The organism is Bradyrhizobium sp. CCBAU 51745, from assembly GCF_028128715.1.
GTDB lineage: Bacteria > Pseudomonadota > Alphaproteobacteria > Rhizobiales > Xanthobacteraceae > Bradyrhizobium > Bradyrhizobium manausense.
In genome coordinates, this window is the sequence record NZ_LBJP01000093.1 from 795221 (window position 1) to 852107 (window position 56887).

At 64.9% G+C, this 56887-nt stretch carries 50 protein-coding genes and 1 tRNA gene (1 of these 51 only partly in view); 18 read left to right on the top strand and 33 right to left on the bottom strand.

Annotation, left to right across the window (positions count from 1 at the left end; all coding sequences use genetic code 11):
- The 6 genes from XH98_RS39990 to XH98_RS40015 form a co-directional block, all read right to left on the bottom strand.
- Positions 1–464, bottom strand: partial view of a nucleoside 2-deoxyribosyltransferase gene (locus XH98_RS39990; RefSeq protein ID WP_271621848.1) — the 5' portion only. Its footprint begins 91 nt before the window's first position; the window shows 464 of its 555 coding nt (coding positions 1–464); it begins with the start codon at positions 462–464; its stop codon lies beyond the left edge, outside the window.
- Positions 465–641: 177 nt separating this feature from the next.
- Positions 642–2570 (bottom strand): 1-deoxy-D-xylulose-5-phosphate synthase, encoded by a 1929-nt coding sequence (dxs, locus tag XH98_RS39995; protein ID WP_271601696.1) that lies wholly within the window; start codon positions 2568–2570, stop codon positions 642–644.
- A 572-nt stretch (positions 2571–3142) separates the two neighbouring features.
- Positions 3143–3394, bottom strand: a complete 252-nt coding sequence (locus XH98_RS40000) for an exodeoxyribonuclease VII small subunit (RefSeq protein ID WP_271621849.1) — start codon at positions 3392–3394, stop codon at positions 3143–3145.
- A 73-nt stretch (positions 3395–3467) separates the two neighbouring features.
- Positions 3468–4397, bottom strand: a complete 930-nt coding sequence (locus tag XH98_RS40005; protein WP_220000646.1) for a histone deacetylase family protein — start codon at positions 4395–4397, stop codon at positions 3468–3470.
- Positions 4398–4531: 134 nt separating this feature from the next.
- Positions 4532–6190, bottom strand: coding sequence for a bifunctional metallophosphatase/5'-nucleotidase (locus XH98_RS40010; protein WP_271601697.1), 1659 nt, complete (start codon positions 6188–6190; stop codon positions 4532–4534).
- A 103-nt stretch (positions 6191–6293) separates the two neighbouring features.
- A complete protein-coding gene (locus XH98_RS40015; RefSeq protein WP_271601698.1) occupies positions 6294–7055 on the bottom strand; it encodes an enoyl-CoA hydratase-related protein in 762 nt (253 codons plus the stop codon).
- Between the two features lie 269 nt (positions 7056–7324).
- On the opposite strand from XH98_RS40015, the gene XH98_RS40020 reads away from it, so the two are divergent.
- Positions 7325–8569: an MFS transporter gene (locus tag XH98_RS40020; protein ID WP_271621850.1), complete on the top strand. Its 1245-nt coding sequence runs from the start codon at positions 7325–7327 to the stop codon at positions 8567–8569.
- 98 nt (positions 8570–8667) lie between these two features.
- Here XH98_RS40020 and XH98_RS40025 read toward each other — a convergent pair whose 3' ends face one another.
- Positions 8668–10446: an acyl-CoA dehydrogenase gene (locus tag XH98_RS40025; RefSeq protein ID WP_271601700.1), complete on the bottom strand. Its 1779-nt coding sequence runs from the start codon at positions 10444–10446 to the stop codon at positions 8668–8670.
- 246 nt (positions 10447–10692) lie between these two features.
- On the opposite strand from XH98_RS40025, the gene XH98_RS40030 reads away from it, so the two are divergent.
- A tRNA-Gln gene (locus XH98_RS40030) sits at positions 10693–10767 on the top strand.
- Between the two features lie 11 nt (positions 10768–10778).
- Here the strand turns inward: XH98_RS40030 and XH98_RS40035 are convergent.
- From XH98_RS40035 to XH98_RS40050, 4 genes are all read right to left on the bottom strand, one after another.
- Entirely contained in the window at positions 10779–11906 is a 1128-nt protein-coding gene (locus tag XH98_RS40035; RefSeq protein ID WP_271601701.1) for an ABC transporter permease, read from the bottom strand.
- A 1-nt stretch (position 11907) separates the two neighbouring features.
- The gene (gene rbbA / locus XH98_RS40040) at positions 11908–14646 is read right to left on the bottom strand and encodes a ribosome-associated ATPase/putative transporter RbbA (RefSeq protein ID WP_271621851.1); all 2739 of its coding nucleotides are present in this window, start codon (positions 14644–14646) and stop codon (positions 11908–11910) included.
- On the bottom strand, positions 14633–15622 hold the full coding sequence (locus XH98_RS40045) for an HlyD family secretion protein (protein ID WP_271601703.1): 990 nt from the start codon (positions 15620–15622) through the stop codon (positions 14633–14635). Before XH98_RS40045 ends, rbbA begins: the two co-directional genes overlap by 14 nt.
- A 390-nt stretch (positions 15623–16012) precedes the next feature.
- Positions 16013–16780 (bottom strand): alpha/beta fold hydrolase, encoded by a 768-nt coding sequence (locus XH98_RS40050; RefSeq protein WP_271621852.1) that lies wholly within the window; start codon positions 16778–16780, stop codon positions 16013–16015.
- 208 nt (positions 16781–16988) lie between these two features.
- Between XH98_RS40050 and XH98_RS40055 the strand changes: the two genes are divergently transcribed.
- A complete protein-coding gene (locus XH98_RS40055; protein WP_271621853.1) occupies positions 16989–17603 on the top strand; it encodes a TetR/AcrR family transcriptional regulator in 615 nt (204 codons plus the stop codon).
- A 37-nt stretch (positions 17604–17640) separates the two neighbouring features.
- Here XH98_RS40055 and XH98_RS40060 read toward each other — a convergent pair whose 3' ends face one another.
- Positions 17641–18528, bottom strand: coding sequence for a VOC family protein (locus tag XH98_RS40060; RefSeq protein WP_271621854.1), 888 nt, complete (start codon positions 18526–18528; stop codon positions 17641–17643).
- Between the two features lie 169 nt (positions 18529–18697).
- Between XH98_RS40060 and XH98_RS40065 the strand changes: the two genes are divergently transcribed.
- Complete coding sequence (locus tag XH98_RS40065; protein ID WP_271621955.1) at positions 18698–19885, top strand: CaiB/BaiF CoA transferase family protein; 1188 nt, start codon at positions 18698–18700, stop codon at positions 19883–19885.
- A 245-nt stretch (positions 19886–20130) separates the two neighbouring features.
- Here XH98_RS40065 and XH98_RS40070 read toward each other — a convergent pair whose 3' ends face one another.
- Positions 20131–20313, bottom strand: a complete 183-nt coding sequence (locus XH98_RS40070) for a hypothetical protein (protein WP_271601708.1) — start codon at positions 20311–20313, stop codon at positions 20131–20133.
- On the opposite strand from XH98_RS40070, the gene XH98_RS40075 reads away from it, so the two are divergent.
- Complete coding sequence (locus XH98_RS40075; RefSeq protein ID WP_271621855.1) at positions 20312–23419, top strand: DEAD/DEAH box helicase; 3108 nt, start codon at positions 20312–20314, stop codon at positions 23417–23419. The genes XH98_RS40070 and XH98_RS40075 overlap by 2 nt on opposite strands.
- A gap of 360 nt (positions 23420–23779) precedes the next feature.
- Here XH98_RS40075 and XH98_RS40080 read toward each other — a convergent pair whose 3' ends face one another.
- Complete coding sequence (locus tag XH98_RS40080) at positions 23780–24181, bottom strand: response regulator (RefSeq protein ID WP_271601710.1); 402 nt, start codon at positions 24179–24181, stop codon at positions 23780–23782.
- 90 nt (positions 24182–24271) lie between these two features.
- Between XH98_RS40080 and XH98_RS40085 the strand changes: the two genes are divergently transcribed.
- The 4 genes from XH98_RS40085 (at position 24272) to XH98_RS40100 (ending at position 29649) form a co-directional block, all read left to right on the top strand.
- Positions 24272–25279, top strand: a complete 1008-nt coding sequence (locus XH98_RS40085; protein ID WP_271621856.1) for a chemotaxis protein CheB — start codon at positions 24272–24274, stop codon at positions 25277–25279.
- 5 nt (positions 25280–25284) lie between these two features.
- Complete coding sequence (locus tag XH98_RS40090; protein WP_271621857.1) at positions 25285–25566, top strand: hypothetical protein; 282 nt, start codon at positions 25285–25287, stop codon at positions 25564–25566.
- A 169-nt stretch (positions 25567–25735) separates the two neighbouring features.
- On the top strand, positions 25736–28903 hold the full coding sequence (locus tag XH98_RS40095) for a CheR family methyltransferase (RefSeq protein ID WP_271621858.1): 3168 nt from the start codon (positions 25736–25738) through the stop codon (positions 28901–28903).
- The gene (locus XH98_RS40100) at positions 28903–29649 is read left to right on the top strand and encodes a Crp/Fnr family transcriptional regulator (RefSeq protein WP_271621859.1); all 747 of its coding nucleotides are present in this window, start codon (positions 28903–28905) and stop codon (positions 29647–29649) included. Before XH98_RS40095 ends, XH98_RS40100 begins: the two co-directional genes overlap by 1 nt.
- A gap of 127 nt (positions 29650–29776) precedes the next feature.
- On the opposite strand, the gene XH98_RS40105 is transcribed toward XH98_RS40100, so the two are convergent.
- The 5 genes from XH98_RS40105 to XH98_RS40125 form a co-directional block, all read right to left on the bottom strand.
- Positions 29777–30922: a caspase family protein gene (locus XH98_RS40105; RefSeq protein ID WP_271621860.1), complete on the bottom strand. Its 1146-nt coding sequence runs from the start codon at positions 30920–30922 to the stop codon at positions 29777–29779.
- A gap of 70 nt (positions 30923–30992) precedes the next feature.
- A complete protein-coding gene (locus tag XH98_RS40110) occupies positions 30993–32141 on the bottom strand; it encodes an amidohydrolase (protein ID WP_271621956.1) in 1149 nt (382 codons plus the stop codon).
- A gap of 100 nt (positions 32142–32241) precedes the next feature.
- A complete protein-coding gene (locus XH98_RS40115; protein WP_271621861.1) occupies positions 32242–33330 on the bottom strand; it encodes a mandelate racemase/muconate lactonizing enzyme family protein in 1089 nt (362 codons plus the stop codon).
- A gap of 147 nt (positions 33331–33477) precedes the next feature.
- Positions 33478–34683 (bottom strand): M20/M25/M40 family metallo-hydrolase, encoded by a 1206-nt coding sequence (locus XH98_RS40120; protein WP_271621862.1) that lies wholly within the window; start codon positions 34681–34683, stop codon positions 33478–33480.
- Between the two features lie 34 nt (positions 34684–34717).
- On the bottom strand, positions 34718–35965 hold the full coding sequence (locus XH98_RS40125) for an MFS transporter (protein WP_271621863.1): 1248 nt from the start codon (positions 35963–35965) through the stop codon (positions 34718–34720).
- 203 nt (positions 35966–36168) lie between these two features.
- Here XH98_RS40125 and XH98_RS40130 point away from each other — a divergent pair, with 203 nt between their 5' ends.
- The 3 genes from XH98_RS40130 (at position 36169) to XH98_RS40140 (ending at position 37698) form a co-directional block, all read left to right on the top strand.
- The gene (locus tag XH98_RS40130) at positions 36169–36666 is read left to right on the top strand and encodes a GDSL-type esterase/lipase family protein (protein WP_271621864.1); all 498 of its coding nucleotides are present in this window, start codon (positions 36169–36171) and stop codon (positions 36664–36666) included.
- A gap of 70 nt (positions 36667–36736) precedes the next feature.
- Complete coding sequence (locus XH98_RS40135) at positions 36737–37183, top strand: hypothetical protein (protein ID WP_271601718.1); 447 nt, start codon at positions 36737–36739, stop codon at positions 37181–37183.
- Positions 37184–37350: 167 nt separating this feature from the next.
- Entirely contained in the window at positions 37351–37698 is a 348-nt protein-coding gene (locus XH98_RS40140; RefSeq protein WP_271621865.1) for a hypothetical protein, read from the top strand.
- Positions 37699–37973: 275 nt separating this feature from the next.
- On the opposite strand, the gene XH98_RS40145 is transcribed toward XH98_RS40140, so the two are convergent.
- From XH98_RS40145 to XH98_RS40185, 9 genes are all read right to left on the bottom strand, one after another.
- A complete protein-coding gene (locus tag XH98_RS40145; protein ID WP_271621866.1) occupies positions 37974–38156 on the bottom strand; it encodes an avidin/streptavidin family protein in 183 nt (60 codons plus the stop codon).
- A gap of 16 nt (positions 38157–38172) precedes the next feature.
- Positions 38173–39675 (bottom strand): CYTH and CHAD domain-containing protein, encoded by a 1503-nt coding sequence (locus tag XH98_RS40150; protein WP_271621867.1) that lies wholly within the window; start codon positions 39673–39675, stop codon positions 38173–38175.
- Between the two features lie 223 nt (positions 39676–39898).
- The gene (locus tag XH98_RS40155) at positions 39899–40885 is read right to left on the bottom strand and encodes an alpha/beta hydrolase family protein (RefSeq protein WP_271621868.1); all 987 of its coding nucleotides are present in this window, start codon (positions 40883–40885) and stop codon (positions 39899–39901) included.
- Between the two features lie 46 nt (positions 40886–40931).
- The gene (locus XH98_RS40160) at positions 40932–41849 is read right to left on the bottom strand and encodes a GIN domain-containing protein (protein WP_271621869.1); all 918 of its coding nucleotides are present in this window, start codon (positions 41847–41849) and stop codon (positions 40932–40934) included.
- Between the two features lie 13 nt (positions 41850–41862).
- On the bottom strand, positions 41863–42435 hold the full coding sequence (locus XH98_RS40165) for a DUF1700 domain-containing protein (RefSeq protein ID WP_271601724.1): 573 nt from the start codon (positions 42433–42435) through the stop codon (positions 41863–41865).
- Positions 42436–42759: a PadR family transcriptional regulator gene (locus tag XH98_RS40170; RefSeq protein WP_220000671.1), complete on the bottom strand. Its 324-nt coding sequence runs from the start codon at positions 42757–42759 to the stop codon at positions 42436–42438.
- Between the two features lie 403 nt (positions 42760–43162).
- Positions 43163–43519, bottom strand: a complete 357-nt coding sequence (locus XH98_RS40175) for a response regulator (RefSeq protein WP_271601725.1) — start codon at positions 43517–43519, stop codon at positions 43163–43165.
- Positions 43520–43544: 25 nt separating this feature from the next.
- Positions 43545–43889: an HGGxSTG domain-containing protein gene (locus XH98_RS40180; protein ID WP_271621871.1), complete on the bottom strand. Its 345-nt coding sequence runs from the start codon at positions 43887–43889 to the stop codon at positions 43545–43547.
- On the bottom strand, positions 43886–44488 hold the full coding sequence (locus XH98_RS40185; RefSeq protein ID WP_271601727.1) for a hypothetical protein: 603 nt from the start codon (positions 44486–44488) through the stop codon (positions 43886–43888). Before XH98_RS40185 ends, XH98_RS40180 begins: the two co-directional genes overlap by 4 nt.
- A gap of 436 nt (positions 44489–44924) precedes the next feature.
- Here XH98_RS40185 and XH98_RS40190 point away from each other — a divergent pair, with 436 nt between their 5' ends.
- Positions 44925–46058: a DUF1236 domain-containing protein gene (locus XH98_RS40190; protein WP_271621872.1), complete on the top strand. Its 1134-nt coding sequence runs from the start codon at positions 44925–44927 to the stop codon at positions 46056–46058.
- A gap of 46 nt (positions 46059–46104) precedes the next feature.
- Here the strand turns inward: XH98_RS40190 and XH98_RS40195 are convergent, their stop codons facing one another.
- The 3 genes from XH98_RS40195 to XH98_RS40205 form a co-directional block, all read right to left on the bottom strand.
- On the bottom strand, positions 46105–47073 hold the full coding sequence (locus tag XH98_RS40195; protein ID WP_271621873.1) for a lytic transglycosylase domain-containing protein: 969 nt from the start codon (positions 47071–47073) through the stop codon (positions 46105–46107).
- Positions 47074–47243: 170 nt separating this feature from the next.
- Positions 47244–48101, bottom strand: a complete 858-nt coding sequence (locus XH98_RS40200; protein ID WP_271621874.1) for a VOC family protein — start codon at positions 48099–48101, stop codon at positions 47244–47246.
- A gap of 145 nt (positions 48102–48246) precedes the next feature.
- The gene (locus XH98_RS40205) at positions 48247–49440 is read right to left on the bottom strand and encodes a urate hydroxylase PuuD (RefSeq protein ID WP_271621875.1); all 1194 of its coding nucleotides are present in this window, start codon (positions 49438–49440) and stop codon (positions 48247–48249) included.
- A gap of 205 nt (positions 49441–49645) precedes the next feature.
- Here XH98_RS40205 and XH98_RS40210 point away from each other — a divergent pair, with 205 nt between their 5' ends.
- On the top strand, positions 49646–50956 hold the full coding sequence (locus tag XH98_RS40210) for a PQQ-dependent sugar dehydrogenase (protein WP_271621957.1): 1311 nt from the start codon (positions 49646–49648) through the stop codon (positions 50954–50956).
- Between the two features lie 15 nt (positions 50957–50971).
- Here XH98_RS40210 and XH98_RS40215 read toward each other — a convergent pair whose 3' ends face one another.
- The gene (locus tag XH98_RS40215) at positions 50972–51772 is read right to left on the bottom strand and encodes an SDR family NAD(P)-dependent oxidoreductase (RefSeq protein WP_271601732.1); all 801 of its coding nucleotides are present in this window, start codon (positions 51770–51772) and stop codon (positions 50972–50974) included.
- A 249-nt stretch (positions 51773–52021) separates the two neighbouring features.
- On the opposite strand from XH98_RS40215, the gene XH98_RS40220 reads away from it, so the two are divergent.
- From XH98_RS40220 to cyoD, 4 genes are read left to right on the top strand one after another with little or no spacing between them, the layout of a single operon-like run.
- Positions 52022–52855, top strand: coding sequence for a cytochrome ubiquinol oxidase subunit II (locus tag XH98_RS40220; RefSeq protein ID WP_271601733.1), 834 nt, complete (start codon positions 52022–52024; stop codon positions 52853–52855).
- Positions 52845–54845, top strand: coding sequence for a cytochrome o ubiquinol oxidase subunit I (cyoB, locus tag XH98_RS40225; RefSeq protein WP_271621876.1), 2001 nt, complete (start codon positions 52845–52847; stop codon positions 54843–54845). The genes XH98_RS40220 and cyoB overlap by 11 nt, the downstream gene beginning before the upstream one ends.
- On the top strand, positions 54845–55486 hold the full coding sequence (locus XH98_RS40230) for a cytochrome (ubi)quinol oxidase subunit III (protein WP_271601735.1): 642 nt from the start codon (positions 54845–54847) through the stop codon (positions 55484–55486). Before cyoB ends, XH98_RS40230 begins: the two co-directional genes overlap by 1 nt.
- On the top strand, positions 55483–55872 hold the full coding sequence (gene cyoD, locus XH98_RS40235) for a cytochrome o ubiquinol oxidase subunit IV (RefSeq protein ID WP_271621877.1): 390 nt from the start codon (positions 55483–55485) through the stop codon (positions 55870–55872). Before XH98_RS40230 ends, cyoD begins: the two co-directional genes overlap by 4 nt.
- Positions 55873–56087: 215 nt before the next feature.
- Here the strand turns inward: cyoD and XH98_RS40240 are convergent, their stop codons facing one another.
- Entirely contained in the window at positions 56088–56876 is a 789-nt protein-coding gene (locus XH98_RS40240; protein ID WP_271621878.1) for a thermonuclease family protein, read from the bottom strand.
- Positions 56877–56887: the final 11 nt, after the last annotated feature.

Sequence of the window (56887 nt, forward strand, 5' to 3'; positions counted from 1 at the left end):
GTCGCCAGCGGGCAGCCATGCAGCTCCAGCGCATGGATCATCATCAGGTTATCGACGAGACCAAAATCCTCGACGGTCAGCCCCTGCGCATCGACCAGCCGTCCGTCCTCAGGGGTGACGGCCATGAAGCGACTGAGGCGGTCGGCATAGGTGGCGGGATCGTTGCAGTAAGCGAGGCAAAACTTGCGGCGGCCGGCCATGTAGCCGAGTTCGTAGACGGTGCCGGGGTCGGCGCCGGCACCGCGGAACGGCGTCAGGTTTGCGATGATGGCGTCGGCCTCGTCCATCATCGCCTCATTGCTGCAAAAGATCCGCCGGGAGGCGTCTGAAGCGGTGAGGTCGATGGCGTTGTCGAGGGGATAGAGACCGGTAAGACCGTGGGCGGTGCAGATCGCGGCTTTGCGGCGGCCGATCTCAACCGCATCCGGCAGGAACACGTCGGGACCTGCCAGATAGATTTTCATGGAAATAGAACCAGGGAAATTTGGGTCGAGATGCGAGCCGCAGTCTGCTCCCTCCCCCGCCTGCGGGGGAGGGGTGGGGAGAGGGTGTCTCCGCAACGGGATAGTCTCCCAGAGGATAGAACCCTCACCCGGCGGCTTCGCGCCGACCTCTCCCGCAAGCGGGAGAGGTGATTAGCCTCAAGCCAGCTTGACCGTCTCGGCCTTCACATCCTTGCCGAGCGCTTCGAACACCTTGGCGACGATGCCCTTGGCGTCGAGGCCGGCGCGGGCGTACATCGCGGCCGGGGTGTCGTGATCCTGGAATACGTCGGGCAGCACCATCGTGCGGAACTTGACCATGCCGGTGTCGAGCACGCCCTGATCGGTCAGGAACTGCGCGACATGCGAGCCAAAGCCGCCGACCGAGCCCTCCTCGATCGTGATCAGCACGTCGTGGTCGCGGGCGAGCTTCAGCACCAGCTCGGTGTCGAGCGGCTTCATGAAGCGCGCATCGGCGATCGAGGTGGAGAGGCCATGGGCGGCGAGCTCGTCGGCCGCCTTCTCGCATTCGGCCAGACGCGTGCCGAACGAGAGCAGGGCGATCTTGCTGCCTTGGCGGATCATGCGGCCCTTGCCGATCTCGAGCGGAATGCCGACCTCGGGCATCTCGATGCCGCGGCCTTCGCCGCGCGGATAACGCAGCGAGCTCGGACGGTCGTTGATCGCGACCTGGGTCGCCACCATGTGCACGAGCTCGGCTTCGTCGGCCGCAGCCATGATCACCATGTTGGGCAGACAGCCGAGATAGGCGTTGTCGAACGAGCCGGCATGGGTCGCGCCGTCGGCGCCGACGAGGCCGGCGCGGTCGATGGCGAAGCGCACGGGCAGGTTCTGGATCGCGACGTCATGGACGATCTGGTCGTAGCCGCGCTGCAGGAAGGTCGAGTAGATCGCGCAGAACGGCTTGTAGCCCTCGGTCGCGAGACCGGCGGCGAAGGTCACGGCGTGCTGCTCGGCAATACCGACGTCGAAGGTGCGGTCCGGGAACGCCTTGTTGAAGATGTCGACGCCGGTGCCCGACGGCATCGCCGCGGTGATGGCGACGATCTTGTCGTCCTTCTGCGCTTCCTTGACGAGGCTCTGGCCGAACACGTTCTGGTAGGCCGGCGCATTCGGCTTGGCCTTGGCCTGGGTGCCGGTGGCGACGTCGAACTTGACGACGGCGTGGTACTTGTCGGCGGAGGCTTCCGCCGGGCCGTAGCCCTTGCCCTTTTGCGTCACGACATGGACCAGGATCGGGCCGGTCTCCATGTCGCGGACGTTCTTCAGCACGGGCAGGAGATGGTCGAGATTGTGGCCGTCGATCGGGCCGACGTAATAGAAGCCGAGCTCCTCGAACAGCGTGCCGCCGTCCATCATGAAGCCGCGGGAATATTCCTCGACGCGGTTGGCGCGGTTGGCGAGGATCTTGGGCAGGCGCTTGTTGATCTGCTTGGCCGCATCGCGCAGCGTGCGATAGGTCTTGCCGGAGTAGAGGCGCGACAGATAGGCGCTCATGGCGCCGACCGGCGGAGCGATCGACATGTCGTTGTCGTTGAGGATCACGATCAGGCGCGAATTCATGGCGCCGGCATTGTTCATGGCCTCATAGGCCATGCCCGCCGACATCGCACCGTCACCGATCACGGCGATAACGTTGTTCTTGCCGCCGGAGAGATCGCGCGCGACGGCCATGCCGAGACCGGCCGAGATCGAGGTCGAGGAATGCGCGGCGCCGAACGGGTCGTAATCGCTCTCGCTGCGCTTCGTGAAGCCGGACAGGCCGCCGCCGGTGCGCAGCGTGCGGATGCGGTCGCGGCGACCGGTGAGGATCTTGTGCGGATAGGCCTGATGGCCGACGTCCCAGATCAGCCGGTCACGCGGCGTGTCGAAGACGTAGTGGATCGCGGTGGTGAGCTCGACCACGCCGAGGCCAGCGCCGAAGTGACCGCCGGTCACCGAGACGGCATCGATCGTTTCCTGCCGCAGCTCGTCGGCGACCTGGCGAACCTGCTCGACCTTGAGCTTGCGCAGGTCTTCCGGCGTCCGGATGGTGTCGAGAAGCGGCGTTTTACTGTATGCGTTCACGGCGATTTCCAATTTGTCAGCGCCGGAAGGTCATTCCGGTGCGCGATGGGTTTGCACAATATCGGCGCAGCGCGAGTCCTTAAACCGTCGGAGCCACCTGCATGGGGCAAGGCCCCGTCTTCAAGCTTAGGTGAGCCTAAGTGCGCTCCGGTTCAGTCTCTGTGATCCCTGTCACGTAGATCGGCTTCGTCCGTCCCAGCCAATTTCATTAGCGATTTGAGGCACTTGACATCGAAAATCGGTCCCCACGTCAAGGCTAACAAAAAGCCACACTCCGCGCAGCTTTACACCAAAGCTTGGGCCAAAGCCAACCCACAGGGCCGATCACGGGTATGCAGGTGCAACCGGCGGGCCAATTTGGTTAATCGGGGCGCCGGAGGGAAGGTTCCAATTCTGCCCGGTTCCTTGGCTGGATTCTTTGCGGAAAGACAGCCTTTTCGGCGGAATTCGCGGGATGGAGAACGCCGAGGCGGGAACTCTCCGGCCCTAGCGTTCCCTTCGCCGGCCAAGACGGGGCGTGCGATCTTGAAAAATTGCAGGCGGCTGATGCGCGAGGCGGGTGGCTGCGGGCCTTACTGCACGTCCAGGGGCGCCGTGCCGGCGGCCTGGCCACCGGCGTCGGTGGTGATCTTGTCGACGCGCGCCTCGGCCTGGCGCAACAGCTCCTCGCAGCGCCGCTTCAGGGCTTCGCCGCGTTCGTAGATCGTGACGGATTCCTCGAGCGGCACCTTGCCGTCCTCGAGCCGCTTCACGATCGATTCGAGTTCCTCGATCGCGCGTTCGAAGGTGAGCCTGGAGACGTCGACTTGGGTATTTTCGGCCATATCCGTTTCCGATTGCCCGATTCGCTGCGCTTGCAAAACAGCAGAGTTTTGCGGGCTTAATGTGGCGGGTATCTCAAGCGCCCATCAGGGCGCCGACATGCGCCGTAACAGATTCTTTCAGTCCTTGCAGGTCGTAGCCGCCTTCAAGCACAGAGACAACGCGTCCCCCGGCGGACTTGTCGGCGAGGTCCATCAGCTTGCGCGTCACCCAGGCATAATCCTCCGCGCGCAAGTTCAGCGAGGCCAGCGGATCGCGGTAGTGCGCATCGAAGCCCGCGGAGATGATGAGAAGCTCGGGGCTGAATTTCTCCAGCCGCGGCAGGATCAGATTCTCGAACGCGCTGCGGAATTCGGGGCCGCCGTCTTCCGAGGCGAGCGGCGCGTTGACGATGGTGTCGTGATCGCCGCGCTCGCCCTTGGCGCCGGTGCCCGGAAACAGCGGCATCTGGTGGGTCGAGCAGTACATCACTGATGGATCCGACCAGAAGATGTCCTGGGTGCCGTTGCCGTGATGCACGTCGAAATCGACGATGGCGGCGCGCTTGATGCCGTATTTGCGCTGCGCATGGCGCGCGGCGATGGCGACATTGTCGAAGAAGCAGAAGCCCATCGGCTTGCCGATCTCGGCGTGGTGGCCGGGCGGGCGCACCGCGACGAAGGCGTTGCGGTGCTCGCCGTTCATCACGGCCTCGGTCGCCGCCACCGCGCCGCCGACGCCGCGCATCACCGCTTCCCAGGTACCCGGGGACATCGAGGTGTCGCCGTCGAGATAGATCTGGCCGCTGGTCGGCGCGACGTGGCGCAGCTCGGTGACGTAGTGCTCGTTGTGGCAGAGCGTGACGAGATCGAGATCGCCCTCCGGCGCCTGATCGCGCGCCAGGAACTGGAAGCGCTCGACCGACAGCGCTTCCTCCACCGCACGCAGGCGATCCGGGCGCTCGGGGTGTCCCGGCGGCGTGACATGGTCGAGGCAGGCCTTGTGGGAAAGAAGAAGCGTGCTCATCAGGTCGGCCTCACGGGGAACGAACTCTCGACGTCGCTTGACGCATCCGGCGCCAAAACGCAATGCAAAACCCAATCTAGGCGTTCCGTAGCGAATGGCAAAGGCCCGACCCGTTCCGCCCCCTTTGATCCAGATCAATTGACGCGCAGGATGCGGGTGGCCGGCAACGGGCCGATCGGACCATGCGCCTTAAAGAAGGCAAACAGCGCGTCGGAATCGTAGCCGCCATATTGCGGCGAGGTGCCCTGCTTGGCGACGGTAAAACCGTCGCCGCCGACCGCCAGATAGTCGTTAAGGGTCACGCGATAGAAGCTGGCCGGCTCGATCGGCTTGCCGTTGAGCGTCATCTTGTCGGCCATGATGCGCTCGCCGAATGGCTTTGACGCGTCCCAGCTGTAGCTGAACCCGATCGAGACCTGGAGGATTCGCGGCCGCTTCGGATCGAGCCATTGCTGCTCCAGCATATCCTTGAGCTGACTGCCCGTGAGCGTCATGGTGACGAGGCGGTTGCGGAACGGCTGGCTTGCGAACAGGTCGCCATAGGACACCGCGCCGTTGTCCTTGGGGACGAGATCCGTGCGGATGCCGCCGGGATTGGTCAGCGCGATGACAGCGCTGCCGTCCTTGGCATCCTTCGTCGCGGCGAGCTGGGCATCGGCGATGACGTCACCGAGTGCGCTTTCACCGGCTTCGTTCGGAACGCGCGACAGCGTCTGCGTCACCGATCCGGCCGGCCGGTTGGCGATCGGCGCCGAGAGCTTGTCATAGGCGTCGATCAGCGCGGTTTGCTCCGGATCCCTGGCCAGCGAGGCGTTGGCGACGATGACGTTCTCGGCTTTGGCGCCGACGATGTCGCGGGTTGCAGGATCGAGCTTGAGGTCGATCGCGGTCACCAGCGTGCCGTATTTGTCGCCGCTGGTGACGAGCCGCCCATCGATATCGCAGACATAGGCGCGGTGCGTGTGGCCGCTGACGATGACGTCGACGGCCGGGTCGAACTTCTTGACGATGTCGACGATGGGCCCGGTAATGCCAGGGCATTCGTTGTAGTCGCCTGCGGGCTCACCGCCCTGGTGGATCAGCACCACGATCGCCTCGACCCCCTTCGCCTTCAGCTGCGGCACCAGTGCGTTCACCGTCTCGGCCTCATCGCGAAATTCCAGTCCCGCAATGCCCTTGGGCGAGACGATGCCGGCGGTCTCCTTCAGGGTCAGCCCGATGAAGGCGACCGGAATCCCATCGAACTCGCGGATCTCGTAAGGCGGCAGCACGCTCTTGCCGGTCGCGGTCTCTACCGTGGACGCCGCGAGATAGTGGAATTTGGCGCCGGTGAAAGCATGCGGCCCCTGGCAGCCGTCTTCGGGATGGCAGCCGCCATTCTGCATCCTGAGCAGCTCGGTCTTGCCTTCGTCGAATTCGTGGTTGCCGACCGAGGTGATCGCAAGCCCCATCATCGAAAGCGATTCGACCGAGGGCTCGTCGTGAAACATCGCCGACAGGAACGGGCTCGCCCCGATCAGATCGCCGGCGGCGACGAAGATGGTGTTCTTGTGCCCCTCGCTCAGCTGCTTCACCAGCGTCGCCATGTATTCGGCACCGCCGGCGGCCACCATCACCTTCCTGGTCTTGTCTTCGGGGTCATTGATGCGGATGCCGCCCGGCGGCGAACGGAGGTTGCCGTGGAAATCGTTGATCGCGAGAATCCGCAGCTCGACCGGCGCTGCGGTCTGCGCCGCGGCGGAGAGGGGGAGAAGCGCGAGCGAAAGCGTGGCAAGGATGGATTGGTATCGCATGGAACAAGATTAATCGCTCGGCGCGAAGATTTCACGAAAGTTCTCGCTGTCATCCCGGGGCGCGCGGAGCGCGAGCCCGGAATCCATCGGGCGGCAGACAGTCCTACTTCCTCTTCTTCCTGTTCGCGAACGCATTGAACGCGGCAATCGCATCGTTGGACTTCAACCGCTCGCCGAACAGATGGGCCTCCTGGTCGATGCGGCGGGTCAGTTCTTCCGGCGGGGCGCGCAGCAGCTTGCGCGAGATTGCGACCGCATCGGCCGGAAGCCGGCAGATGTCGCGCGCCACCTTGCGGGCTTCGACCTCGGTATGTCCCGGCGACACCACGGTGTTGACGAAGCCGGCGGCATGGGCCTCGGCGGCCGTGAAGCTGCGGCCCATCACCAGCATGGCGAAGGCGCGCTGGTAACCCATGGTGCTGGGCATCAGGAGGCTGGCGGCACCGACCGGAACGAGCCCGAGATTGATGTAGGGCGCCGAGAAGGTCGCGGCGTTCGAGGCGAGCACATAGTCGCAGTGAAACAGCATCACGGTGCCTATGCCGATCGAGGCACCGTCCACGGCTGCGATGATCGGCTTGACGTTGAGCGCCAGCGAGTAGAGGAATTTGGCGCCGTCCGACAACGTCTCCGGACGGGCCGCGTCGGCATGCATGAAGTCGTCGATATCGTCGCCGGCGGTGAACACGCCGGAGCCGCCGGTGATGATCATGCAGCGGATATCGGGATTATTCTGTGCGGTGTCGATCGCCCGGCTCATCTCGCGATACATGTGCTGCGTGATCGCGTTCTTCTTGCCGGGACGGCGCAGGGTGATGACGCGTGTGCCGCGGTCGTCCGTGACGATGATATTGCCGTTCGGCATGAGCACTCCCTGCGCTCGCCGCGGCGCCTGCCGCTGGCGAGTCTTGCACAGCTCAGCCTACATGATCCCGCAGGCGTGCCAATCCTGTGGCTCAATCAATTCGGCAGTGATGCCGTTAAAATGGTTGCATGACACCCGCCCGATGGCGTCGGGGGAACGACCCAGCAGCGCGATTTGCGCATTGCAACAATCGGCTACATCTTTCATTTGAAAAACCGGTGGTTGTGCGTCACGATCAGCCGTTCGTTCCATCAGACCGATATTTGACGATGATCGCCGCAACGGAGGTTGACGAGTCCTCGCTGCGCTACCGCGGCTGGCGCGTGGTGCTGGCCTGTTTCCTGATGGCCTTCTTCATGTTCGGCTTTGGGCTCTACGGCCAGGGCGTCTATCTCGCCGAGCTCCAGCGCGCCCATGGCTGGCCGGGCACGCTGGTATCCTCGGCCAGCACCTTCTCGTTCCTGCTGAGCGCCGTCCTTGTGATCTTTACCGATGATCTGCTCGTCCGCATCGGGTTGCGCGCGCTGATCCTGTGCGGGCTTGCGGCGCTTGGCGCATCGACCGCGCTGCTGGGATTGATGCAATTGCCCTGGCAGCTCTATCTAGCCTATGCCCTGATGTCGATCGGCTGGACCGGAATGGGCTCGGTGGTGATCGCCACCGTGCTGAACGCCTGGTTCGAGCGACGGCGCGGGCTCGCGCTCAGCCTCGCCTTCAACGGCGCCACCTGCGGCGGCATCATCCTCGTTCCCGTTCTGTTGGCGCTGAGCACCAGCATCGGCTTCCGTTGGGCCATGCTGGCGGCGACCATCGTGATGGTGGCGCTGGTCTTGCCGGTGGTCGTCGTCTTCACCGGCTGGCCGGCCGCCGCGTCGCTGCATGCAGCGGGATCAGTTTCCAGCGGCGGCAACGCCGCGCGCCATTCGCGCCGGGCGCTGCTCGCCGTTGCATCATTCTGGACCATGGTGCTGCCGATCGCGATCGCGCTGCTGGCGCAGATGGGATTCATCATTCACCAGGTGACGTTCCTCGAACCATTGATCGGCCGCGCCAGTGCGGGCCTCGCGGTCACCATCATGGCCGCGATGGCGGTGATCGGGCGACTCACGCTCGGCCTGTTCGTCGACCGGCTCGATCCGCGGCTTGCCTGCGCGGCGTCGATGATGAGCCAGGCGGCGGCCTTGCTCGTGCTCCTGCACAGCCAGAGCCCGATCGTGCTGCTGTTGTGCTGCGCCGTCTACGGCTTCTCGATCGGCAACATGATCACCTTTCCGCCCTTGATCATCCAGCGCGAGATCGGCAGTGCAGCGTTCGCGGCCGCGATGGGGCTGGGTACGTCGATCAGCGGCATCGTCAGCGCCTTCGGTCCCGGCATTGTCGGCCTCGTGCGCAGCGCGAGCGGCGACTACACCATTGCGTTTGCGATGTGCGTGGCGCTCGACGTGATCGCGGCCGGCATCGTGCTGTGGCGGCCGGGAAAGAGGGCGGAGGTCGCTGCCCGTAGGGCGGATTAGCGAAGCGTAATCCACCTCTTCTGTTCACGCGGCGGCACAAGCGGTGGGTTACGCCTACGGCTAACCCACCCTACGCACCGACGCTCGCGGCAAGCAGCTTACCCCAACAGCACCGCATCCGCCGCCGCGACCGAGTCAGCGCTTTCCGTCACGGTGCGCTCGAGCGCGCCCGCCTGCACGGTGATGTTCTCGGCGAAGAAGCGCGCGAGCGAGACGTAGCGCGCCGCCTCGGTGTTGCCGTCGGCTTTCGCTGCGAGCGCCTCGGAGGCGAGCAGGCAGCCGCCGAGCGTTGAGCCGAACTGCTGCAGATAGGGCGTCGCGCCGGCGAGCGCCTCGTTCGGCGCCGACGTGACGCGTTCGAGCAGCCACTTGCTGCTGCGCCTCAAGGCCTCCAGCGCCTCGCGCAGCTTTACGCCGGTGGTGCCGAAGGCGGGATCGTTGGAGGCCTCGACCTGTTTGACCGTGGCAGAGAGCTCGTCGATCAGCGCCCACACCGCCGCGCCGCCATTGGCGGCAAGCTTGCGCGTCACGAGGTCGATCGCCTGGATGCCGTTGGTGCCTTCATAGATCGTGGTGATGCGGGCATCGCGATAATGCTGCGCGGCGCCGGTCTCCTCGATGAAGCCCATGCCGCCATGGATCTGCACGCCGAGATAGGCAACCTCGTTGCCGATATCGGTGGAATAACCCTTTGCCATCGGCGTCAGCAACGCCGCGCGTGCGGCCGCATCGGCGCGGACCTTCGGATCCCTGGCGCGCATGGACACGTCGAGCGCGACCGCTGTCGCATAGCAGATGGTGCGCGCGGCCGCGGTCTGCGCCCGCATCCGCATCAGCATGCGCTTGACGTCGGGGTGCACGAAGATCGCATCCGATCCGTCGCCCTTTTTGCCGACGGCGCGGCCCTGCTTGCGCTCCTGCGCATAGGCGAGCGCCTGCTGATAGGCGCGATCGGCGATGCCGACGCCTTCCAGGCCGACGCCGAGACGGGCCTGGTTCATCATCGTGAACATGCAGCGCATGCCCTGGTTCTCTTCGCCGATCAAAAATCCGATGGCGCCGCCATGGTCGCCCATGGTCATGGTGCAGGTGGGGGAGGCGTGCATGCCGAGCTTGTGCTCGACGCCCGAGGCAAAGATGTCATTGCGTGCGCCGAGCGAGCCGTCTTCATTGACCATGAATTTCGGCACCAGGAACAGCGAGATGCCCTTGGTGCCCGCGGGGGCATCGGGCAGGCGCGCCAGCACGAAATGCACGATGTTGTCGGTCATGTCGTGCTCGCCATAGGTGATGAAGATCTTCGTCCCCTTGATGCGATAGGTGCCGTCGGCCTGCTTTTCGGCACGGGTGCGCAGCGCACCGACGTCGGAGCCCGCCTGCGCCTCGGTCAGCTGCATCGTGCCGGTCCATTCGCCGGTGACGAGCTTCTCCAGATAGATTTTCTTCAGCTCCTCGCTGCCATGCGCCTCCAGCGCCTCGATCGCCGAGGCCGTCAGCAGCGGGCAGAGGCCGAAGGCAATATTCGACGCGCTCCAGATCTCGGTGCAGGCGGCGTTGATCGCCAGCGGCAGGCCCTGGCCACCAAAGTCCTCGGAGCCCGAGACCGCGTTCCAGCCGCCGTCGATCCAGCGCTTGTAGGCGTCCGGCCAGCCCGGCGCCGTCGTCACCTTGCCGGCATCGAGCTTGATGCCATGCTCGTCGCCGACCTTGTTCAGCGGCGCCAGCACGTCGGTTGCGAATTTGCCGGCCTCTTCCAGCACGGCAGCGGCAATGTCGGCGTCGAAATCGCCGTAATGGCCGGCCTCCACGGCGGCCTTGAGGCCGGCGCCATGGTTGAGCGACAGCAGCATGTCAGAAATCGGCGCGCGGTAGGTCATGGCAAACTCCCCGTGGACAGGTTTGCCGCCGTATTCCCATGAAATGGCTGAGGCCTCAATGGGTGCGATACGGGACCGCATCGGGCCTTCGCCCCCGCCTATATTAAGGTGTGGCGCGCCCGCGCCCCGGGCGGTGGTATTTTGCCCCTCCAGGCGGTTGAAATGCCGCGCCGCACCCTATAGACCGGCTGCGACCGAAGGGAATCTGCGGGTGCCAGCTCGCCCGCCGTTCCCGTGGTCACCTGATGGGGCGTAGCCAAGCGGTAAGGCAGCGGATTTTGATTCCGCCATTCGGAGGTTCGATCCCTCCCGCCCCAGCCAGCTCCCGAGCACTACTGCACCCGTGCCAGCATCCGGCGGAAACGGGCAAGTGCGGCCGCCAGGAAGATTGCGCCAAGCGCGACAATCGCGGCGAGATGCGGCCAGACCTGGTCGATGCCGGCGCCCCGGCACAACACCGACTGCGTGAATTGCACGAAATGCACGGCCGGCGAAACCTGAATCGCGACCTGGAGCGGCTGCGGCATGGCTTCGAGCGGGGAGGCGCCGCCCGACAGCATGTTGAGGATGAGGAATACCGGGATCGCGAGCAGCGCGAACTGCGGCATGGTGTTGGCAATGGTCGCAAGCAGGATGCCGAGCGAGGCGATGGCGAAAAGATAGAGCACCATGCCGGCAACGAACAGCGGGATCGAGCCCGCGATCGGCACGTGCAATACGCCCTTGATCACGATGAGCAGCGACAACGTGCCGAAGAACGCCACCACCAGCGCATTGGCCCAGATCTTTCCGGCGGCGATCTCATGCGCGCGGACCGGCATGACCAGGAGATGTTCGATGGTGCCGCGCTCGCGCTCGCGAATGACCGCTGCGCCGACCAGCAGGATGGTCAGCATGGTCAGGTTCTCCACCAGCGCATTGATCGCCATGTGCCAGAAGCCTTCCAGGTTCGGATTGAAGAAGGCGCGTTCGACGCTGCGCACCGGCAGTTCGCGCGCGATGCCGCGGGAATGCAGATAGTTCGTCGTTTCCTGCTGCAGGATCGAGGACACGTAGCCGGCGCCGACTGCCGCCTGCGTCATGGCCGTGGCGTCGATGTTGAGTTGCACCGCCGGATCGCGCCGGTTCAGGACATCGGCCTGGAACCGCGGTGGGATGTCGAGCACGAAGGCGTACTGACCTTCATCCATGAGGCGGTCGACGGCAGAGCGGTCGACCGGGACGGGCCGGCGGAAATAGGGCTGCAGCAGCGCGTCGGCGATGCGGGTGGACAGCACCGAACGATCGGAATCGACGATGGCGACCGGCGCGTTGTTGACGTCGGTCGTGATCCCCGTCGACTCGCTATAGACGCTGAACGAGAAGGAATAGACCACGAAGAAGGCCAGCACCACGTCGCTTGCGAGACTCGCGAGCTCCTTGATGCCGAGGCGGAACACGTTGGAGAGCCACCGCGTCATGTCAGCCGTCCTGCTTGCGTAGCAAGAGGCTCGCCGCCACGAGATAGGCAAGTCCGAAGGCGAGCAGGATGAGATGATTCGGATAGAGTTCGACGAAGCCGCGCGCCTTGGTGATGGTGCCCAGCGAAATGTTCTGGAACCAGAGCGAGGGAAAGCTCATGCCGATGAAGCGACCGCTGCCCTGCAGGGCGGCGGCCGGGTAGAGGTAGCCGGAGAAGTTGATCGCCGGGACGGTGCTGACGATGGCGGTGACGATGATCGCGGCGACCTGGCTGCGCACGAAGACGGACACCAGAATGCCGAAGGCAGTGGAGGCGAAGACATAGAGCATGCCGCCCAGCGCGAGCGCGGCAACCGAGCCCTTGACGATCACGCCGAAGGCAAGGCTCGCCAGCACCAGCAGGCTGACGAAGCTGGCGCAGCTGAACAGAATGTAGGGCAGCTGCTTGCCGAGCAGGAACTCCGCGACCGTCGCCGGCGAGGCGTAGAGATTGGTGATCGATCCGAGCTCGCGCTCGCGCACCACGCCGAGGGCGGCGAGCATCGATGGGAACAGCACCATGAAGATCATGACCAGTCCGGGCGTGAGCGCGAACACGCTGCGGAAATCCTGGTTGTAGCGAAAGCGCGGCTCGAGCGATGCCGCCACGAGGTCCGGCACCGCACCGCGGGTGCGGCGCGCGAGGTCTTCGACATAGGAGAGCACGATGCCGTCCACGTAGTTGCGTGTCGTTTCGGCGTGGAAGGGCGTGGCACCGTCGAGGAAGAAGCCGACCTCGGGCTGGCGGCCGGCGACGAGATCGCGGCCGTAGCCGGGCGGGATGTCGATCACCAGGCGCAGGTCGCCAGCGCGCAGACGGCGATCGACCTCCGTCTCGCTGCGCAGTGGCGTCATCTGCCTGAAATAGCGCGAGGCGGCGAAGCTCTCGACCAGTTGCCGGCTGTCGGCGCTATGGTCGCGATCGAGCACGGCGAAAGACAGGTTCTCCACGTCGAAGGTGATGCCGTATCCAAAGGTCAGAAGCAGCAGCAGCGGACCGAGCAGCGCAAAGCCCAGCCGCACCCAGTCGCGCAGCAGTTCGCGCATCTCCCGGTAGCTGAATGCCCACATGCGGCGCAGCGATGCAAGCAGGCTGGCCGTCGGCAGCGGACGGGCTGCCGCCGAATTCGTCCAGACGGCGCGCGGGACTTCCTCGACCGTGCCCTCGGGATCGGCCTCTTCGAGATGGGCGATAAACGCGTCCTCCAGGCTGGCGGTGTCCTTGGCCAGCCGCAGCTCTGACGGCGTGCCGACGGCAAGCACCTTGCCGGCGTGCATGAGGGAGATGCGGTCGCAGCGCTCGGCCTCGTTCATGAAGTGCGTCGACACGAAGATGGTCACGCCGTCGCGCCGGGACAATTCGCCGAGCAAGCGCCAGAACATGTCGCGCGCGGCGGGATCGACCCCGGAGGTCGGCTCGTCCAGGATCATCACCTCGGGGCGGTGCAGGCATGCGGCTGCAAGCTGCAGCCGCTGCCGCATGCCGAGCGGCAGGCTCGGCGGCTTGCTGTTCGCCGCCTCGACCAGGCCGAAATGTTCCAGGGCCCGGTCGACAACCTGCTTCACCTCCGCTTCCGCGATACGATAGAGGCGCGCATCCAGCGCGAGATTTTCGCGGACCGTCAGCTCCTCGTAGAGCGAGAAGCCCTGCGACATGTAGCCGACGCGCAGGCGCGTGGAGAGGTCGCCCGCCTCGACGGGACGTCCGAGCAGTTCGGCGCGTCCCTCGCTGATGTCCAACAGGCCGGTGAGCATCTTCATCGTCGTGGTCTTGCCGCAGCCATTGGAGCCGAGGAACCCGAAGATCTCGCCACGCCGGATGCTGAAGCTGACATGATCGACGGCGACGAAATCGCCGAAGCGGCGCGTCAGCCCCTCGGCCACGATGGCCGGCTTGCCGTCGGCGCTCGGCGGCAAAGGCGCGATGGGCACCATCTCGGGTGCGACGCTGCCGCCGTGCAGCGCGATATAGGCCTGCTCGAAGTGCTGGGTTCCGGTCTGCTTGAGGAGCTCGGCCGGAGCGCCCCGTGCCAGCACGCGGCCGGCGTCGATGGCGACGACGTGGTCGAAGCGCTCGGCTTCTTCCATATAGGCGGTGGAGACCAACACCGTGAGCTGCGGACGCTGCGCGCGAATGTCGTCGATCAGCCGCCAGAACTGCCGCCGCGACAAGGGGTCGACGCCGGTGGTCGGTTCGTCGAGGATGAGCAGGTCGGGATCGTGGATCAACGTGCAGCACAGCGACAATTTCTGCTTCATGCCGCCCGAGAGATTGCCGGCCGGCCGGTCGAAAAACGGAGCAAGGCCGGTCGCTCTCAACAATTGCTTGATGCGTGCCGCGCGCTCGGCCCCTGACTGGCCGAACAGGCGGCCGAAATAATCGATGTTCTCGGCGACCGACAGGCTCGGATAGAGATTGCGCCCGAGGCCTTGCGGCATGTAGGCGATGCGCGCCATGATGTCGTCGCGGTGCGCGTGCGAGGCGATGTCGCCGCCAAGTGTCCGGATGCTGCCGGCCTGCAAGCGGCGTACGCCGGCGATCAGCGCGAGCAGGGTCGATTTGCCGACGCCGTCAGGCCCGACCAGCGCCGTGGCGTTGCCGGCGCGGACGGACAGGCCGATGTCGGCCAGCGCCGTTACCTTGCCGTAGCGGTGGGCAACCTCACTGACCTCAACTGCGAAAGGCTCAGCCGGCGACATTGGGCAGCCGGATGGCAAGCCAGGCGGGCCAGGTCGCGTTCGGAATCACCTGAACATAGGCGTTACCGCTGAGGCCGGCTTTGACATAGTCCCGGTAGGTGTCGAGCAGCTTCGGGTCGATGGCGAGCTTGACGCGGTACATCAGCTTCTGCCGCTCGTTCTGCGTCTCAACCGTCTTCGGCGTGAACTGCGCCTCGGCAGCGACGAAGGAGACGGTGGCGGGGAACACGGCGTTCGGAACCGAGTCGAGCACGATACGCGCCTGCGAGCCGAGTGCGATCCGGCCGCTGTCGCCGGTCGGCAGGAAGACCGTCATGTAGACGTCGGAGAGATCGAGGATCGTGACCACACGACCGCCTGCAGCGACCACTTCGCCGGCCTGCACCAGCTTGTACTCGACACGACCCGACACCGGCGTGTGCAATTCGGAATCGCTGAGCGTCGCCTCGATCTGCGCGACCTGGGCGTCGGCGGCCTCCCTGGCCGCATTGGCTTCGACCATCGCCGCGCGCGCACCCTCGATTTGTGCGGCGGCGACGAGGCTCTGTGCGCGGCGCCGTTCGAGATCGGCCCTGGTTCCGGCGGACGTCTGCTCCAGACGCGTCGCGCGCTGCGTCTCGATCTCGGCGAGGTCGTACTCCGCCTTGCGGATGTTGATGTCGGCCTCGGCATGGGTGGTGGAGGCTGCGGCGCGCTGAACCGCGGCCTTGGCGCCGGCAAGTTGTGCGCGCAGCTCCGTGGTATCGAGCGCGGCGATCAGCTCGCCCTTCTGGACGGCATCACCTTCCTTGACGCGGACTTGCGCCACCCGCCCGGGCAATTTGGAGGCGATGTCGACGCGGGTCACTTCGATGCGGCCGTTGGCGGTCGCAAGCCCGGCAGGGGTCTGCACCGCCATCACTTGCGTCCAGTAGATATATCCGCCTGCAGCGAGCGTAAGCAGGGCGGCGATAGCAAACATCGCGGGGCCACGCATGTTGGGCACCATACCTCAATAGTCCGATCGAGTGCTTTGAATAGCCCAAGCTCGTCGGCACAGATTGAGTTAGCTCAAGCAGGGCAATTCTTGGCTGGCCCCGCCGCATCCTGGAATAGGTATTGGCGAGCAAATCGGACAGACAAGAAATCGAAGCGGTGCGATTGTGCATATTCGGTACTCGAGCAAACAGATTCGGGGCTCGCCTCGCTTCCCCGCTAACGATTGAACCTAGGAATTTGCAGGCTGTCCTACGGCAGTGCGACGTTTCTTCGATGATCGCCCGAAATCTCGGGCTTTGTGCCCGGCGAATTCCAGTTCACACCTGCCGGGCCCAGCCATGTTGCGTAGTCGCGTCGCGATCGTAAGCGGCAAAGGCCTGGCAAGTCTTCATCGAATGCCTTTCTGCATCATGCTCCGCAGACGTCCGCCCCAGAAGGCTCTCAGCGCGTCGGCCAGATCGCGCGGATTATCTTCCTGAACGTTGTGGCCCGCGCCCTCGATGTTGATCCACCGCCCGTCGGGAAAGCGCGCGGTGAAGTCCTGAGCGGCATCCTTCGAGACGATGAGGCTTTCACCACCCCTGGCCAGCAGGAACGGCGCGGCCATGTCCGGAATGCGAGCCTCGAAGCCGGCGAGATGCCTGAGGATCATGGGATAATCCGCCGGACGACGGCGGTCGCTCTTCCATACGAGGCGCCCATCGTCGTCGCGCTTCAGCAGGGTGCGCATTCGATAATAAAGGCGCTCTGGATCGCTCCTGGGACTAACGGCAAGCGCCAACTCGACCACTTCGTCCACTGTCGCTGCGCCAGGAAAGTCCGTCATGAAGGTGCGCATCCGCGCCGTCGCGGCAAACACCGGCCGTGAGGTCACATCGACCATCACGAGACTTTCGGTGCGGTCCCGGTGGCGCAGCGCGAACTCGCAGGCCACCATTCCTCCCAACGACATGCCAACGATGCGCGCGCGTTCGATTCCGAGCCCGTCGATAACTGCGAGGAGATCCGCCGCACAGCTTTCGATAGAATAGTCGTCAGCCCAATCGCTGGCGCCGTGGCCGCGCATGTCGAGTGCTATGAGCCGGAAATCAGACCGCAGTGCAATGGCGACATAATCCCAGGTGCGGGCGGTCAGCGCGCCGCCGTGGAGCAGCACTGCCGGAGGTCCTTGGCCGCCCCAATCGAGGACGTGGATAGTGGGGCCGCCATGCGTGCGGAAACGCGCTGAGCGCGGCGGCGCGAGGTCGGTAAAGGCAATACCGAGCCGATCGGCTATTGTCGTCAGCGCCTCGGGATGCCAATCGTTCACCACCAGCCCCTTACTTAGGCTACCCTAAGTAAGTCCCGCGAACGCAGGTTTGTCAATGGCCACGCGACAACGTCGAACACCGCAAGCGGCCAAATTCGCGATCCTGGATGCGGCGGAGCGGCGACTGCACGACGAGGGCCCCGAAGGCGTGCGCATCCAGCGCATCGCTTCGGATCTGGGCATCACGGACGCGGCTATTCACTACCACTTCGGCACCCGCGAAGCGTTGATGGACGCGCTCCTGCGGCGCATAGGTCGCCGCCTGGTAGATGACATTGAAGCGATCATCGAAAGCTGGGCTCCCGATCAAATTGACGTCGCCGCCCTCGGACGGCTCTTTCAGCGCGCCTATGCCGACGAACGGGCCGCGAGACTCGCCCTCTGGCTTAGCCTCGCTGGCTGGCGGCCGGAGGGATCAGGCATGCTCAAGTCGTTGGTCGAGCGAGTTCATCGAGCGCGGATCCAGGCAGCGCGGAAGGCGAGGCGGCGCGCACCGCAGATGTCCGACACGCAATACGCCATCGCTGTCCTGAGCGCGGCCCACATGCATGCCGCGATGTCAGGCGAAGCTTTGTTGGCAAGTGTCGCCGAAGACCCCGCCGCCCTCGACCAGCGCGATTTCCTCAAATTCGTAGTTCAGTTGATCGCGCGCCATCTTGCAGAGGCGTGACGGAGGTTCGATCCCTCCCGCTCCCGCCGGGTGCTCGCTACCCCTCGTATTGATCCGGTCCCATCGCCCACGACGTCTGGTCGTGACTGTGCGCGTAGTTGCGGTTGTTGACGGCGGGATTGCGATTGACCAGCGGCCGCATGAACATCGGGTGCGTCGCGCTGCGCACCTCGTGCTCGACGGTGAAGAGAGGCTTGCCGCTGTCGAGATCGACGATGTCGCAGAAGCGGTACTGATACTGATTGTCTTCGCGCGAGATCAAATCGCGCGCCAGCAGCTTGCGATAGGGGCCCGAGAAATCGGTGATGTACATCTGCACATGGTGGCCGTCATAGCCCGGCTGCGGCCGGTCGGTCTCGCGGAACAAGAGATGCTGGTCGCGGCCGGTCTTCACCGCGGCGACCTTGCCGTCACCGTTGCGCAAGCCCGCGGGCATGCCCATGACCTCAGGATAGAAGGCGCAGATCGCCTGCGCCGACCCCACCGGCACATCGAACGAGACATAGGGAATGCCGAGCGTGATGCGCCCGAAGCGCGCCGCATCGGGTTCATGGACGTGAACGCGATTGCCCCAGGGGCAGGTCGCCTCGACATAATCATTGTGCTCGGCGTAGCTGAAGGCCGTGCCTTCGAGCTTGCCCTTGATCGAGGCCAATCGCGCCAGCAGCGCCTCGCGTCCCTCGATGACGAGCCCGGTATGGCCGCGCAGCACCTGCGCCTTGCCGCTGGGCAGATGAAACTGGCTGCGTCCGGCATTGATCCACATGTTGGTGTCCGAGACCATCAGATAGGGATCGCGGGTCAGCCCGAGGCCGGTGACGTAGAACAGTGTGGCGAGGCGCTGATCCGGAACCGTGATGTTGACGTGCTCGAGATGAATGGCGTTGCCGAGATCTTCTGCGGATCGGTCGAATTGCTGCGGCATGGCTGTGTGTTTCCGGCTGGAGGGACTGCTGCTCCATTCTAGAGCAGAATTTCCGCCAGCCGAAACACTTGCCCCATCACATCTTGCGAGCAAGGCAGGGTGTGAGCTGCCATCTTGCCGCGGCACCCATTCCCTGTAATCTGGCCGAAAGAGATAAGGAATGAGGTCGATGGGGGGAGTTCTGGAAGGCGTGCGCGTCCTCGATTTCGGGCGCTATATCGCGGGTCCCTATTGCGCGACATTGCTGGCCGAGTTCGGCGCCGAGGTCATCAGGGTCGAGAAGCGCGACGGCAGCGAGGACCGCTTCGTGGCGCCGGTCGGCGAAGGCGGCGAGGGTGCCTTGTTCCTCCAGGTCAACCGCAACAAGAAGTGCATCACGCTCGATCCGATGACGGGCGAGGGGCAGGAGGTGATGCGCAAGCTGATCGCGACGGCTGATGTCGTCGTCGCCAATCTGCCGCCGCAAACGCTCCGCGCGATGCAGCTCGACTATGATTCACTCAAGGCGATCAAGCCTGACATCATCCTGACGACGGCGACCGCGTTCGGCGGGCCGGGTCCCTGGTCCGACCGCGTCGGCTTCGATGGCGTCGGCCAGGTCATGTCGGGCTCTGTCTACATGACCGGCGCGGGCGATCCACCATATCGCGCCGCGGTGAACTGGGTCGATTTCGGCACGGCGCTGCATTGCGCCTTCGGGACGCTTGCCGCGCTGATCGAGCGCGGCAAATCCGGGCGCGGGCAGATCGTCGAGGGCGCGCTGCTGGCGACCGCTCTGTCCTTCACCAACGCGACGCTGATCGAGCAGGCGGTCATCAACGTCAACCGCGTGCCCACAGGCAATCTCGGCCAGACCGCGGCGCCCGCGGATATCTATCGCACCAGGGATGGCTGGGTGCTGTGCCAGGTCACGGGCCATCCGCTGTTCAAGCGCTGGGCCAAGCTGATGGGCGAGGAGGAGCTTTGGCTGAACGATCCGCGCTTTGCCGACGATATCAGCCGCGGCAACAACGGCCCTGTCATCAGCGAGCGGATGGCGCGCTGGTGCGCGATGCGCACCACGCAGGAGGCGGTCGACGCGCTCGGCAAGGCGATGATCCCGACCGGGCCGGTGCTGAGCCCGCAACAGGCGCTGGATCATCCACACATTCGCGCCGCCGGCTTCTTGCAGGACGTCGACTATCCCGGCTTGCCGAAGCAGGCCCCGGTCGCGCGCGCCGCCATCCGACTGTCTGAAACGCCCGGCCAGATCGCATCGCGCCCGCCGACGCTCGGCGAGCACACTGATTCCGTGCTGGCGGAACTGGGCTACGACAAGGCCGCGATCGCAGCGCTGCGGCAGAGCGGCATCATTTAGCCGCGATCTGATCACAGGAGTGGAAATAGGCCGGCGCGTCTGCTAGACGACTGGCGGCTCATCCTCGCGCATTGTGCGTTGGCCGGCGACCTCTGCGTCGCACGAGGTTTCAGGAGAGGCGCATGTTCGTGCGCCCCATCCCATATGCATGACCATTCGCAACCGAATCATCATGAGCTCGGTGGCGCCTGGCATGGACGACTGCCCAAGACGACTGCCTAAGACGAGAAACGGATTCACGTGCGTCATTCCAAGACATTGCGGCCCGCCAAGAACGCGGCAATCAAGAAAGCGGCAGTCAAGACTTCGCCCAGAAAGCGCGCGCTCGCAAACAGCCCGACAAGCAGGCGCCCGCCAGGCAAGGCTTCGCCGAAGCCGAGCAAGGGCGCGCAGCGCGCCACGATCTCGTCGTCGTCGCCGCTGGGCATGATGGCGCTGCATCTGCTGGCGCAGTGGAAAGAATCTGGCCGCAGCGGTCTTGTGTTCCTCGCCGAGAGCGAGAACAGGGCCGAGCGGCTTGGCAGCGTCATTCACGCGCTGGACCCCACTTGCGAGGTGCTGGTGTTTCCGCGGCTGAACACCCTGCCGTTCGATCAGTTGGAACCATCGCGCGAGATCGCGGGCCGCAGAGCCTCGGTGTTGCGGCGCCTGGCGAAAGCCAAACAGCCGATCTTTCTCATCTCCACAGCTGAAGCCGTGATGGAGCGCCTGCCGCCGCCGGCGAGCCTGTTGCGTCTGAACCTCAGCTTGAAGGTCGGCGGCCCCTTCTCCGAGAGCGAGCTTCGCGCCCGCCTGGAAGAGCTGGGCTATGATCTCGACGACGAGCCGGATTATCCGGGCGGCGCGCTGTTTCACGGCCAGACCTTCGAGATATTTCCCGCTGGCGCGCTGGGGCCGTTCCGGGTGGAGCATTCCGGGCGCACCATCAAGCGGATCGTGGCGTTCGACCCGCAACAGCACGACATCATCTTCGAGACAAAAGAGCTTCTCGTCGATCCCATGTCGGAACGAACAGCCCTGTCAGGCGCGCGCGCCAGGCGTGCGACGCTGTTCGACTATTGCGGCAAGGCCAGGTGGACCGCGGATGCCGGCGTGCCTGATCATGCCGGTGCCTGGCTGAGCACGATCGAGGAGGCCGCAGGCCGCGCCGACAGGGAACGCGAATATCTCGGGCGAAGCGACTGGAAGCAGGCGACCCGCGGCATGAAGGTGCTGCCGCGCACCTCTCCGTTCCAGCCGACGCCGGAATTCTCAAAGCTGTCGTCCGCCAGGAAAGCCCTGCGCGCCTACGTCGAAGAGGTGAGGCGCGCCGGCTCGCGCTTCATCTTCGTCGCCGCGCAAGAGGAGGATCTGCGCGTGATGGAGCGGATGAGCGGTGTCAAGACGGAGCGCCTCGCCGATTGGGCGGAGGCCGAGGGCGCGCGCCATCGCGACGTGGCGCTGCTCGCCGATCTCGATGGCGGCTTCGTCATGCCGGGCAAGAAGCCTGCCGTGGTTCTGACCGCGACCGACGTGCTCGGCAGCCGCGCGCATCATCCGCAACCGATGGCGCGAAGCTGGAGCGCGGCGTTCGATCATGCCGACGTGCCGGAGCAGGGCACGGTGGTCGTGCATCTCCAGCGCGGCATCGGCGTGCTCGACGGCCTGCAGACCGTCAACACCGGCGGCGGCGCCATGCGCGAGATGGTCCGCCTGTCCTTCGCCGGCGATAACGCGGTCCTGGTGCCGCCGCCCGATCTGGCGCTGATGTGGCCGTATTCGACCGAGCGCGGCAAGCTCGCGCTCGACAAGGCCGATGGCAGCACATGGTGGGCGCGCCGCAGCGCGGCCGAGCAGGAGATCCAGGCCGCCGGCAAGGTGCTTGCCAAGCACATCAGCCAGCGCAAGCGGCGCAAGGCGGCAAAGCTGGTGCCACCGGGGGCGCCTTACGAAAAATTCGTCGCGCGCTTTCCCTATTTCACCACCATCGATCAGGCCAAGGCAATCCACGACGTGCTGGACGACCTCGCCTCCGGCCATCCCATGGACCGCGTGATCTGCGGCGACGTCGGCTTCGGCAAGACCGAGGTGGCGCTGCGCGCGGCGGCGGCCGTGGTGCTCTCGGGCAAGCAGGTCGCGATCGCGGTGCCGACCACCGTGCTGGCGCGGCAGCACGTTGCGACCTTCCGCAAGCGCTTTGCGCCTGTTGATATCGAGGTCGGCAGCCTGTCGCGCGCCACCTCGGGCGCGGAGGTCAGGGAGACCAGGGAAGGCCTGCGCAGCGGCCGGATCAAGGTCGTGGTCGGCACGCAGGCGCTGACGTCGAAGGACATGAAGTTCGATGATCTCGGCCTCGTCATCATCGACGAGGAGCAGCATTTCGGCGCTGCCGAGAAGGCAAAGTTGTCGGGGCTGGCCAGGAACGCCCATACGCTCTGGATGAGCGCGACGCCGATCCCGCGCACGCTCGCGGCCGGCCTTGCCGGTTTCAGGGACCTCAGCGTCATTGCCTCGCCGCCGGTGCATCGCTTGCCGGTCGCGACCAAGATCGCGCCGCTGTCGGATGCCGCCATCGCCTCGGCGTTGCTGCGCGAGCAGCGGCGGCACGGGCAGAGCTTCTTGATCTGCCCGCGCATCCAGGATCTGGAGCCGATGCTGGCGCGGGTGCAGGCGGTCGCGCCCGATCTGAAGATCGTCTGCCTGCATGGCAAACTGCCGGCCGACGAGATCGACGAGCGCATGATGACCTTCGTCGAGGGCAAGGCCGACGTGCTGCTGGCCACCAACATCGTCGAGAGCGGTCTCGACATCCCGCGGGCCAACACTATCGTGGTGTGCTGGCCGGAAAATTTCGGTCTGGCCCAGCTGCACCAGCTGCGCGGACGTGTGGGGCGCGGCGGCATCCGCGCTTTCGCCTATCTCCTGACCGAGTCGGCCTCGGGGCAATCAGAAAAGCGGCTCGCGGTGCTGGAGGAGTTCAGCCGCCCGGGCGCGGGCTTTGCCATCAGCGAGCGCGACCTTGATCTGCGCGGCGCGGGCGACCTGTTCTCGGAGCAGCAATCCGGCCACGTCCAGGTGTTCGGCCCGGTGCTCTACAGCCACCTCCTGAAGATTGCCTCGGAGAAGGTCGACGACGGCATGTCCGTGGTGTGGGTGCCCGATCTCAACCTGCCGATCGCGGATATGCTGCCCCCGAGCTACGTGCAATCCGCGCCGGTGCGGCTCGAGCTTTATGCCCGCGCCGCGCGCTGCGCCAGCGAGGACGATCTCGACGATCTCGAAGAGGAAACCTCGCGCCGCTTCGGACCGTTGCCGCAGGCCGCACGCGATTTCTTTGCAGCGGCGCGGCTGCGGCTGGACTGCAAGCGCCGAGGCATCATTCGCCTCGACGTCGGGCAAAGCGCGGTGGCCGCGACGTTCCTGCCGGGGCGGCTGCGGAAGTCCAAGGGCAAATCGCTGCAACGCGACGGCGATCGCGTCGTCTATCACTGCCCGATGCGCGATGCCCCATTCGAGCGGGTCGAGGAGCTGCTGGAGCTTCTCGACGAGGCTTGATCGCGCAGCGCAGGTCGGCGTTATGTCTTGCCGATTCACATAGCCCAATGCGGAAAGCACCCAGACTCTCCAAAATCGTTCCGGGAATGGGGCTACGACGGCAATGGATCGCGTCGAAAACGTTTTCGTCGGGACGGCGATCACGGGCTTTCTCATTATGCTCGGGGCGATGATATGGATGATGTTGAGCTAGCGGCCAGAGCGACTCCGGTCCTGCGCGTCTTCCTGCCATATCTCGCCGTCTTCATCTGCGTCGTGGTCGCTGCGTGGGTGATCTGGAGCAGGCTGCTCTAGCCGGCTCGGAATTTCCTGCGCTTCAAATTTGGCTGTCGCAAGTCGAGAGGGGCCCCTCGAACTGCGCTACGACATCCGGCGCGAGCCGATCAGTCCGCCGAGTCCGCGGATCATTGACGCGATGTCGATCGGCTTTTCCCAGAGCGCCACGTCCTGGAATTGAGGTGCGATGCTCACCGGGTCGTAGCCTGTCGTGAACACGAACGGCACCTGGCGTGTCCTGAGCTCTTGCGCAATGGGATAAACCGTCTCGCTGCGAAGGTTCACGTCGAGCACCGCGCCGTCGACGATCGAGCCGTCGTGGAGGATGCGCAGCGCATCCTCGACTTCGCCGACCGGTCCGGCGACGTCGGCGCCGGCCGATCGCAGGGCACGGCCGATATCGTCAGCGAGGTAATATTCGTCCTCGACGACGAGGACTCGGCGTCCCGACAGCGACCCGCGCTCATGCGACGACGTTGGCATCATCGGCAGGTTTCCTCCGCTTCTCGAAAGACATTGGAACATACGGCCAAGGGCCGCCTTGGTGCAAACCAAGCAGGAGATGGCGGGTTCCCGATGAGCAACCGCGACATCATTGTCATCGGTGGCTCCGCTGGCGCCACCGCCCCGTTGAAGCAGATCTTGGCCGGGCTTCCGCGCGAATTGCCGGCGGCCATCTTCATCGTGCTGCACATTCCGGCGCAGGGCATCGGCATCCTGTCGACCGTGGCCGCCGCTGCGGGGAGGCTGCCGGTTCATCAGGCGGTCGACGGCATGACCTTCGAGCGCGGCCATGTCTATCTGGCTGCGCCCGACTACCACCTTCTGCTATCGGGAACGCACATCCGGCTTGGGCGTGGTCCGCGCGAGAACATGGTCCGTCCGGCGATCGACGCCCTGTTCCGCTCTGCGGCCGTGCACCACGGTCCCCGCGTCATCGGGATTGTCCTCAGCGGCCTGCTCTCGGACGGCGCTGCCGGGCTCCATGCCATCAAACGCTGCGGTGGAATGGCGCTGGTCCAGGACCCCGCCGACGCGATTTCGCCGCAAATGCCGCAGCGCGCGCTGGGGGCGACCATCGCCGATCTCTGCGTTCCGGCTGCAAGACTCGGTGATGTCCTGTCCGATCTCGCGCAGGAGGCGCCGGGGACCGCGCTGCCGGTGGCTCCCGACATCCGCCTGGAGGTCGAAATCGCGGCCGGCGAAAGAATCGGGGCAGGAAGCCTCACCAATATTGCGGATCCTGCAGCGCTGACCTGTCCGAGCTGCGGCGGGGTTCTATCCCTGTTGAAAGGTGGCCAGCCCATGCGCTTTCGCTGTCAGGTCGGCCATGCCTATACCGCCGACGCGCTCGCCAAGGAGCAGGAGGGAGAGGTTGACGAGGCACTGCGTGTGGCGCTGCGGATCATCGAAGAGCGCGCCGAGTTGGTGCAGCGCATGGCGGACGATGGAAGGCGCAGCGGTCGGCCCGCGGTCGCCGAGATGTACGATCTGCGCGCCGCCGAATATCGCGAATATGCCGACATGATCCGGCGGGTTGTGCTACAATCGTTCCATCCGGCGATCCGCCCGCGAGAGACGTAAGGCGCATGGCCATCTCCCTTGCCGACCGGACCGAGCAGCTCCACGCCGAGCAGCGCCTTCTCGTGAAGGCGGATGCCGACATCAACGAAGGTTGGCTGCGGATTCGCAACCAGGAGGATCTGGTGCGCGAGCTGCAGGCCGGGGGGCACGACTCGCGCCATGCGGAAAGACTGGTCGAGCTATTGAAGCAGACCCTCGTCGAATGGGAGCGGCACCGCACCCTGATCGTCCAGCGGGTCAACTACCTCCAAAGTGAGATCGATTCCGCGCCATCGCCGGCCCGCTGATCGCCACGATTTTCGGGGTAGCCGATCAGCCTCTCTCCTTGTTCTATGATCCCAGCTCCACGCGGAACACGAAGCTATTTCCGCCATTTGGCTGTTGGGATAGGCTGATTTTCTGGTATCTGCTGGCGGCTGAATTGCTTGGATACCGCGAACGAGAGTAACGGCCATCATGGATGAAGTCGCCACTGCGCCGGGTGATGGGGAGCGCCAGGGCAAGGCGCCACTGATCATCGGGGTTGGTGCCTCCTCCGGCGCCATCGACAGCATCGAGCGCTTCTTCGCAAAGCTTGCTCTTGGGGACGACCAGACGGTCGTGCTCGTGCTTCAGCATCGCGAAGCGTTCTCGGACGGGCGGCTCGCGGCTCTCATTCAGCGCGCCGAGGGAGCCCTGCTCTCGGAGCCGCGAGACGGGGCGCCGATCGAAGGCGGGACGATCTATCTCAGTCCGGCTGCCATGATCACCACGATTCAGGGCGGTCGTTTTGCCGTGCGCAGGGCGGAGCAGGGGCCCGGCGAGCGGGCGACCATCGACAGCTTTTTGGTGTCGCTCGCGGAAGAGCGCGCCGAGCAATCCATTGGCGTGCTGCTGAACGGCACCGACGGCGATGGCACGCTGGGAGCGGCCACCCTGAAGGACCATGGCGGCCTGGCGATCGCCGAAAAAGTGGCCGATGACGATTCCGAGCATCTCGTCGACGGCAACGGACCAGCCGCTATCGCCGATTATGTGCTTTCTCCGGAAGATATTCCGGAGCATATCCAGGTCTATGCGCGCCATCTGCGGCGCCTGGAGGAGAAACAGGGCTTTGACGAGGTGCTGGCGGCCGCCGCGACCTCACTGTCGCGCATTGCCGACATTCTGCGCAACAAGACCGGCAACGACTTCCACGGCTACAAGCAGAACACCTTCCTGCGCCGCGTCCAGCGCCGCATGCAGGTGGTGCAGATCGAGGAGATTGCCTCCTACGTCGATTTCCTCAGGAACGACAAGGACGAGGCCCAGCATCTCTTCAACGATCTTCTGATCGGCGTCACCGAGTTCTTTCGCGACAAGCGGGAGTTCGACGTGCTGGAATCCCAGATCATTCCAAAGATCTTCGAGAACAAGGGAGCCGGGCAACAGGTTCGCGTCTGGGTGCTCGGCTGCGCGACCGGCGAAGAGGCCTATTCGATCGGCATCCTGCTGCGGGAGCATATGGCGACGCTGGACTCCGCCCCGCAGGTCCAGATCTTCGCGACCGACATCGACGGACGGGCGCTCGCGACCGCGCGTGTCGGCCGCTACCGCACCAATATCGAGCATGACATGAGCGCCGAGCGCCTGGCGCGCTGGTTCGTGCGCGAGGGCGATACCTACTGCGTGGTCAAGGAGCTCAGGGAGATGTGCATCTTCTCCCAGCACAACGTGATCAAGGACGCGCCGTTCTCGAAACTCGACCTGGTGTCCTGTCGCAACCTCCTGATCTATCTCAACGCCGAGCTGCAGAATCGCGTCATCCCGCTGTTTCACTTTGCGCTGCTGCCTGAGCGCTATCTGTTTCTCGGCAATTCCGAGAACGTGACGCGGCATCCGAAACTGTTCGCGCCGGTCGATCGTCGCGCCCGTATCTTCAAGAAGCTGGATACCGGCACGCGGCTGCCGCCGGAGTTTCCGATCTCGACCAGCGCGGGCCGCGTTCCGGTCGAGTTGCCCTCGGTTCGTTCGTTCGGCCCCGACGTCGGGCTGGAGCGCCGCGCCCAACGTATCGCCGAGCGCTACGCCCCGGCCTATGTGATCACGGACGACAACTTCCAGATCCTGCATTTTTCCGGTCGCACCGGCCGCTATATCGAGCCCACGGCGGGTGCAGCCTCGCTCGACCTGCTCCAGCTCGTGCACCGCGACCTCAGGCTGGAGCTCCGCACGGCGCTCAGCCGCGCGGCCGAGACCAGCGAATCCGCCCACGCCGAGCAGGTCCAGCTCGGCGTCAACGGTCACCGTGTGCTCGTCGATATCTCCGTGGAGCCGATCCAGGATGGCCCGGACGGCCACCGTAGTTTCGTCGTGCTGTTCAAGGATGGACCGGCGCGCGGGCTGGAGGCAAGCGACAGCGGTTCGGGCAGTCTGGTGCGAACCGAGCATGTCGAGCGGCTTGAGAGCGATTTGCGCGCCACTCGCGAGCGCCTCCAGGCGACCATCGAAGAGCTTGAAAGCACCAACGAAGAGCTGAAATCCTCCAACGAGGAGTATCAGTCGCTCAACGAGGAGCTGCAGTCGGCGAACGAAGAGCTCGAAACCTCGCGGGAGGAATTGCAGTCGGTCAATGAAGAGCTGACCACGGTCAATGGCGAACTCGCCCACCGCGTACAGGAGTTGACGCGCGCCACCAGTGATCTCAAGAATTTCCTCGAAAGCACGCAGATCGCGACCGTGTTCCTGGACAACGATCTGCGTGTGATGAACTTCACGCCGGCGATCACCCAGATCCTGCATCTGGTCGAGACCGATGTCGGCCGCCCGATCGCCCACATCAAGGCCCGTATTCCGATCGAAGAGCTCTACGACGATGTCCGTCGCGTGGCGCGCACGCTCGCCAGCGCCGAGCGCGAGCTGCCCGCGCCGGACAGTGGCACGCGCTATATCGTCCGAATCCTGCCCTATCGCAGCATCGACAATTTCATCGCCGGCGTGGTCGTCACCTTCATCGACGTCACCGCGATCACGCGCGCGGAGGAGCGGCAGCGGCTGCTGCTTGCCGAGCTGCAGCATCGCGTCCGCAACACACTCGGCGTGGTACGTTCGATCGCTCGCCGATCGGCCGAGACCAGCTCCACCGTTGAGGAGTATTCCGCGCATCTCGATGGCCGCCTGAATGCCTTTGCACGGACGCAGGCGCTGGTGACGCGCGATCCCGAAGGTGGTGTCGATCTCGAATACCTCGTCGTCGAGGAATTGCTTGCCTATAATGCCCGAGAGGGCGAGCAGATGCGCGTGTCCGGCCCCGCGGTTCGCTTCCAACCCAAGGCCGCCGAGACCTTTGCGCTGGCGATCCATGAGCTTGCGACCAATGCGCTCAAATACGGCGCGCTCGGCCACCCCTTGGGCCGCCTCGAAATCTCCTGGCGCATCGATGAAGCCGCCGACTCGCCGCGTCTGCTGTTCGATTGGCGCGAGCGAGGCGGGCCGCCGGTCATTCAGCCGACGCGGAAAGGCTTTGGTGCGGAGCTCCTGGAGCGGACCCTGGCGTTCGACCTGAAGGGGCAGACGACGATGTCCTTCAATGCCTCAGGGTTTCAGTGCCAGATTGCAATTCCCCTGAGCAAACGAACCTTTCACACGCCTTCAATGGACGGCTGATGCGCTCCCAAGGCAACGAAGGAGGATTGGCACAGGCGGTCGTTCGCCGCCTCAACCTGTTGCGGCCGTTGTCGGAAAGCGCTGTTGCGGCACTCGAGCAAGCCATTTCCGAGGGCCTGTTCCGGGCCGGTCCGGGAGAGGATCTGGTCGCTGAAGGCGATCCGATCGACAGCGTCAGGGTGGTGCTCTCGGGCTGGCTGTTCCGGCACAAGACGCTCGAGGACGGTCGTCGCCAGATCGTCAATTTCATCCTGCCCGGCGAGACCTGCGACGCGCATGCCTATCTTCTGCCTGCCATCGACCATTCGATCTCGACAGCGACGTCGGTTGCCTATGCCGAGATCAAACGCCCCCACTTCGAGACCCTCATGGCAAGCGAGCGCACGCTTGCCGAAGCGTTCATGTGCGAGACCGTTCTGAACAATGCAATTCAGCGGGAATGGGCGATCAATCTCGGGCGGCGCGCGGCGCTGGAGAAGGTTGCCCACCTGTTCTGCGAAATCTACGAGCGGCTCCGGCCGGTCGGACATGCCGACGGCAATTCGTGCAGCTTTCCCGTGACCCAGATGGATCTGGCCGACGCGACCGGGCTTTCGGTTGTCCACCTCAACCGCACGGTCCAGGAGCTCAGGGCAGCCGGCCTGATCATCCTGCGAGAGCGGACGCTCACGATCCCGGATCTGGATGCGCTCAAGAGCGCGGCGCTGTTCTCGCCGGGATATCTGCAACTCTATCGGCGCGGCTAAAGCATGATCCGGAAAAGTGCGAAGCGGTTTTCCGAAGGGATCATGCTCAAACAATACCTAAAGCGCGATGACGATTCAGCTTAATCTCATCGCGCTTTAGTCGGGCGTCAGCCGAGCCTGCAGTGAGCTACTCAGCGCTGCGCTTCCAGGCGCCGGTGCCGAGCTTGCCTGTAATAACGGCGAGCGCGTCGTGAATCTCATAGGCGCCGCCATCGCTGTAGCCTGACAGGCCCCTGGTTGCGTGCAGGGTCCAGCGGCCGTTCGCGGCCGTGATCGTGCCTTCATGCGCACGCGCCGAGCGCTGCGGCTCGGCATGGAATCTGTAGGTGCCGTCGCTCATGATCTGCCAGATCCAGCGCGACTGGCCGCGGCCGCTCGACACCACGAGCTCCCAGGTGCCGACCAGCGCGGGATCGATCACAGGCGACGTCGGTGCGGGGGACACCGCCGCCGGAAGCGGGCTCGGCGGCGGTGCTTGCCCGCTACCATCAGCAGGCCGGCCGGCGAGATAGATCGCCTTGCGCGACAGCGAGCCATAGACGAACGGTTGCTGTGCGTTGCGCGTCGCCTCCATCACGTCGTCGCGGACGTTGCGGAACATGAAGGTGACCTCGACGCCCGGCGCCTCGATGTTGCGCAGCAGCGCCGCCGCAAACGGGCTGTTGCGCGCATCGCCATCGAGCGCCGTGGTGCCGTCGCGCGCGGCATAGGCGACGAGCACGTTGCCGACGGGCTCGATGCGGCCGAGCCCGCTCACGGGAGCTGCGCGCGTCGCGATCGACCTGTTCATCTTGGCCGCAAACGGATTGTTGCGGCAGGCGTCGAGAATGACGAGACCGAGGCTCGTGGTGCTCGACACCTGCAACATCACGCTTTGCAGATTGATGGCTTCATTTGCCGCGTCCGTGTCCCGCTTCAGCTCGGCATCAACGGGGATCAGCCAGTTCTCGCCATTGATCTCCATGCCGTGGCCGGCGAAATACACCGCCGCCATGTCGGCGCCGGCGGCCTCGCGCCCCAGCGCGATCAGGCCGCGCCGCATCTCGTCGAAGCTCGCATTCGTTGCCAGGGAGACCGTGAAGCCGAGCCGCCTCAGCGCCGCGGCGATGTCGTTCGCATCATTCGGCGGATTGAGCAGCGCGGGCACATTCCTGTAGGCGCCATTGCCGATGACGAGTGCGACGCGCTTTGCTTCAGCGGCTTCAGCCAAAGGCGCTACGTTCGCGAATGCTGACGCCGCAGCCAATCCTGAGACGAATTCGCGCCGGTTCATCCTGATCTCGCTGGATCGAATCCGTTTCGATCCTAGCGCATCCGGCCCAAGGGGGCCACGGGGCCGCCTCTCAGTTCGCCGCCAGCGCGGTCTTGGCGACTTCGGCCATCCAGCCCGATGCCACCGGGAGAATCGCGTCGTTGAAATCATAGCGCGGACCGTGCAGCTCGGCGCCGTCGCGCAGGGGCCCGTTGCCGATCCACACGAACGCGCCGGGCCGTTGCGCGAGGTAGTGGGCGAAATCCTCGCCGGCCATGCTCGGCGCGAGATCGCGCCGCACGGGCGCCCCCACCTTGTCCGCGGCCATGCGCGCAAGGCCCGCTTCCGCCGGCGAGTTGATTGTCACGCCGACCCCCATGACGATGTCGGGCGTGACCTTGACGTCAAAACTCGTGGCGATGCCGGCGCAGATCTCGGCGATCCGCGCCAGAATGATGTCCTTCACGCCATTGCGATGATGCCGCAGCGTGCCGCGGATCGTGACTTTCCCCGCGATCTGGTTGGGCGCAGTGCCGCCCTCGATGGTCGACAGCGAGAGCACGGCAGTGTCGAGCGGATCGATGCTGCGCGAGACGATTCCCTGCATTGCCACGATCAGATGGCCGGCGGCCATGACGGGATCGCGGGTGAGATGCGGCATGCCGGCGTGGCCCGCATGGCCCTCGATGGTGATGGTGACGCGTCCGCCCGAGGCCATGACCGCGCCGTCATGCACCGCGATGGTTCCGGCCTCGAGACCCGGCCAGTTGTGGAAGCCGAACACGCGCTGCATCGGGAAGCGCTCGAACAGCCCGGCCGCGACCATCGCGCGCGAGCCGCCAAACCCTTCCTCGGCCGGCTGGAAGATGAAATCGACGGTGCCGCTCCAGCTGGTGTCGGCGGCGAGCAGCGCGGCCGCGCCGAGCAACGAGGCGGTGTGCCCGTCATGGCCGCAGGCATGCATCACGCCCGGATGTTTCGAGGCGTAGCTGAGCCCCGTATCCTCGGTGATCGGCAGCGCGTCCATGTCCGCGCGCAGGCCGACGCGCCTCTCGGCCGATCCGCGCGTCAGCGTCGCGACGATGCCGTGGCCGCCGATGCCTGACACGAAGGGAATGCCGAGCTCGGTGAGCCGCTCCCGCACGAAGGCGGCGGTCGCCTTTTCCTGCAGGGATAGCTCGGGATGGGCATGCAGATGCTGGCGCCACGCGGTCAGTTTTTGATGCAGCTCGGGGGTCAAAATGCGGCTCTCTCTGATGGTGTCAGCTGTCACCACTCTAGTCGATTATCCGCACTTCGCATCAAGCCCGTTGGAATGCCTCGCGTGCAGCAACGCGTTCCTACGCCGCCAGCTTCGCCAGCGCGGTCCAGTCGAAGCCGATGCCGTGGCCCGGGCGGTCCGGCGCCAGCGCCTTGCCGTCCTCGAGCACCAGCGGATGCTCGATATATTTGTCCAGCCCGAAACCGTGCGCCTCGAGGTAAGAGCGATTCGGGCAGGCCGCGAGCAGGTGCACGGTGATGTCGTGCGCGCCGTGGCTGGTGACGGGCAAATTGAAGGCCTCCGCCAGCCGTGCGATCTTCATGAAGGCGGAAACGCCGCCGCAATTGGTGACGTCGGGTTCGGGATAGGACACCGCGCCTGTCACGATGTAGTTCTTGAACTCCCACAGCGAGCGCAGATTCTCGCCCGCCGCGATCGGGACGCCGCCGGCCTGCATGATGCGCGCGTGGCCAGCGACGTCGTCGGGAATGACAGGCTCCTCGAGCCAGGTGAGGTCGTAAGGCGCCAAGGCGCGGGCGGCGCGGATCGCTTCCTCCACCGTCCATTTCATGTTGGCGTCCGCCATCAGCGGAAAGCCCTCGCCGAGATGCTGTCGCATCGCCGCGACGCGCGCGACGTCGGATTTGAGATCGGGCCGGCCCACCTTCATCTTGATGGCGCGAAAGCCCTTGGCGAGATTGCCGTCGGTCTGCTTGAGCAGCGCCTCGACCGAGAGATCGAGGTCGATGCCGCCGGCGTAGCACGGCACGCGCGCATCGAAGCCGCCGAGCAGCCGGTACAGCGGCAAATTCGCGCGCCGCGCCTTCAGGTCCCAGAGCGCAATGTCCAGCGCGGACAGTGCCAGCACCGTCGGCCCGCCGCGCCCGCCATAATGCAGGCTCCACCAGACGTGGTGCCAGATCGCTTCGGTGTCTTCAGCCTCGCGCCCACCGACCAGCGGCGGAATCTCGCGCTTGAGGATATCGGCGATGGCGCCGCCATTGCGGCCGACCGTGTAGGTGTAGCCGACACCCTCCGCGCCATCGGCATCGCGGATGCGGCAGGTGATCAGCTCGAACGCCGACATGTCGCCATGGGTGGAATCGGACAGCGTGACGGGGAGGGGAATCCGGTAGAGTCCGGTCTCGATATCAGCGATGCGCGGCATGTGGCCTCCCTGTTTTTTTCTTTTGTAGGGTGGGTTAGCCGAAGGCGTAACCCACCACTTCTGTCTCTGCGGTGACAAACAGCGGTGGGTTACGCCCTGCAGATGCTCTTCGCGCATCTGCAGCGCTAACCCACCCTACGGATCTCTCTAGCGCGTCGTCGCCAGCTGCACGGCCAGCGCACAGGCCCGATCATATTCGTCCAGGTTGATCCACTCGTCGATCGTGTGCGCCTCGTTCTGGCCGGCGCCGAACGTCACGGTCGGAATGCCGTGGCGGACCATCCAGTTGGCATCCAGGCCGCCATTGGCGGCGCGGACGTTGGGCGTGCCGCCGACGGCAGACACGGCCTCGATCGCGCGCTTCACCACCGGCAGGTTCTCCTTCATGCGGAACGGATAATAGTCGGTCTCGGCCTTGAACTTGACCTTGCCGGACTTGCCCTGCGCATTGGTCACCTTCTTGGCGGCCTTCTCGAACGCGGCCTTGTAGGCCTTGGTGATCTCCTTGAAGAATCTTCCGTCATGGCTGCGGCATTCGCCGCGCACATGCACATAGTCGGTGACGACGTTGGTGGCATCGCCCGCAGGCCGGCCCTCGCCGCCGGTGACCGGGCCGACATTGCTGGTGCCCGTCCGCGCGCTCGCGCCCTTGCCTTTCACCACCTTGCCGAACCAGCCGCCGGCCTTCACCTCGGCAAGCGCCAGCGCCATGATCATGGTCGCGGAGATGCCGCGTTCCGGCGCGACGCCGGCATGCGAGGCGCGGCCGAAGATCTCGACGGTCCAGCGGTCGGCGCCGACAGCGCCGATCACGACATTGGAGGCCGAGCCGCCGTCATAGTTGAACGCCATCACCGGCGAGCCGAGCTCGTCGAGCTTGACGTGGCGCGCGCCGTAGAGCCCGCTCTCCTCGCGCACGCAGAACAACAGCGTGATCGGCGGATGATCGAGCTTCTGCTTCTCGAGCTCGGCCGCCAGGGTCACCAGCACGCCGCAGCCGCATCTGTTGTCGCCGCCGAGCGCGGTCCTGGCCTCGTTGACGATCTTGCGCCCGGATTTCTTCGGTTTGGCGCCGGCGCAGAGCGGCACCGTGTCCATATGCGTCATGAACATGATGCGCGGCTGGTTGTGCAGCGCGCCGCGGCCGGGCAGGTCGACGATGAGGTTGCCGGTTTCGGTCGGCACGGGAATGCGCGTGTTGGCGTCGTCGAGCCGGATCGCCTTGGCGGGCACGCCGACCTCCTTCAGCGCAGCGGTGAGCTCACGCCCGATCGCCGCCTCCTGTCCGGTGACGCCTTCCACGGAAAGGAAGCGCATGAGACGGTCGGTGGCGGCTTTGGTGTCGACAGGCATGAACTGAATTCCCTTGAGATGCGAAGCGCCTAACTTACGAATGCTCCGAGGTGTAAGTCAAAAAGATCATCACGCCGATGAACAGCATCGCGGCCATGAACAGCAGCACTGCCGGCAGTCCCGCGACCGCCGCGACGGCGCCTGACATCGACTGCATCAGCGCGGTGCCGAGGAAGAAGGCGAGGTTCACCGCCGCCAGCGCCTTGCCCGCGACTTGCGCGTCGACCAGCTGCCGGCACATGCCGAACAGCAGCGGCTGGGCGGAGGTCGCTAGCCCGATCAGCACGAACAGCACGAGATCATATTGCGGCGGCATGACCTCAACGCCGAACAGCCATGCCACCGCATAATGCGGCGCGCCGAGCGCCATCAGCGCCACCAGCGTCGCCGCGAGACTGTGCGTGCCGGCCACCAGCTCGCGGCGGCGGCCGACCTTGCGGTCGAGCATGCCCATCAGCAGGGGGCCCGCGATCATCGCCAGCGTGTAGGCGCCGAGCTGGTTGCCGGCCTCGACCCGCGACAGGCCCTTGACCTGCATCAGCCACGGCCCGCCCCACAATCCGCGCAGCACCAGCGAGGTCGCCAGCGACACCAGTGCCAGCGCGATCAATCCGCGCAACGGCCGCGACAGACCGAGCCTGAGCACCTCGATCATCTGCGCCAGCGGCGACGAATCGTCCTTGTGCTCGGCCGGCTGGTTCGGCACCAGCACCAACACCGCGAGCGCCACCGCGATGCCGCCGGCTGCGGCGATCCAGAACCCGGCGCGCCAGCCGTAAGTGTCGACCACGAAGGCGAGCGGGCTCGCCGACAGCAGCATGCCGATATTGCCGATCGACAGGATCGCGCCCGACCACAGCCCGAAGCGCGCTGCCGACAATTGCTTGGCAGCCAGCGTCATCGGGCACATCAGCATGCCCGACGTGGCGACGCCCAGCAGCAATTGCCCGAACGCAAAACTCTCAGGTCCCGTCGCCAGGCCCGACGCGATCGCGCCGACCACGGTTCCCGCAAGCAGGCTCAGCGACACCGGCCGCACGCCAAAACGGTCCATCGCCGCGCCCACCGGGATCTGCGAGGCCGCAAACGCAAAATGATAGACGGAGGTGAGGCTCGCCAGCGCCTGCGGTTGCACATGAAAATCCGCCGCCATCAGATCGAGGCTGAGCGCGGGAATGGTGCGCAGCAGCGTGGACAGCATGTGCCCGCAGGCCAGCGCCACCAGCGCAAAGATCAGCGAGCGAGTGCCGTGCCCCGCGTCGTCATTGGCAATCGCATCCATCAGCGTCCCGTCCCGGCAACGTTTTTGTCGGGTTACATGATCGGAGAGGGCATGCCAATGCCGCGAGGGGGCAGCTTATCGCATGGCCCGCCAGCGGTAGCGGCACGACGCTCCGGCGCCGCGCTCGATTGGAGCGTGCGCGTGATGCCGCAATCGATGATAAGCATGTGGTGGGAATGTCATCTCGATCAGGGGGCGCAAAAATGATCGCAAGGCACGGACGGATCGTTCTTCTCGGTGCATTCGCGGCGTTCGCCATGTTTGGCACCGCTCACGCTGCAACCGTCGTCGCCCTTGGCGCCAGCAACACGTTTGGCAAGGGCGTCTCGCGCAGCCAGGCCTATCCCGCACAGCTGGAAGCGCTGCTCCGTGCGAGGGGGCTTAACGTCCGCGTCATCAATGCCGGCATCAATGGTGACACCACGGGAGGCATGCTGGCCCGGCTCGATCGCGACGTTCCCAAGGGAACGAGTGTGGTGATCCTCCAGCCCGGCGGAAACGACCGGAGAAAGCTGGCCGCCGACAACACGCCCGAAATCCAGAGCCGGCTCGGCGCGATGGGAGTCAAGGTGGTCATGCTGCCGAACGGGATGCTGCACGGACTGCCGCATCAACCCGACGGGCAGCATCTTACGCCCGAGGGCTATCACATGCTGGCCGAGCAGCTGGCCGGCCAGGTCGCCGCGGCGCTGGGCAAATAGATCGTCTGTTGAGATCAAGGAGCTCAAGTCTGAACGGCTAGGCCGTTCGACTTGAGCGAAGCTCGGCTCGTTGCTGGTCGTCGCCGTTCAAGGCTTCGGAGCCGTTTGCATCTCGTGCCCCGGGCTGAAGCTGGATGCGCCCGGCTGCCCGGAGGGCGTGCCTGAAGTCGCCGCCTGCATCTCATGTCCCGGGCTGAAGCTGGATGCGCCCGGCTGTCCGGAGGGCGGGTTTGAAGTCGTCACCTGCATCTCATGTCCCGGGCTGAAGCTGGATGCGCCCGGATGCCCGGAGGGCGGGTTTGAAGTCGCCGCCTGCATCTCATGTCCCGGGCTGAAGTTGGATGCGCCCGGATGCCCGGAGGGCGTGCTTGAAGTCGCTGCCTGCATCTCATGTCCCGGGCTGAAGCTGGATGCCCCCGGATGCCCGGACGGCGGGCTTGAAGTTGCCGCCTTCATTTCGTGTCCTGGGCTGAAGCTGGATGCGCCGGAATGCCCGGCATGGCCTGGTGAACCGTGATGTCCGGTATGCGAGTGCGAGCTCGAAAACACCGCTGAAAACGCCGCCTGTATTGCGTGCCCTAGGTGTCCCGGGCTGAAGCCTGAAGCGCCGTGATTCGTTCCATGCGAGTGCGAGCTCGAAGACGCTGCTTGCATCGCGTGCCCTGGAGCTGACGCCGAACTGCCGTGGCCGACTCCTCCCACTCCGCCATGCCCTGCACCCACGCCGCCGCCATGTCCCCCACCCATGCCAACGCCGGCTCCGACGCCGCCGCCGCCGCCAACTCCCCCTCCGCCGCCGCCGCCGCCGCCGCCACCACCGCCACCGCCGCCACCACCGCCTCCAGCGAGCAGCGGTCCAGACGTTGCGATCAACAAGGCCGGTATGGCGGTTATTGCAAGCAGCTTGGCGAGCTTCGTCACGATGATCTCCTCTTCGCCATCAATTCCGCGCGGCTAACCCAGGGCAACACGACGCGCCTCGATGGTGTTGGAAAGTCGAGCGCTCGATCGAATGTTCCGCACAAAGGGTGATTGATTAAGGCGAGCAGGTGCGCACGTCATTTCTGGCGCGGACTGTTACCCGAACGGCACATATTTCACTCCGTTCAGGAGTGCTCGGGGCATTGCTCTCCTCCGGCGAGCATTGCGCACAGGTAAAGCAGGCGGCGAGGGGCCCGCAGGTACCTCCTGATCGCGGGGGGGCCGGTGATTCTCTTTGGCCGCGCGTTAACGTGAGCACGGCGCAACAAAGCGGACGCGTTAGACCGGAAGTTGCCGGCCCATTCCTTACACCGGGTGCTTGTGCCTCATAGCGGAATCCAGGCGTGAAATCCGGTGACTTGCACCGTTTGTCCATAGAAGCCGCTGTCCTCGAGCGCGGTCTCGAAGGTGCCCTCGATGCGGCCCTCTGCATCGCTGATGATGCGCAACATCGAGCCGAATTGATTTCGCCAAGCACCAACCCATGACGTGCCGACCCGTGATGCCATACCTGATCTCCCGAAGTCACTTGCCCGGCGCGATGCGCAGCCGGTGCAATCGATGCAGCTCCTTTGCGGCATCCTGCATCAGCCCGCGCGCCGCCTCGTGTTCCTGGCCGACGATGAAGCCCGAGGCGAAAGCCTGGGCGCGCCGGTTCGCCGGCGGGGCGTTCAGCGCGGCGTCTGTTGCCAGCTCGCGATGCGCCATGAAGTCGTTGAGCGATCCCAGCGCGGATTGAATCCGCTTCAGCCGGGACGAAAGCTCTGCGAGCTCGTTCTGGTCACGCTTGCGGTAGAGGCTCCCGAAGAAGTCGATGGCATAGCGGATCTTCTTGATCCTGATGCGCAGCTTGTGGCGCTGTTCGGGAGCGAGCTCGCCGAGCCGTTTGCCCTGCTTGCGCGCCTTGTCGATGCGCCCGCCAAGCACCTGCGCTGCGTAGGCAGGGATCCCCAGGTCATCATCGGGGCGGGGGCGCATGGTCTCAATCCATTCGACTGCGTCAATCAGCAGACGGCGGTAGCGCGCCGACCCAACCGCGTCGCCGGCGCGGCTGAACGCCACCTTCCGCTCTGCGGAGAATTTCTTGCGGAGCGCGCGTGCCCCGCGCTTTGGAATGCCCCGATCGGTGATCGGTCGAACGCTCTCGCTCACGAACACGTCGATCTCGCGCGCCGGGCCAAGCTCGCCCGTGAGCCATTTGAGCTCGGCCTTGATCCGCGCCGTCCGCGTGCGCGGCAGGACATCGGCAAACAGCGAGATCGCCGCCCGCAGCCGCCGCAGGCCCACCCGCATCTGGTGGACCCCTTCCGAATCCATCTTCCGCACCGGATCGGCATTCGCCGTGATCTGCCGCAGCGTCGAATGCGCGATGGCGCGGAATGCATCGAGGGCCGACATCGCGTGATCGAGCCGGATCGGCTCGGCATGTTGAGCGCCGTCGCGCACGCCCGTGGCAAGCCGGTAGCCCCGTTCGGCCTTCGAGCGTAGATCGAGCTCGGCATCGGTTTTGCGCGCGATGGTTCGCGCCATCTGGAACAGGTTGCCGACACGGCCGGATTTCAGTTCCAGCTCGAGCTCGGCGATCGGCTGCGCGCGGCGCCTGGCGCCGATCCGGCCGCGGTCGACCGCAAGCTCGATCCGGCTGTTTCTGAGACGTCGCGCCTGCGCGACGCGATGAACAATCGTTTGAAAAACCGGCCTCAGCTTGCGAGAAAGCTTCTTGCTCGCGAGCCTGTCGAGCGGCGTATCTCTTGTCTTCTCGAGATCGGGCTTTTCGCCGGCGACGTCCTGTTCCCACTCGCCGCGGGTGACGCCTCCCGCTCCGCCCGCCTTCACGGTCTGGACGCAGTGGCCCTCGACCTTGCGCACGCGAAGCGTGAGGCCGTGCCGCCGCAGCTTGTGCTTGCTCGTGTCGTAATAGGTCGAAACGAGCGTCTTTTCCGACCGGTCGCTGCGCCGGCCGCCGCGCAGGACCGACGACAGTTTGCGGGGCGCAACGCGGAATTTCAGTTCCGTTTCGGCATTCATCGGCAATGCCTCCGTTGCGGGATTCAAAGTGGCGCAGGAACGAGAAGTTCCGCGAAGCGGCCGCGAAGTGCAGGTCATTCAGCGTGGTGGAACTGAAGTTGTTGTCGTGGAAACTTCAGGGAATAGCGCGGCGTGGTGTCAGCGACCGTTGAGAGCGAGAGCTCTGTCGAAGCAGGCTCCCATGGGCCCGTGCATCTCAGTGCCATCCCGGTCTCGATGCATCTCACTCGGCCGTCGGGATCAACCATTTCCGGAAGAATGCCAGCACGTCGGCGTTGAACTCGGCATGGAATGCGCCCCGGTCGAAGCGGGGCGCATCCGCGCAGAGTTCGGGCCGCTCCTTGACCAGCGCCGGCGGACACAGGAAGAACGCGAAATGCCCGGCGTTCGGAACGACGCGATATTCGTGTCGGGCCGGAAGGTTTGCCTCCACAGCGCCGACATCGTGGGGCAGCACGCCGTCTCCACCCCGTTCCGATGCCCAGAGTTGAACCGGCGCCTTGAGCGGCGCCAAACTCTCGGCAGAGAAGAAGATGGCCAGAGGATCGGCGAGCACCGCGGCCTTGATCCGCGGATCGTGCGTGAGGGGCTGCGAAGGATATGTCCTGCCGAGGATCTGTTGGCAGAACAGCGACTGCCCTCGGCGGCAATAGTTCGTGGCCGCTCCGGTCCAATCCGGATTGGCGCCGAGCAGCACAAGTCCGGTATAGCCGCCGCGCGAGAAGCCGAAGAAGCCGATTCTGTCTTGATCGATTCTCGCTGCGAACGGCGATGTCCCGATCATGAAGTCGATCAGGCGCTTGATGTCGGTGGGCCGCTCGACGAAGACCGAGAGATCGCCGGAACGGCCTGGATCCAGCGCGGTATCGCCTGGGTGATTGATAGCTGCAACGACGAAGCCGTTGTCGGCGAGCGCCTCGGCGGTGTCGCGATTGCCGAGAAGCGAGGCGCGCCGTCCATGGGAAGCGGCGATCAGCGGCAGGTGGTCCCCTGCGAGCGGGCAATTCTTCACCCCTGGCAGGACGAAGATGTCGATACGAATCTCTCCCGGCGGTTCGGCACAGGGATACCAGACCATGCCGTGAATCGCCGGACCATCGGCGTCAGCGGGAATATCGATCGATCGCAGGCCGGCAGCCTGCGCCAACGTCGATATGAGGCAGAAGCCGATGGCGGCGAGGAATCTGCAAGCGTTGACGGAAGCGGACATCGACGTCTCCTTCGTGTTGCGCAGGGCTGCTTGACTCGCGAAAGTCCTACGGCATCCGCTTGATCTCGCCGGAGCCCGACACGTGCGAATTGATCCGCGCCACGTTGCCGTGCAGCTTCACGACGGCGCTGCCGGAGACCGAGATATCGGCATCCTGGCGTGGCGCGAGGTCGACGTCGCCGCTGCCGTGGATTTTCGCGCTGGCTTGTTCGGTGATCAGTCCGCCGAGATTGGCGCGGCTGGAGCCGGCGGATTCGAGCGACACCTCGTGGGCCGTTCCGCTGGCGGTTATGGTGCTGCTGCCGCTCATGACGACGCGCAGCATGTCCTGCTTGACATCGGCGAGCTTGAGGTTCGTGCTGCCCGACATGTTCACGCTGGTCTTTTGCGCGACGAGCCGGCCGAAATCGGCTCGGCCCGAGCCGGCGGCATCGAACCACAACTCCTTGGCTTCGCCGCTTGCCGTCACCGTGGTGCTGCCGTGCACGGTGACGCGCAGCGCATCCTGCTTGATGTCGGAGAGGGTCAGTTCGCCCGAGCCGTTCAGCGTCCAGGCCGTGACCGCAGGGCCGGAGAGCTGGACGACGAGATCGCTCGCCGGAAAGCAATCGACCAGGCGGTCCCACTCCACCGTGTCCCATTCCAGCGTGCCGTCGCGCAGGCGCACATGGCTGACCAGCTCGGCATCGCCGCTGACGCTGGCCTGTGGCTTCGGGCCGGGCTGATAATGCACTTGCGCCGGAATTCTGATCTTGACGGCATCGCTGCCGGCCCATGCGAGATCGACGGTGCGGCGCTCGCTTGCGCCGGCCGGTTTCGCCGCAGCACAGCTTCGCAACGTTCCTGCCCAGGATCGGTGATCGCCGTCCATCCATTCCGTTGCGGAGGTCAGAACCGCGATGACCCCGCACGCCGCCGCAATGCCCAGCGACAACATTGCGATCCCTAACAGACGTCTGCGCATGGCGCACCTCCTATCAAGTCGGATCTTGTTCTGGCTTGAGCAGCCGGTAGTGCAGCCGGGCGTAATTCCCGAGCAACTTCACGGCGCCGTCGAGTGCCAGCAGCAGGAGTGCGCCGCATCCGACGCTGGCCGAGATCAGCCCGATCCCGGCCACCGCGCGCAGCAGCATCGCGGCGATCGAGGCAAAGTGCCCGATCTTCACGAGGCTCAGCAGCAATCCGAGCCCGACGATGCCGAGCGCGAAGACGACGAGGCCGATCACCAGCATGATCAGGGCTACGGCGAACAGCAGCGGCAGCAGGAACAGAATATCGACGGTGGCCAGTCCCCCCAGCGCGAGCAGGGCGGCGGCGGAGTTGCCTGGCGTGCGGTGATTTTCCCAATGACGCAGCCCGGTCTCGGCGCGCAGCTCGCGCGCCAGCCGCCTGGGGTCGCCGAGCGCGGCTGCCACATCGGCCTCGCTTCGCCCGGCTGCCTCGGCCTCGTCGAAATAGGACATGTAGTCGGCAAGGATGTCGTCGATCTCCCGCGCTGGAAGTCCGGCGAGCCCGTCATTGAGGACAGTCAAGAAGGCGACGCGGTTCATTCAGCGTTCTCCCAGCAACTGGTTGACGGCATCCGTGAACGTCCGCCACTCGCGCTTCTGCGCCGCGAAGGCAGCGCGGCCGGCGGGGGTGAGCCGATAATATTTGCGAGGCGGGCCGCTGTTCGATTCGGCGAGGCGCGTATCGACGAGCCCGTCGTCCTGCATGCGCCGCATCAGCGGGTAGATCGTTCCTTCTCCCATGCCGACGCCGGAAGCGAGCGCGCTGGCAATCTCATAGGCATAGCTTTCGCCGCGCGCCAACAGCGCCAGCACGCACAGTTCGAGTGCACCTTTCTTGAGCTGGACTTGGTTCTGTTCGGTCATGGCAGCTGCGCGGTTGGCCGTGGAGACAACATATTGCAAGGTACCTTTTAATGCAAGGTACATCTCTATAAAAGGTAGCGCCCCGGCCGTCGCGAGCGCGGCCGGCGCGATCACGTTTGCTGGAGGGAAGAGAACAAAGGGGCTGTCATCTGCAGGTGAACGGGAGGCTGCACCGGGCTCCCGCATCGCTCAGGGGGTGTCTGCGGGCTTGCTCCCGCCTCTCCCGCTTGCTTGCGGGAGAGCATAGGCCGCCTTCGGCGGCTGTCCTTCCAAAGGACGCCGAGGCTATGCACGCCCGGGGCGATGCGAAGCATCGTCCCGCGCGTGGCAAGCGATAGCCCTGCGCCAAGGCGCAGTGGGTTTCGTTGACGCGCTACAGATCCTACGAGCTGCGAACCATCGACTATTGCCCGGCTTCCGCCAGCAGCGTTGTCGCATAGACCGGCTTGGTGAGGAACCTCGCACCAGGCGGCAGGCGACGCGGCAGCGGATGGCCCGAGATCACGATGATCCGCATGTCGGCGTCCTGCTGCTGGGCGAGGTAGGCCAGGTCCACGCCATCCATCTTGCCGACCAGATTGATGTCGGTGACCATCAGGGTGGGGTGCCGTGCCTTCAGCGCCAGCGCCGCGGTCTCGGCATCCTCGCACTGAAGCACCTCGAAATTGCTCTCTTCGAGCAGCAGCGCCAGCATCTCGCGTTGAATGTCGTCATCTTCGACGACGAGCGCGGTCGGCCTGATCGGCTTTGATTGGCCCATGACGCACCTCATGTTTTAACATTTGTTAATCGCGGAGGAGGGAATCTGTTCCCTCCGTACTGCATCCGGCTTCGCCCTCGTCCGGGCTGCAAATTGTGTCCGAACGCGCGAGCAATTTGCGCAGCAGATCCTCAGCTTCCTGCAGCACGGTACGAACGAGCTGCTGCTCCCCGATCGCCTCGCTGGTGAAGTAGCCGTGCTTGAGGGCATTGCTGTTTCCATCAGGCGCGCCGGATCCCCATGCGCCGCCGTGCATGCGGCAGCGCATCCTGCCGCGCAGCGCCGGCGCGCGGCAGGCGTCACCATTGCGTGTTTGCGCGCCGCAACGCCGGCTCGTTCGCATCGCGCAGGTGTTGCGGGCGTGGCTCATGCGGGGAGGGCCGCCGCGTCCACAAAGCCGGGCTGCGCGGCGATCAGGTTCGTGTGCTGCGTGAAGTTGCCGACGACGGCCTTGCCGCCGTCCTGAACCGAGAGATTCTGCACCGTGATCGCACAGGCGCCGTTGCTGCGGTGACGGTTCAGCGCCTCGATCTGCGCGGCGAAGGTGCGTGACAGCCGGGTCAGGGCGCGCGTGAGGCTCTCCTGCTGCTGCACATCGTCGGTGCAGGCGAGGCGACAGGCGCAGCGCATGGTCGCGACCTGAATGCTCACCATCTGCGCCGCCAGCATGGATTCGAGCGAATCCCTCGGCGCGATGCTCTTCAGTGTCGAGACCATGAAGGCGAGGTTGCCTTGGTCGGGCTTGCGCGCGACGACGCTGGCCTTCACCAGCTGGCTCAACAGTCCATGCAGCGCGTCGCGGTCGGCGGCGCCGAGCGCCTCGGCCAGCAGCGCTTCGCCGGCCTTCGTATCAGGGTGTTCGATCACGATGCGCCTGCGACGGAGCCTGACCTTCGGGGTTGCGATGATCGCGGCGCGATCGCTGGCTGCGATGGCCGTCGTTTCGGCAGATGTCAGGGATGTGGTCATGAGATGTGTCCTTTGCCGGCGCAGGCGCGCGGCCTCGCTGCAAGCGAAGCCGATCGCGCGTCTACTGATGCGGCGGTTGAGATTTTTCAGGTGGTGATGAGACGTTGTCGCGCAGCCGGGTCGCGCGCGCCGCCTCGTTGGGCGGAGCTGGACAGAGCCTGATAGCGCGATCATGCCACCATACTCCTGTTTTGCCCGACGGGTCAAAGTGATTTTCTGAAATTCAGCAGTCGCCGACGTGCAAGGCCCTGATCTGGCGGGGGCCGGCTACTGTGCATGGGGTTGTTTTCGACAGGTGCGGATGCCGGCGCTTGTCGATGGCCTCCGCAAGGTTCCGTGCCGATGAAGCGCCCGGGCCTCGTCCGGGAAAAACTGGAACCTCGCTTCTTAGCGCAGGTTAATAGCCAACAATTGTCAGGACCAAAGGGAGAGAACCATGATCCGCCTGCTGGCAACCACCGCATTGGGACTTGTGCTGGCGAACGCTGCCTTTGCGCAAGCGCCGAACACGAACACGACCTCGCAGCAATCCGCACCATCGCAAGACAAATCCGCGACGCCCTCCACCACCACGCCATCGGGGACGGCTCAGTCGCAGCAGACCACCTCGCAGCCGCAGCAGCCCTCGACGTCGGGACCGTCGGCACAGAATAACCAGAGCACCGCACCATCTTCCGCATCCCCCGGTTCCGGGACCAACGCGGCCAACAACACGGATACATCGCCACGGCCGCAGACCGGTACGGCGAACTCGAGCCCGACCAATCCGCCCGCGAGCCAGCAAAGCGCCAATCCGCCTGCGACGAACACCAACCAGGCACAGGATCGCAGTCAGCCGCCCGCCAACACCAACAACCAGGCGCAGCAGGCGCCGAGCGCGACCGGAACCAATCAGGCTCAGCAGGCGCCGACCAACAACCAGGCTCAGCAGGCGCCGAGCAGCAACCAGGCGCAGGGCGCGCGCACCGACACCAATTCGCAGATGGCTGCCCGAACCGACGTCAAGCTCGACCGGCAGCAGGAGACCAAGATCAGCGCCTCGATCTCGCACCTGAACGTGCGGCCGCTGACCAACGTGAATTTCTCGCTGAACGTCGGCACGGTGGTGCCGCGCGACGTGCAGCTGGCGACGCTGCCGCCTGACGTCGTGGAGATCGTGCCGCAATATCGCGGCTACAGCTTTGCGCTAGTCAAGGACGAGATCGTCATCGTCGATCCCGCCACCTACAAGATCGTAACGGTGCTGCCGTACTCAGGGCAATCCACCGCGACGACGACAACGACGACGCGCGAGCGCAGCGCCAGCAAGTTCTCGGATAGGGATCGCGAGGTCATCCGCAAGCACGTCAAGGCGCGCCCCGAGCGGAGCGAAGTGCGGACCACCGGCAGCACCGCGCGCACCGAGATCCATGTCGGTGATCGCGTTCCTGACAGTGTCGAGGTCGAGGAGTTCCCGAGCACGGTCTACCAGGACGCGCCGGGTCTGCGGGACTACCGCTACATCCATCGCGACACGCGGACCTATGTCGTCGAGCCTCGCGAGCGTCGCGTGATCGAGGAGGTCGAGTAGCCGCCGCAGGAAGCCGCTCCATCGAGCGGCTTCCTGATCTATGCCATCAGCCCGAGGAGCGCTCGCGCGCCGCCACGCGGACGGCGTGGGCCTTCGCCCCCTTCGCTCCGCCCTTGGCGCGGGCCGCGATCATGCTGCGCGCCTTGCCGCGGGCCGCGCCGCCCTTGCGGAGCAGGGACACGAGATGCTTGCGGGCGCGATTGGCCGCGAGGCGCGCCGCCAGCTGCTCGGCCTTGCGAACGATGCTGGCCGTCGAGGGCGTGAGGCTCGCGGGCACCCAGGCAACGTCCCTGATCTTGGAGAGGCTGCCGACGCCCTCGCACGGCGCCTCGCGCGGCAGGTCGATCCGAATCGCCAGCGCATCCGAACGCTCGATCCAGTCTTCGGCTTTGGTGCCGGTGATGATGCGGACATAGTCGCGCGTCTCGCGCGGCAGCTCGCTCTCCCTGGCGAGCCATTTCTGGATGCGGCCGGGGCCGGCGTTGTAGGCGGCTGCGGCCAGGCCGAGATTGCCGAAATCGTCGCGGAGCTTGCGCAGGAATCTTGCCGATGCGGGCAGCGCCTTCATGGGATCGAAGGGATCGTCGAGCCCGACCTCGGCGGCGGTCTCCGGCATGAATTGCGCAACGCCTTGTGCACCAGCCTGGCTGACTTCGTTCGACTTGAATCGGCTCTCCTGCCAGAGCAGGCGGGCAAAGAACGGCACGGGAATGCCGCTCTCCTCCGCCGCTTGCTTCAGCGCGCGGCAGAATTGTTCAGTCGGAGACGGCGGAGTCTCCGCGGCACCTTCGACACCGGGCTCCGGCTCGATCGTCTCCTCGTAGGACGCGCGCGCATTGGCAAGTTCAATAGCCTGCACGCTGGCGAGGAAGAGGTCGACGAGGGGCACCAGGGAAGGCGCGCGATCGGACTTCGGCGTGGCCTGGTCGACATGTGAGATTTGCCATGTCGGCTCCGGGCTGATGTCGCACATCAGAAGCAGGAACGCAGCGCAAGCCGCGACGAGAAATCGCATCTCGGTAAGAGTCCTCGAACTGTGGGGAACGACCAGCGAGCGCTGGTGACAAGGACTTCTTAACCGTAATTGCGGCGAAGCTGCGATTCCGAAAGACCACCGGTGTTAGTACGGTGTTCCCGTCGCAGGAACGCCGGCGGCCGCTCCCGCCGTTCCACAGCAGCTCAGGATCAGCCGGCGACGAAGGCGATCAGGGTGCCATTGGCCTTGGCCGGGGGCACGACGATTGCCGCTCCGCTGCGGACGCCTGCCGGGCCGAGTGCCTTCTCGGTCGCCGCGAGATCGCCGCTGACGAGCACCAGCGCGGCGCCGCCGCGCCCCGAGAGGCCAGCGAGCGGCACGCCGGGATAGCGCTTGCCGAGCTGCTCCAGCGTCAGATAGACGAAGTCGGCGCGGTCGCCGCCTGAGGGCACTGTCACTGCGCCGTCGGCCCCTGCCTTCGGCTCGCGATCGATCAGCCGCGCCAGATGAGCGGCTTCCGCTGCGGGCTCGGGCGCCGCGATCAGCACCTGGCTGATCCGCTTCGCCGCGTTGGCGTGCTGCATCAGCTCGGGAATCCACACCGTCTCGCGGGTCTTGTGCTGACAGGCGAAGATGCGCACCCCGCCGGGCGCTTCGGCGGTCGGCCACATGAAGGTGCGGAATTTGGCGGCCGAGACCGTGCCATCAGGCAGTGTCACCGGCCGCTCGAAATCGGTCGGGCCAACAGGCGTGAAGCCGCGTGCGCGGATTTCCTCGGCACCGGCTGTGGAATCGATCGCGGTGAAGGCGATGCGCTCGATGCCTTCACCCTGTCGCTCGACAAAGGCGCGCGCCGGCGCATTGTGCTCGGTTGCGACCAGCACGCCGAGCAGCTCCATATAATCGGGGTCGAACATGATGGTGTAGTTGCCGGTGCCCATATGCGCGCTGTGGGTGCCCCGCGGCGACAGCGTGAAGCCAAGCTGGCGATAGTTCTCGGCAGCCTTGTCGAGGTCCTTCACCATGACCACGGCGTGGTCGATACCGATGACGTTCTTGAGGGCCACTGTGATTTCCCCGGCAATTGCGAACTGACCTTGGACGGCCTGCGGCCGCCAGTCTTGTCTACGCCGGATAAGCGCCCAAGTCATTTTCAAATCGAGGGGAGATCCGGATTTTCATTCCGCGAAACGCGGCATCGACGCGTTGTGATCAGTGATGCTGCTCGCCGATATAGGCGGCGAGGACGGCGCGCTCCTCGCTGGTCATTTCCGTGATATTGCCCGGCGGCATCGCGTTGGACCAGGCCGCGACGCGCCCGATCAGGCGGATGTTGCGATGGATGTGCTCGGGTGCATCGAGCAGGATGCCCTTCGGCGCGGTGACGATGCCGGCCCAGACCGGCTCGGCAGCATGGCACATGCTGCAGCGGGACATCACGATCTCCTCGACATTGGCGAGTGTCGGCTGCGTCGACAGCGCGCCGGTCTTGACCTCGCGCGGCCCAGCTGCGGAGAGAAAAAGGATCGCGATCGCGCCAACTGCCGCCACGCCCCATACCCACCACGGCGATTTGCGTCCGGCATGTCCCTCGTTGAAGAAGTGGCGGATCACCGGTCCGAGTGCCAGCACGATCGCGACGATGATCCAGTTGAAGCGCGTGGCGTAGAGCAGGGGATAGTGATTGCTGATCATCAGCACGACGACCGGCAGGGTCAGATAGTTGTTGTGGACCGAGCGCTCCTTGCTGGTCTTGCCGAGCTTCGGATCGGGCGCCTTGCCTGCGATCAGGCTAGCCACGATCTTCTTCTGGTTCGGAATGATCACCGCGAAGACGTTGGCGACCATGATGGTGCCGATCAGCGCGCCGATCTGGTTGAAGGCGCCGCGTCCGCTGAGCACATGGGTGAAGGCGTAGGTCAGCGCGACCAGGAACAGATAGCCGCCGATGGCGAAGGGCAGCTCGCGCTGCGCAAGCCCGGTGCGGCAGGCGGCCTCGTAAAGCAGCCACGCCAGTGCAAGGCTGCCGAAGCTGAAAAGCCCGGCCTGGAAAGGCGTGAGATCGAGGGTCGACTTGTCGACCAGGAACAGGTCGGCGTCGAGATAATACACCACCACCATCAGCGCGAAGCCGGACAGCCAGGTGGTGTAGGCCTCCCATTTGAACCAGGTCAGTTCGTCCGGCATCTGGGCGGGAGCCACGAGATACTTCATGATCCGGTAGAAGCCGCCGCCATGGACTTGCCAGGCCTCGCCCTGCACGCCGTCAGGCAAATCGCTCCTGGGCTTGAGACTGAGATCGAGGGCGATGAAATAGAACGAGCTGCCGATCCAGGCGATCGCGGCCACCACGTGCAGCCAGCGCAGCAGCAGGCCCGCCCATTCCGATACGATCGATCCCCACATGATCACCCCATCAATCGCGACACCGATGCCGCAGCTTTGATGACCGCAACCTGCGGCCGTGCCCTTACAATCTGTTGCACCGATCCGCACCGTTTTCCAGTACGATGGATCACACCATCTGCACATCGTGCGGGCATGAGCTGACGTGGGATTTGGCAGGTAAGTCCGGGAGGAAGGTGGCGTGAAGATTCATGTTTCGCGCATGATGGTGCCCGCATGGCTGTTGAGCGTCTGCACCGTTGCCCAAGGTGAGCCCATGCTGCAGGGCAAGGATGCCTTTGGCAGCTGGCAGGCCGACAAGCCCGGCACCGTCAGGCTGATCCGTCCGCAGGATCTGGCCAAGCCCGGTGCCACGCCCTCGGTCTCAAATCCCACGCGCGTGACCGCGCGCGGCAGCGCGACACCTGATGTGCCTGACGGATTCAAGATCGAGCTTTTGGCTGACGGCCTCTCCGACCCCCGCGTGCTGCGCGTCGCGCCCAATGGCGATATCTTCGTTGCCGAGACCGGGCCGGGCCGCATTCGTGTGTTGCGTCTCGGAGAGGGCGGCAAGGTTGCGAGCAACGAGGTCTTTGCCAGCGGGCTCACCCGACCGTTCGGCATCGCCTTCTTCCCGAATGGCGACAATCCGCAATGGGTCTATGTCGCCAATGCCGGCAACGTCGTCCGCTTTGCCTATCGTGCCGGCGACCTGAAGGCCTCGGGCAAGGCCGATGTGGTGGTGGCCAACCTGGCGCATGGATCGGGCCATTCCACCCGCGACATCGTGTTCACGCCTGACGGCAAGCGCATGCTGGTGTCGGTCGGCTCCGCCAGCAATGTCGCCGAGGGCATGGGCAGCCCGCCCGGGGGGCTCGAGGCCTGGGCGCGCACCCAAGCGCTTGGTGCGTCCTGGGGCTATGAGGCGGAGCGTGCCGCGGTGCTCTCGTTCACCCCCGAGGGCAAAGACCGCAAGCTTTACGCCACCGGCATACGCAACTGCGTCGGCCTTGCGATCCAGCCGCAGACCGGCATGCCCTGGTGCTCGACCAACGAGCGCGACGGACTCGGCGACGATCTCGTGCCCGACTACGTCACCAGCGTGAAGGAGGGCGCCTTCTACGGCTGGCCCTGGTTCTACATCGGCAGCAATGAAGACCCGCGTCATGCCGGCGCGCGGCCGGACCTCAAGGACAAGGTGACGATCCCGGACGTGTTGATACAGCCGCATTCAGCCTCGCTCGGCATGACCTTCTACCAGGGCACGCAGTTTCCGTCCGAATATCAGGGCGACGCCTTCGCCGCTGAGCACGGCTCCTGGAACCGCTCGAAGCGCACCGGCTACAAGGTGATCCGCATCAGGATGAAGGACGGCAAGCCGACCGGGGAGTACGAGGATTTTGTCACGGGCTTTGTCGTGAACGACAGCCAGGTGTGGGGACGTCCGGTGGGGATCGCGGTGGCCAAGGATGGATCGCTGCTGATTTCGGAAGATACTGGCGGCACGATCTGGCGGGTGACAAGCGCGCCGCGATGATCGTGCTTGCCGCCCTCATCCCCGCCGCACACTCGCTCCGCCATCCACCGGCAGCGTCACGCCGGTGATGAAATTCGCCTCATCCGACGCCAGGAACAGCGCGGCATTCGCGACGTCCCAGCCAGTGCCCATCTTCTTGCGCAGCGGCACCTTGCTGTCGCGCTCGGCTTCTACCTCGGCGCGGGTCCTGTGCCATTCGCGGGCGCGGGTATCGACAGCCATCGGCGTGTTCATCAGGCCGGGCAGGATGACGTTGGCGCGGATACCGTATTCGGCGTTCTGGTAGGCGAGCTGCTCGGTGAAGGCGATCATGGCCGATTTCGTCGCCTTGTAGGCGACGTAGGGATAGGTGGTGATCGCTGCCATCGACGAGATGTTGATGATGGCCCCGCTCTTCTGCGCACGCATGATCGGGATCACTTCCTTGGCCGCGAGGATGCAGCTCTTCAGATTGATGGCGACGACGCGATCGAACGCCTCCTCGGTGATTTGCAGCAGCTCGGCGTCGCCGCCGGCGAGGCTGACGCCGACATTGTTGTGCAGCACGTCGATCCGGCCCCAGCGCGATATGGCGTCTGCTACCATCGCCTTGATGTCGGCGGACTTGGTCACGTCGGCCTTGAAGGCCGCGGCGGTCCCGCCTTTTGCGGTGATTATCGCAACCGTTTCCTGCGCCGATTCCAGGTGGTGATCGACGCACAGCACCTTGGCGCCCTCGCGCGCGAAGGTGAGAGCGGTGGCGCGCCCATTGCCGATGCCTTCGCCGGGGCTCTGGCCGGCGCCGACGACGATCGCAACCTTGTCTTTGAGGCGCATCTCACTTCGCTCCCTGGATCGATACATCGCATTATTTTCGTGCACATTAGCAATCGATCCGACCTGAGAGAAGAGCGCGGCTCCTGCGTTCATGTCATTGACATCACATGGAATTGCATGCTGCGGCCGGCTCATCGGGCTTGGTTGCCCCTTGTGTTCAGGAACCGCTCCGACGCTGGCGCGTTTGTTGCGGAGCCTTTTCCGCGCTAGGCTCGCTTCCGGGGCTTCCCAATCGCCAGTGGCTTGCCGATGAATCTGCTCGATCCACAAGGGCCGGTGGCTGCCGCCAACAGCACCATCCTGGTCGATTCCGTCTTCATCATGCTCGCGATCGTGGTACCGACCATTGTCGCGATCCTCGCTTTTGCGTTCTGGTTTCGCGCCTCGAACACGAGAGCACGCTTCCAGCCGGACTTCGTCTATTCCGGCCGCGTCGAGATGGTGGTGTGGTCCATACCTGCGCTGACCGTTATCCTGCTCGGCGGCGTCGCCTGGATCGGCTCGCACCAACTCGATCCCAGAGCACCCGTGCCAGGCACCGGCAGCCCGGTGCGGATCCAAGCCGTCTCGCTCGACTGGAAATGGCTCTTCATCTATCCCGACCAGCGCATTGCGACCGTCAACAGTTTGACAATTCCCGCAGGTGCCGAACTGAATTTCCAGCTGACGTCGTCGAGCGTGATGAACGTGTTCTTCATCCCGCAGCTCGGCAGCATGATCTACACCATGAACGGCATGGTGACGAACTTGAACCTGCGTGCCGACAATGAGGGCAAGCTGCAAGGCCTCTCGGCGCATTTCTCCGGCGACGGCTTTCCCGACATGATGTTCGACGTCAACGTGGTCTCGCCGCTCTCATTTCCGGACTGGGTCGCAACCACAGCGAAGACCGATGCCGTGCTGAACGAGGACAGCTACAAGAAGCTGATGCAGCAGGGCATCGAGAAGGACAGGCCGACCTATCGGCTCGACGATCCCCGCCTGTTCGACCTGATCGCAACCCAGCACATTCCGCCAGGGCCGGGGCCGGAGCTCGTCTCCGATGCCGGCCGTCCCCACACTGGAGGCGTTGATGCTCGGTAAGCTCGACTGGTCCGCTATTCCGTTCGATCAACCTGTTCCGCTGATCGCGGGTGGCGTGGTGCTGGTTGCGATCCTCGCAGTGCTGATCTGGGTCGTCGTGAAAGGGCATCTGCCCTATCTCTGGCACGAATGGATCACCAGCGTCGATCACAAGCGGATCGGCGTCATGTACATCCTGCTCGCCTCGGTGATGCTGCTGCGTGGCGGCAGCGACGCCATCATGATGCGGATTCAGCAAGCGATCGCCTATCAGTCGCAAGGCTATCTGCCGCCGGAGCACTATAACCAGATCTTTTCTGCGCACGGTACCATCATGATCTTCTTCGTGGCGATGCCGTTCGTGATCGGACTGATGAACCTCGTCGTGCCGCTTCAGCTCGGCGTCCGCGATGTCGCGTTTCCGACCCTCAATTCGGTCGGCTTCTGGCTCACCGCGACAGGTGCCCTGCTGGTCAATCTGTCGCTCGTGATCGGCGAATTCGCCCGCACCGGGTGGCTCGCCTTTCCGCCGCTGTCGGGGCTGTCCTACTCGCCGGGTGTCGGCGTCGACTATTACGCCTGGTCGCTCCAGATCTCCGGTGTCGGGACGCTGGTCGCCGGAATCAATCTTGTCACGACAGTGCTGAAGCTGCGGACCAAGGGCATGAACTATCTGCGCATGCCGATGTTCTGCTGGACCACGCTGGCCTCGAACCTCCTGATCGTCGCGGCGTTCCCGATCCTCACAGCGACGCTCGCGATGCTGCTGCTCGACCGTTACCTCGGCTTTCACTTCTTCACCAATGAAGCCGGCGGCAACGTCATGATGTTCATGAATCTGATCTGGGCCTGGGGGCATCCGGAGGTCTACATCCTGGTGCTGCCGGCCTTCGGCATCTTCTCCGAGGTGGTCTCGACCTTCTCCGGCAAGGCGCTGTTCGGCTACCGCTCCATGGTGCTTGCGACCATGGCGATCTGCGTCATCTCCTTCATGGTCTGGCTGCATCATTTCTTCACCATGGGCGCAGGCCCCGACGTCAACGCCATCTTCGGCATCGCCAGCATGATCATCGCGGTGCCGACGGGCGTGAAGATCTACAATTGGCTGTTCACGATGTATGGCGGTCGCATCCGCTTTGCGACGCCGATGCTGTGGGCGGTCGGCTTCATGGTCACCTTCATCATCGGCGGACTGACCGGCGTGCTGGTCGCGGTACCGCCGGCGGACTTCATGCTCCACAACAGCATGTTCCTGGTGGCTCATTTCCACAACGTCATCATCGGCGGGGTGCTGTTCGGCGCCTTTGCCGGCTTCGAATACTGGTTTCCCAAGGCATTCGGCTTCCGCCTCGACGAGCGCTGGGGCAAGCTGGCGTTCTGGTTCACCTTCTCAGGCTTCTGGATCACCTTCGTGCCGCTCTATGTCGCCGGCATGCTCGGCATGACGCGGCGCTTGCAGCATTATAATGTCGCGGAGTGGCGGCCGTGGATGATCGTGGCGGCCATCGGCATGGCCGTTCTGTCGATCGGCGTGATCTGCCAGATCATGCAGCTCGTGGTCAGCATTCGCAACCGCGAGGCGTTGCGCGACCGCACCGGCGATCCCTGGGACGGCCGCTCGCTGGAATGGGCGACCTCGTCGCCGCCGCCGGTATTCAACTTCGCCTTCCATCCTGATGTCCGGGGCGAGGATGCCTATTGGGACATGAAGATCGCGGCCCTGCAGCAATCGCTCGAGCATGACGTGCCCGAATATCACGACATCGAGATGCCCAGGAACTCACCGACGGGCTTCGTCTGCGCGTTCTTCGCCACGATCATGGGCTTTGCGCTGATCTGGCACATCTGGTGGATGGTGATTTTGGGCGGCATCGGCGCCTTCGCGACCTTCGTCGTGTTCGCCTGGCGCGACCATGACGAATACGTGATTCCGGCAGCCGAAGTCGCCGCGATCGACCGCGTCAATCTCGAGGAGCGGCGCAGCCTCGTCAGCATGGCGGGGGCGATCTGATGTCGATGACCGCGACCGCCGGCCGCGCGCACGCCGATCCCCATCACATCGGTCGTGTCATCGAGCATCCTGGGCCCGCGCCGAAGCGGACCGTGACCGCCTATGGCTTCTGGGTGTTCCTGCTCTCCGACATCGTGATGTTCTCCTGCTTCTTTGCGGCTTATGCCGTGCTAGTCAACCAGACCGCTGACGGCCCCAAGGGCTCGGAGATTTTTGAGCAGCGTAACGTCGCGATCGAGACGGTTTGCCTGCTGCTGTCGAGCTTTACCTGCGGCATGGCCGGCATCGCCGCCGACGTGCGCAATCGGTTCTGGTTCTATCTCGGCATGGCCGTGACTTGCGTGCTCGGGCTGATCTTCCTCGCCATCGAGTTCAGGGAGTTTGCCGACCTCGTGTCGCGCGGCTATGGGCCGTCACGCAGCGCCTTCCTGAGCGCGTTCTTCTCGCTGGTCGGCTGCCACGGCCTGCATGTCTCGGCCGGTGTGCTCTGGCTGCTCACCATGATGGCGCAGGTCTTCGCCAAGGGCTTTCGCGCCGACGTGCTGCGTCGGATGATGTGCTTTGCGTTGTTCTGGCATGCGCTCGACATCATCTGGGTCGGGGTGTTTTCCGTCGTCTACCTGCTAGGGGGTGGCGCATGAGCGATCAGACGCATATGCCGGCCGGACATGATCTCGCGCCGGGCGACGAACAGCAACACAGTGTCGGCGAGCGGGTGCTTGGCTATGTCGTCGGTCTTGGCCTGGCGCTAATACTCACCGCGACCTCGTTCTTCATCGCGGGCACCGATATGGTTTGGCAACCATCGATCCCCGTCGCGCTGATCGTGCTCGCGATCGCGCAGATGGGCGTGCATCTGGTGTTCTTCCTGCACATCACCACGGGCCCAGACAACACCAACAACGTGCTGGCGCTGGCCTTCGGGCTGCTGGTCGTCTTCCTGGTGGTCGGAGGAACCGTCTGGATCATGTCGCATCTCAACCAGAACATGCCGCCGATGGATCAGTTCATCCGGATGCACAGCTAGCGCTGTACAAAAAAGAAGAGCCGCTTGTGCGTGACAAGCGGCCCAAGTCTAGGGAGGAAACGCCCGAGCAAGGACAATCCGATGAGGATCGTCCGCCAAGGAAACGCCCGCGCAAAGCGCTTGCGTACACATATATGTGCAGCAACTCCCGTTTCAGTTCAATTCCGGATCATTACTGTCTCCGGCTACCACTCACGGCTGCGTGAACCAAATGTTCACTTTGGCCGGCGGCAATTATAGGCCTTGCGGAAGCCCGAGGCCTGGGCGTCGTCCTCGGAGCAGAACCAGCGGTCCGGCTTGGTCGTCGCGGCGTAGCTCGGGCAGCCCCTGAGGTGATAGATGCCGATATTGCCGGTGACGCGGGCGCGCACTGCGAGCTTGCCCTTGATGGCGCAGCTCGGCGGCGCCGTCAGCTCCTCCGGAAACAGCACCGCCCGAATCTCCTTGTCGCGGTCGGGGCGGCAGGCGGCGCCGAGCAGGGCGCCGTCCTTCTTCCCGGTGCGGAATTCTTGCGGTGCAACAAAGCAGCCCTTCCAGATGCCTGATGACGCCGTCTTCGCCTCGGCCGCCGCCGGCTTGACATTGGCCTTGAGCGGCTCGCGGGCGATGGCAAAGCCCAGCCTGACCAGTTGCTCGTTCAACGAGACCTTGTCGCCCTCGACCGTGCAGATCGCGCGGTGGCGCTTGCCGAATTTCTTCTCGGGACCGACGTCGTCACAGCGCACCGGCTTGCCGCCGATCAGCTTGGTGAGCTGGTCGCGGGCCTCGATGCCGCAGGTCCAGGAATCAGCGTGGTCGTCGATGCAGACCTGGTCGAGCTCGGGCGCGTCGACGCCGTCGAGCCGGTAGGTGACGTCGCCGAGCTGGATCGAATTGGCATCCCGGATCGTCGCAGCCGCAGTCAGCGCGGCGGCAGGATTGGAGGTCTCCAAGAACCCGGCTAGAGCGAGAAATAAAACAAGGGCGAAGGCGCGGGCGGCGGCCGATGAATTTTCGAAGGACATCATTTCTCGCT

Bases quoted from the DNA above. Each gene is read 5' to 3' on its own strand.
- XH98_RS40000 (WP_271621849.1), bottom strand. From the start codon at position 3,394: ATGGCCGAAAATACCCAAGTCGACGTCTCCAGGCTCACCTTCGAACGC.
- XH98_RS40005 (WP_220000646.1), bottom strand. From the start codon at position 4,397: ATGAGCACGCTTCTTCTTTCCCACAAGGCCTGCCTCGACCATGTCACG.
- XH98_RS40010 (WP_271601697.1), bottom strand. From the start codon at position 6,190: ATGCGATACCAATCCATCCTTGCCACGCTTTCGCTCGCGCTTCTCCCC.
- XH98_RS40015 (WP_271601698.1), bottom strand. From the start codon at position 7,055: ATGCCGAACGGCAATATCATCGTCACGGACGACCGCGGCACACGCGTC.
- XH98_RS40020 (WP_271621850.1), top strand. From the start codon at position 7,325: ATGATCGCCGCAACGGAGGTTGACGAGTCCTCGCTGCGCTACCGCGGC.
- XH98_RS40025 (WP_271601700.1), bottom strand. From the start codon at position 10,446: ATGACCTACCGCGCGCCGATTTCTGACATGCTGCTGTCGCTCAACCAT.
- XH98_RS40035 (WP_271601701.1), bottom strand. From the start codon at position 11,906: ATGACGCGGTGGCTCTCCAACGTGTTCCGCCTCGGCATCAAGGAGCTC.
- rbbA (WP_271621851.1), bottom strand. From the start codon at position 14,646: ATGTCGCCGGCTGAGCCTTTCGCAGTTGAGGTCAGTGAGGTTGCCCAC.
- XH98_RS40045 (WP_271601703.1), bottom strand. From the start codon at position 15,622: ATGCGTGGCCCCGCGATGTTTGCTATCGCCGCCCTGCTTACGCTCGCT.
- XH98_RS40055 (WP_271621853.1), top strand. From the start codon at position 16,989: ATGGCCACGCGACAACGTCGAACACCGCAAGCGGCCAAATTCGCGATC.
- XH98_RS40060 (WP_271621854.1), bottom strand. From the start codon at position 18,528: ATGCCGCAGCAATTCGACCGATCCGCAGAAGATCTCGGCAACGCCATT.
- XH98_RS40065 (WP_271621955.1), top strand. From the start codon at position 18,698: ATGGGGGGAGTTCTGGAAGGCGTGCGCGTCCTCGATTTCGGGCGCTAT.
- XH98_RS40075 (WP_271621855.1), top strand. From the start codon at position 20,312: ATGATGGCGCTGCATCTGCTGGCGCAGTGGAAAGAATCTGGCCGCAGC.
- XH98_RS40070 (WP_271601708.1), bottom strand. From the start codon at position 20,313: ATGCCCAGCGGCGACGACGACGAGATCGTGGCGCGCTGCGCGCCCTTG.
- XH98_RS40080 (WP_271601710.1), bottom strand. From the start codon at position 24,181: ATGATGCCAACGTCGTCGCATGAGCGCGGGTCGCTGTCGGGACGCCGA.
- XH98_RS40085 (WP_271621856.1), top strand. From the start codon at position 24,272: ATGAGCAACCGCGACATCATTGTCATCGGTGGCTCCGCTGGCGCCACC.
- XH98_RS40090 (WP_271621857.1), top strand. From the start codon at position 25,285: ATGGCCATCTCCCTTGCCGACCGGACCGAGCAGCTCCACGCCGAGCAG.
- XH98_RS40095 (WP_271621858.1), top strand. From the start codon at position 25,736: ATGGATGAAGTCGCCACTGCGCCGGGTGATGGGGAGCGCCAGGGCAAG.
- XH98_RS40100 (WP_271621859.1), top strand. From the start codon at position 28,903: ATGCGCTCCCAAGGCAACGAAGGAGGATTGGCACAGGCGGTCGTTCGC.
- XH98_RS40105 (WP_271621860.1), bottom strand. From the start codon at position 30,922: ATGAACCGGCGCGAATTCGTCTCAGGATTGGCTGCGGCGTCAGCATTC.
- XH98_RS40115 (WP_271621861.1), bottom strand. From the start codon at position 33,330: ATGCCGCGCATCGCTGATATCGAGACCGGACTCTACCGGATTCCCCTC.
- XH98_RS40120 (WP_271621862.1), bottom strand. From the start codon at position 34,683: ATGCCTGTCGACACCAAAGCCGCCACCGACCGTCTCATGCGCTTCCTT.
- XH98_RS40125 (WP_271621863.1), bottom strand. From the start codon at position 35,965: ATGGATGCGATTGCCAATGACGACGCGGGGCACGGCACTCGCTCGCTG.
- XH98_RS40130 (WP_271621864.1), top strand. From the start codon at position 36,169: ATGATCGCAAGGCACGGACGGATCGTTCTTCTCGGTGCATTCGCGGCG.
- XH98_RS40145 (WP_271621866.1), bottom strand. From the start codon at position 38,156: ATGGCATCACGGGTCGGCACGTCATGGGTTGGTGCTTGGCGAAATCAA.
- XH98_RS40150 (WP_271621867.1), bottom strand. From the start codon at position 39,675: ATGAATGCCGAAACGGAACTGAAATTCCGCGTTGCGCCCCGCAAACTG.
- XH98_RS40155 (WP_271621868.1), bottom strand. From the start codon at position 40,885: ATGTCCGCTTCCGTCAACGCTTGCAGATTCCTCGCCGCCATCGGCTTC.
- XH98_RS40160 (WP_271621869.1), bottom strand. From the start codon at position 41,849: ATGCGCAGACGTCTGTTAGGGATCGCAATGTTGTCGCTGGGCATTGCG.
- XH98_RS40165 (WP_271601724.1), bottom strand. From the start codon at position 42,435: ATGAACCGCGTCGCCTTCTTGACTGTCCTCAATGACGGGCTCGCCGGA.
- XH98_RS40170 (WP_220000671.1), bottom strand. From the start codon at position 42,759: ATGACCGAACAGAACCAAGTCCAGCTCAAGAAAGGTGCACTCGAACTG.
- XH98_RS40175 (WP_271601725.1), bottom strand. From the start codon at position 43,519: ATGGGCCAATCAAAGCCGATCAGGCCGACCGCGCTCGTCGTCGAAGAT.
- XH98_RS40180 (WP_271621871.1), bottom strand. From the start codon at position 43,889: ATGAGCCACGCCCGCAACACCTGCGCGATGCGAACGAGCCGGCGTTGC.
- XH98_RS40185 (WP_271601727.1), bottom strand. From the start codon at position 44,488: ATGACCACATCCCTGACATCTGCCGAAACGACGGCCATCGCAGCCAGC.
- XH98_RS40190 (WP_271621872.1), top strand. From the start codon at position 44,925: ATGATCCGCCTGCTGGCAACCACCGCATTGGGACTTGTGCTGGCGAAC.
- XH98_RS40195 (WP_271621873.1), bottom strand. From the start codon at position 47,073: ATGCGATTTCTCGTCGCGGCTTGCGCTGCGTTCCTGCTTCTGATGTGC.
- XH98_RS40205 (WP_271621875.1), bottom strand. From the start codon at position 49,440: ATGTGGGGATCGATCGTATCGGAATGGGCGGGCCTGCTGCTGCGCTGG.
- XH98_RS40210 (WP_271621957.1), top strand. From the start codon at position 49,646: ATGGTGCCCGCATGGCTGTTGAGCGTCTGCACCGTTGCCCAAGGTGAG.
- XH98_RS40215 (WP_271601732.1), bottom strand. From the start codon at position 51,772: ATGCGCCTCAAAGACAAGGTTGCGATCGTCGTCGGCGCCGGCCAGAGC.
- XH98_RS40220 (WP_271601733.1), top strand. From the start codon at position 52,022: ATGAATCTGCTCGATCCACAAGGGCCGGTGGCTGCCGCCAACAGCACC.
- cyoB (WP_271621876.1), top strand. From the start codon at position 52,845: ATGCTCGGTAAGCTCGACTGGTCCGCTATTCCGTTCGATCAACCTGTT.
- XH98_RS40230 (WP_271601735.1), top strand. From the start codon at position 54,845: ATGTCGATGACCGCGACCGCCGGCCGCGCGCACGCCGATCCCCATCAC.
- cyoD (WP_271621877.1), top strand. From the start codon at position 55,483: ATGAGCGATCAGACGCATATGCCGGCCGGACATGATCTCGCGCCGGGC.
- XH98_RS40240 (WP_271621878.1), bottom strand. From the start codon at position 56,876: ATGTCCTTCGAAAATTCATCGGCCGCCGCCCGCGCCTTCGCCCTTGTT.